Origin of the sequence: Devosia sp. LjRoot3, from assembly GCF_964252865.1 — a bacterium.
Taxonomy (GTDB): domain Bacteria; phylum Pseudomonadota; class Alphaproteobacteria; order Rhizobiales; family Devosiaceae; genus Devosia.
Genome location: NZ_CAXUPK020000002.1, coordinates 445105 through 499843, shown reverse-complemented (window position 1 = coordinate 499843; position 54739 = coordinate 445105). Strand labels below are relative to the sequence as shown.

General features: G+C 62.0%; 55 protein-coding genes and 1 riboswitch (2 of these 56 running past the window's edge). Of the genes, 26 read left to right on the top strand and 29 right to left on the bottom strand.

Annotated elements, in window-relative coordinates; translation table 11 throughout:
- Positions 1-115, top strand: partial view of a hypothetical protein gene (locus ACSQ2A_RS09515; RefSeq protein ID WP_436072012.1) — the 3' portion only. It extends 185 nt beyond the left edge of the window; only the last 115 of its 300 coding nucleotides appear in the window; its start codon lies off the left edge, out of view; the stop codon is at positions 113-115.
- On the opposite strand, the gene ACSQ2A_RS09510 is transcribed toward ACSQ2A_RS09515, so the two are convergent.
- Both ACSQ2A_RS09510 and ACSQ2A_RS09505 read right to left on the bottom strand, forming a co-directional pair.
- A complete protein-coding gene (locus ACSQ2A_RS09510) occupies positions 112-576 on the bottom strand; it encodes an SRPBCC family protein (RefSeq protein WP_436072011.1) in 465 nt (154 codons plus the stop codon). The two genes, ACSQ2A_RS09515 and ACSQ2A_RS09510, sit on opposite strands and share 4 nt — an antisense overlap.
- Positions 573-908: an ArsR/SmtB family transcription factor gene (locus ACSQ2A_RS09505; protein ID WP_436072010.1), complete on the bottom strand. Its 336-nt coding sequence runs from the start codon at positions 906-908 to the stop codon at positions 573-575. Before ACSQ2A_RS09505 ends, ACSQ2A_RS09510 begins: the two co-directional genes overlap by 4 nt.
- Before the next feature lie 178 nt (positions 909-1086).
- Between ACSQ2A_RS09505 and ACSQ2A_RS09500 the strand changes: the two genes are divergently transcribed.
- The 8 genes from ACSQ2A_RS09500 (at position 1087) to ACSQ2A_RS09465 (ending at position 7897) form a co-directional block, all read left to right on the top strand.
- On the top strand, positions 1087-2235 hold the full coding sequence (locus ACSQ2A_RS09500) for a calcium:proton antiporter (RefSeq protein ID WP_436072009.1): 1149 nt from the start codon (positions 1087-1089) through the stop codon (positions 2233-2235).
- Positions 2236-2310: 75 nt separating this feature from the next.
- A complete protein-coding gene (locus tag ACSQ2A_RS09495; protein ID WP_295415389.1) occupies positions 2311-2487 on the top strand; it encodes a hypothetical protein in 177 nt (58 codons plus the stop codon).
- A 20-nt stretch (positions 2488-2507) separates the two neighbouring features.
- Positions 2508-3260 carry a F0F1 ATP synthase subunit A gene (locus tag ACSQ2A_RS09490; protein WP_436072008.1) on the top strand — a complete coding sequence of 251 codons (753 nt, stop codon included), beginning with the start codon at positions 2508-2510 and terminating at the stop codon, positions 3258-3260.
- A gap of 144 nt (positions 3261-3404) precedes the next feature.
- Positions 3405-3554, top strand: a complete 150-nt coding sequence (locus ACSQ2A_RS09485) for a hypothetical protein (protein WP_353921285.1) — start codon at positions 3405-3407, stop codon at positions 3552-3554.
- Positions 3555-3575: 21 nt separating this feature from the next.
- Positions 3576-4676 (top strand): LLM class flavin-dependent oxidoreductase, encoded by a 1101-nt coding sequence (locus ACSQ2A_RS09480; protein ID WP_436072007.1) that lies wholly within the window; start codon positions 3576-3578, stop codon positions 4674-4676.
- The gene (locus tag ACSQ2A_RS09475; protein ID WP_436072006.1) at positions 4673-5626 is read left to right on the top strand and encodes an amidohydrolase family protein; all 954 of its coding nucleotides are present in this window, start codon (positions 4673-4675) and stop codon (positions 5624-5626) included. Before ACSQ2A_RS09480 ends, ACSQ2A_RS09475 begins: the two co-directional genes overlap by 4 nt.
- Positions 5627-5670: 44 nt before the next feature.
- Positions 5671-6639, top strand: coding sequence for an AraC family transcriptional regulator (locus tag ACSQ2A_RS09470; RefSeq protein ID WP_436072005.1), 969 nt, complete (start codon positions 5671-5673; stop codon positions 6637-6639).
- A gap of 58 nt (positions 6640-6697) precedes the next feature.
- Positions 6698-7897 (top strand): MFS transporter, encoded by a 1200-nt coding sequence (locus ACSQ2A_RS09465; protein ID WP_436072004.1) that lies wholly within the window; start codon positions 6698-6700, stop codon positions 7895-7897.
- A gap of 54 nt (positions 7898-7951) precedes the next feature.
- On the opposite strand, the gene ACSQ2A_RS09460 is transcribed toward ACSQ2A_RS09465, so the two are convergent.
- Positions 7952-8596, bottom strand: coding sequence for a TetR/AcrR family transcriptional regulator (locus ACSQ2A_RS09460; protein ID WP_436072003.1), 645 nt, complete (start codon positions 8594-8596; stop codon positions 7952-7954).
- Between the two features lie 184 nt (positions 8597-8780).
- Between ACSQ2A_RS09460 and ACSQ2A_RS09455 the strand changes: the two genes are divergently transcribed.
- On the top strand, positions 8781-9980 hold the full coding sequence (locus ACSQ2A_RS09455) for a multidrug effflux MFS transporter (protein ID WP_436072002.1): 1200 nt from the start codon (positions 8781-8783) through the stop codon (positions 9978-9980).
- A gap of 54 nt (positions 9981-10034) precedes the next feature.
- On the opposite strand, the gene ACSQ2A_RS09450 is transcribed toward ACSQ2A_RS09455, so the two are convergent.
- Genes ACSQ2A_RS09450 through ACSQ2A_RS09430 form a run of 5 tightly spaced genes read right to left on the bottom strand, consistent with a single transcriptional unit; the run spans position 10035 to position 16990 of the window.
- Positions 10035-12029: a CocE/NonD family hydrolase gene (locus ACSQ2A_RS09450; protein WP_436072001.1), complete on the bottom strand. Its 1995-nt coding sequence runs from the start codon at positions 12027-12029 to the stop codon at positions 10035-10037.
- Between the two features lie 14 nt (positions 12030-12043).
- The gene (locus tag ACSQ2A_RS09445; RefSeq protein ID WP_436072000.1) at positions 12044-13651 is read right to left on the bottom strand and encodes an ABC transporter ATP-binding protein; all 1608 of its coding nucleotides are present in this window, start codon (positions 13649-13651) and stop codon (positions 12044-12046) included.
- Positions 13648-14475, bottom strand: coding sequence for an ABC transporter permease (locus tag ACSQ2A_RS09440; protein ID WP_436071999.1), 828 nt, complete (start codon positions 14473-14475; stop codon positions 13648-13650). The genes ACSQ2A_RS09445 and ACSQ2A_RS09440 overlap by 4 nt, the downstream gene beginning before the upstream one ends.
- The gene (locus tag ACSQ2A_RS09435; protein ID WP_436071998.1) at positions 14472-15419 is read right to left on the bottom strand and encodes an ABC transporter permease; all 948 of its coding nucleotides are present in this window, start codon (positions 15417-15419) and stop codon (positions 14472-14474) included. The genes ACSQ2A_RS09440 and ACSQ2A_RS09435 overlap by 4 nt, the downstream gene beginning before the upstream one ends.
- Complete coding sequence (locus ACSQ2A_RS09430; RefSeq protein WP_436071997.1) at positions 15419-16990, bottom strand: ABC transporter substrate-binding protein; 1572 nt, start codon at positions 16988-16990, stop codon at positions 15419-15421. The genes ACSQ2A_RS09435 and ACSQ2A_RS09430 overlap by 1 nt, the downstream gene beginning before the upstream one ends.
- A gap of 262 nt (positions 16991-17252) precedes the next feature.
- On the opposite strand from ACSQ2A_RS09430, the gene ACSQ2A_RS09425 reads away from it, so the two are divergent.
- Positions 17253-17516 (top strand): CBU_0592 family membrane protein, encoded by a 264-nt coding sequence (locus ACSQ2A_RS09425; RefSeq protein ID WP_436071996.1) that lies wholly within the window; start codon positions 17253-17255, stop codon positions 17514-17516.
- 6 nt (positions 17517-17522) lie between these two features.
- On the opposite strand, the gene ACSQ2A_RS09420 is transcribed toward ACSQ2A_RS09425, so the two are convergent.
- The 7 genes from ACSQ2A_RS09420 to ACSQ2A_RS09390 all read right to left on the bottom strand — a co-directional run bounded on the left by ACSQ2A_RS09420 (position 17523) and on the right by ACSQ2A_RS09390 (position 24261).
- On the bottom strand, positions 17523-18413 hold the full coding sequence (locus ACSQ2A_RS09420; RefSeq protein ID WP_436071995.1) for a LysR substrate-binding domain-containing protein: 891 nt from the start codon (positions 18411-18413) through the stop codon (positions 17523-17525).
- 107 nt (positions 18414-18520) lie between these two features.
- On the bottom strand, positions 18521-19444 hold the full coding sequence (locus tag ACSQ2A_RS09415) for an ABC transporter substrate-binding protein (protein ID WP_436071994.1): 924 nt from the start codon (positions 19442-19444) through the stop codon (positions 18521-18523).
- Positions 19445-19520: 76 nt separating this feature from the next.
- Positions 19521-20429 (bottom strand): MurR/RpiR family transcriptional regulator, encoded by a 909-nt coding sequence (locus ACSQ2A_RS09410; protein ID WP_436071993.1) that lies wholly within the window; start codon positions 20427-20429, stop codon positions 19521-19523.
- A 74-nt stretch (positions 20430-20503) separates the two neighbouring features.
- Positions 20504-21307 carry a transglutaminase family protein gene (locus ACSQ2A_RS09405; RefSeq protein ID WP_436071992.1) on the bottom strand — a complete coding sequence of 268 codons (804 nt, stop codon included), beginning with the start codon at positions 21305-21307 and terminating at the stop codon, positions 20504-20506.
- A gap of 9 nt (positions 21308-21316) precedes the next feature.
- Positions 21317-22267 carry an alpha-E domain-containing protein gene (locus ACSQ2A_RS09400; RefSeq protein WP_436071991.1) on the bottom strand — a complete coding sequence of 317 codons (951 nt, stop codon included), beginning with the start codon at positions 22265-22267 and terminating at the stop codon, positions 21317-21319.
- A 2-nt stretch (positions 22268-22269) separates the two neighbouring features.
- A complete protein-coding gene (locus tag ACSQ2A_RS09395) occupies positions 22270-23691 on the bottom strand; it encodes a circularly permuted type 2 ATP-grasp protein (RefSeq protein WP_436071990.1) in 1422 nt (473 codons plus the stop codon).
- A 168-nt stretch (positions 23692-23859) separates the two neighbouring features.
- Positions 23860-24261, bottom strand: coding sequence for a hypothetical protein (locus tag ACSQ2A_RS09390; RefSeq protein WP_436071989.1), 402 nt, complete (start codon positions 24259-24261; stop codon positions 23860-23862).
- A gap of 152 nt (positions 24262-24413) precedes the next feature.
- Between ACSQ2A_RS09390 and ACSQ2A_RS09385 the strand changes: the two genes are divergently transcribed.
- Positions 24414-25343: a 2-hydroxyacid dehydrogenase gene (locus tag ACSQ2A_RS09385; RefSeq protein WP_436071988.1), complete on the top strand. Its 930-nt coding sequence runs from the start codon at positions 24414-24416 to the stop codon at positions 25341-25343.
- Between the two features lie 42 nt (positions 25344-25385).
- Here ACSQ2A_RS09385 and ACSQ2A_RS09380 read toward each other — a convergent pair whose 3' ends face one another.
- Both ACSQ2A_RS09380 and ACSQ2A_RS09375 read right to left on the bottom strand, forming a co-directional pair.
- A complete protein-coding gene (locus tag ACSQ2A_RS09380) occupies positions 25386-25724 on the bottom strand; it encodes a cupin domain-containing protein (RefSeq protein WP_436071987.1) in 339 nt (112 codons plus the stop codon).
- 86 nt (positions 25725-25810) lie between these two features.
- Positions 25811-26272, bottom strand: coding sequence for a GNAT family N-acetyltransferase (locus ACSQ2A_RS09375; protein WP_436071986.1), 462 nt, complete (start codon positions 26270-26272; stop codon positions 25811-25813).
- Between the two features lie 117 nt (positions 26273-26389).
- Between ACSQ2A_RS09375 and ACSQ2A_RS09370 the strand changes: the two genes are divergently transcribed.
- The gene (locus ACSQ2A_RS09370) at positions 26390-28024 is read left to right on the top strand and encodes an alpha-glucosidase family protein (protein WP_436071985.1); all 1635 of its coding nucleotides are present in this window, start codon (positions 26390-26392) and stop codon (positions 28022-28024) included.
- Positions 28025-28160: 136 nt separating this feature from the next.
- Here the strand turns inward: ACSQ2A_RS09370 and ACSQ2A_RS09365 are convergent, their stop codons facing one another.
- The gene (locus ACSQ2A_RS09365; RefSeq protein ID WP_436071984.1) at positions 28161-30314 is read right to left on the bottom strand and encodes a heavy metal translocating P-type ATPase; all 2154 of its coding nucleotides are present in this window, start codon (positions 30312-30314) and stop codon (positions 28161-28163) included.
- A 67-nt stretch (positions 30315-30381) separates the two neighbouring features.
- Between ACSQ2A_RS09365 and ACSQ2A_RS09360 the strand changes: the two genes are divergently transcribed.
- Together ACSQ2A_RS09360 and arr are read left to right on the top strand one after the other, a co-directional pair.
- Complete coding sequence (locus tag ACSQ2A_RS09360) at positions 30382-30807, top strand: MerR family transcriptional regulator (protein ID WP_436071983.1); 426 nt, start codon at positions 30382-30384, stop codon at positions 30805-30807.
- A 99-nt stretch (positions 30808-30906) separates the two neighbouring features.
- Complete coding sequence (arr, locus tag ACSQ2A_RS09355) at positions 30907-31293, top strand: NAD(+)--rifampin ADP-ribosyltransferase (protein WP_436071982.1); 387 nt, start codon at positions 30907-30909, stop codon at positions 31291-31293.
- A gap of 94 nt (positions 31294-31387) precedes the next feature.
- On the opposite strand, the gene ACSQ2A_RS09350 is transcribed toward arr, so the two are convergent.
- The 4 genes from ACSQ2A_RS09350 to ACSQ2A_RS09335 are packed head-to-tail and all read right to left on the bottom strand — an operon-like array spanning position 31388 to position 34888.
- Entirely contained in the window at positions 31388-32236 is an 849-nt protein-coding gene (locus tag ACSQ2A_RS09350; RefSeq protein WP_436071981.1) for a metal ABC transporter permease, read from the bottom strand.
- On the bottom strand, positions 32233-33090 hold the full coding sequence (sitC, locus tag ACSQ2A_RS09345; protein WP_436071980.1) for an iron/manganese ABC transporter permease subunit SitC: 858 nt from the start codon (positions 33088-33090) through the stop codon (positions 32233-32235). Before sitC ends, ACSQ2A_RS09350 begins: the two co-directional genes overlap by 4 nt.
- Positions 33090-33983 (bottom strand): manganese/iron ABC transporter ATP-binding protein, encoded by an 894-nt coding sequence (locus ACSQ2A_RS09340; RefSeq protein WP_436071979.1) that lies wholly within the window; start codon positions 33981-33983, stop codon positions 33090-33092. The genes sitC and ACSQ2A_RS09340 overlap by 1 nt, the downstream gene beginning before the upstream one ends.
- A complete protein-coding gene (locus tag ACSQ2A_RS09335; protein ID WP_295416215.1) occupies positions 33980-34888 on the bottom strand; it encodes a metal ABC transporter substrate-binding protein in 909 nt (302 codons plus the stop codon). The genes ACSQ2A_RS09340 and ACSQ2A_RS09335 overlap by 4 nt, the downstream gene beginning before the upstream one ends.
- A 549-nt stretch (positions 34889-35437) precedes the next feature.
- Here ACSQ2A_RS09335 and nrdH point away from each other — a divergent pair.
- From nrdH to nrdF, 4 genes are read left to right on the top strand one after another with little or no spacing between them, the layout of a single operon-like run.
- A complete protein-coding gene (gene nrdH / locus ACSQ2A_RS09330) occupies positions 35438-35659 on the top strand; it encodes a glutaredoxin-like protein NrdH (protein WP_035078144.1) in 222 nt (73 codons plus the stop codon).
- A 47-nt stretch (positions 35660-35706) separates the two neighbouring features.
- Entirely contained in the window at positions 35707-36111 is a 405-nt protein-coding gene (gene nrdI / locus ACSQ2A_RS09325; RefSeq protein WP_436071978.1) for a class Ib ribonucleoside-diphosphate reductase assembly flavoprotein NrdI, read from the top strand.
- The gene (gene nrdE / locus ACSQ2A_RS09320; protein WP_436071977.1) at positions 36093-38267 is read left to right on the top strand and encodes a class 1b ribonucleoside-diphosphate reductase subunit alpha; all 2175 of its coding nucleotides are present in this window, start codon (positions 36093-36095) and stop codon (positions 38265-38267) included. Before nrdI ends, nrdE begins: the two co-directional genes overlap by 19 nt.
- 19 nt (positions 38268-38286) lie before the next feature.
- Complete coding sequence (nrdF, locus tag ACSQ2A_RS09315; RefSeq protein WP_436071976.1) at positions 38287-39261, top strand: class 1b ribonucleoside-diphosphate reductase subunit beta; 975 nt, start codon at positions 38287-38289, stop codon at positions 39259-39261.
- 7 nt (positions 39262-39268) lie between these two features.
- On the opposite strand, the gene ACSQ2A_RS09310 is transcribed toward nrdF, so the two are convergent.
- Positions 39269-39814: an AAA family ATPase gene (locus ACSQ2A_RS09310; protein ID WP_436071975.1), complete on the bottom strand. Its 546-nt coding sequence runs from the start codon at positions 39812-39814 to the stop codon at positions 39269-39271.
- A 194-nt stretch (positions 39815-40008) separates the two neighbouring features.
- Positions 40009-40155, bottom strand: coding sequence for a hypothetical protein (locus tag ACSQ2A_RS09305; protein WP_295415423.1), 147 nt, complete (start codon positions 40153-40155; stop codon positions 40009-40011).
- 257 nt (positions 40156-40412) lie between these two features.
- A riboswitch (cobalamin riboswitch) is annotated at positions 40413-40605 on the top strand.
- Between the two features lie 210 nt (positions 40606-40815).
- Here ACSQ2A_RS09305 and metE point away from each other — a divergent pair.
- The 4 genes from metE (at position 40816) to ACSQ2A_RS09285 (ending at position 46288) form a co-directional block, all read left to right on the top strand.
- Positions 40816-43068, top strand: coding sequence for a 5-methyltetrahydropteroyltriglutamate--homocysteine S-methyltransferase (gene metE, locus ACSQ2A_RS09300; protein ID WP_436071974.1), 2253 nt, complete (start codon positions 40816-40818; stop codon positions 43066-43068).
- A 354-nt stretch (positions 43069-43422) separates the two neighbouring features.
- Positions 43423-44559 (top strand): bifunctional 2-methylcitrate synthase/citrate synthase, encoded by a 1137-nt coding sequence (gene prpC, locus ACSQ2A_RS09295; RefSeq protein ID WP_436071973.1) that lies wholly within the window; start codon positions 43423-43425, stop codon positions 44557-44559.
- An 18-nt stretch (positions 44560-44577) separates the two neighbouring features.
- Entirely contained in the window at positions 44578-45489 is a 912-nt protein-coding gene (gene prpB / locus ACSQ2A_RS09290; protein WP_436071972.1) for a methylisocitrate lyase, read from the top strand.
- 133 nt (positions 45490-45622) lie between these two features.
- Entirely contained in the window at positions 45623-46288 is a 666-nt protein-coding gene (locus ACSQ2A_RS09285; RefSeq protein ID WP_436071971.1) for an epoxyqueuosine reductase QueH, read from the top strand.
- A 22-nt stretch (positions 46289-46310) separates the two neighbouring features.
- Here the strand turns inward: ACSQ2A_RS09285 and glpK are convergent, their stop codons facing one another.
- On the bottom strand, positions 46311-47840 hold the full coding sequence (glpK, locus tag ACSQ2A_RS09280) for a glycerol kinase GlpK (RefSeq protein WP_436071970.1): 1530 nt from the start codon (positions 47838-47840) through the stop codon (positions 46311-46313).
- Between the two features lie 128 nt (positions 47841-47968).
- Here glpK and ACSQ2A_RS09275 point away from each other — a divergent pair, with 128 nt between their 5' ends.
- Positions 47969-49756 carry an adenylate/guanylate cyclase domain-containing protein gene (locus ACSQ2A_RS09275; protein ID WP_436071969.1) on the top strand — a complete coding sequence of 596 codons (1788 nt, stop codon included), beginning with the start codon at positions 47969-47971 and terminating at the stop codon, positions 49754-49756.
- Positions 49757-49984: 228 nt separating this feature from the next.
- On the opposite strand, the gene ACSQ2A_RS09270 is transcribed toward ACSQ2A_RS09275, so the two are convergent.
- From ACSQ2A_RS09270 to ACSQ2A_RS09255, 4 genes are all read right to left on the bottom strand, one after another.
- The gene (locus ACSQ2A_RS09270; RefSeq protein WP_295415430.1) at positions 49985-50578 is read right to left on the bottom strand and encodes an SCO family protein; all 594 of its coding nucleotides are present in this window, start codon (positions 50576-50578) and stop codon (positions 49985-49987) included.
- Positions 50571-51101 (bottom strand): copper chaperone PCu(A)C, encoded by a 531-nt coding sequence (locus ACSQ2A_RS09265; RefSeq protein ID WP_436071968.1) that lies wholly within the window; start codon positions 51099-51101, stop codon positions 50571-50573. The genes ACSQ2A_RS09270 and ACSQ2A_RS09265 overlap by 8 nt, the downstream gene beginning before the upstream one ends.
- 64 nt (positions 51102-51165) lie before the next feature.
- Positions 51166-51555, bottom strand: coding sequence for a hypothetical protein (locus tag ACSQ2A_RS09260; RefSeq protein ID WP_436071967.1), 390 nt, complete (start codon positions 51553-51555; stop codon positions 51166-51168).
- 77 nt (positions 51556-51632) lie between these two features.
- The gene (locus tag ACSQ2A_RS09255) at positions 51633-52790 is read right to left on the bottom strand and encodes an HPP family protein (protein ID WP_436071966.1); all 1158 of its coding nucleotides are present in this window, start codon (positions 52788-52790) and stop codon (positions 51633-51635) included.
- Positions 52791-53061: 271 nt separating this feature from the next.
- Between ACSQ2A_RS09255 and nirK the strand changes: the two genes are divergently transcribed.
- Both nirK and ACSQ2A_RS09245 read left to right on the top strand, forming a co-directional pair.
- Positions 53062-54189, top strand: a complete 1128-nt coding sequence (gene nirK, locus ACSQ2A_RS09250) for a copper-containing nitrite reductase (RefSeq protein WP_436071965.1) — start codon at positions 53062-53064, stop codon at positions 54187-54189.
- A gap of 162 nt (positions 54190-54351) precedes the next feature.
- Positions 54352-54739, top strand: partial view of an SUMF1/EgtB/PvdO family nonheme iron enzyme gene (locus ACSQ2A_RS09245; RefSeq protein WP_436071964.1) — the 5' portion only. Its footprint extends 500 nt past the window's final position; 388 of the gene's 888 nt are visible here — the first part of the coding sequence; it begins with the start codon at positions 54352-54354; its stop codon lies off the right edge, out of view.

Genomic DNA, 54739 nt, shown 5'->3' with positions numbered 1-54739 from the left:
CGATGCGACCCGTGTCGAACGCTGGAACGGGTGCATCCGCGCCTTCGTTCGTAAGCCCGGGGGCGGCGAAGAAATGCAGTTCTTCGAACCCGGCACCTACCGTCCGGTCTACTAGCGCTCGACCAGCGCCGCCAATTGCGCGGCGACGGTGCCCCAGCCGTCAAAAAAGCCCATTTCCTCGTGCCAGGCGCGCGTTTCCGCGTCCTTGTGCAGCACATGGGCTCGATAGGCCGTGCCCTGATCATGATCGTCCAGCGTGATGACGGCGGTCATGAACGGGCTGGGGGCCGGCCGCCAGCCGCCGCTCAGCGCATTGGTGAGGACGATTTTCCGCCCCTCCTCCACTGCAAGGTAGCAGGCATCCATATGCGGCCCGAAAGCGCCGCCGTCTTCGCTCATTTCCGTGAGCAGCGCGCCGCCCGGCCGCACATCCATTTGGACGACGCGGCACAGCGCCGGCGCCGGAATCCACCACTGCGCAAACTGGTCCGGATTGGTCCAGGCCTGCCAGACGGCACTGCGCGGCGCCTTGATGACGCGGGTGATTTCCAGATCCGTTTCGGGACGAAAATTCATCGTTCCTGTTCCTTCTGTCTTTCAGCAACAAATCGCTCGAGCCGATCGGTGCGGCTCTCCCAGATGGCGCGCTGCTCGTCGAGCCAAGAGCCGACCGCAGCCAGCCGCGCCTCGTCGATTTCGCAATAGCGCACCCGGCCTTCCTTGCGCGTGTGGATCAGCCCCGCCACTTCGAGCATGTGCACATGCTTCATGAACGAGGGCAGCGCCATATCGAACGGCGCCGCCAGGTCGCCCACGCTTGCAGCGCCTTTGCCCAACCGGCCAATAACGGCCCGGCGCGTCGGATCGGCCAGTGCCTGAAAGAGCGTATCGAGTGAATACTGATCCATAAGGCTAAGTATCACGTCACAAAGCTTAGCTCAATGGCTAAGTTTCTGATTTGCGGCCATGGACAACGAAAACCGGATCGTCTAAATGCGGTATCGACGGTTGTGGAACCGTCACCGACAGGGACGGCCCTGAAAATCGGTTCTATTGATCGGGGACGACCCTGAGGAGATAGCAACCGTGTCCACGCTCCGCGAATACATCCCCAACGGCACCATCGCCAAGCTGCTTGTCGCTTGGGGCGTCGTGATCGTTTTCCTCATCTTCGGCCCGACCTGGCTGCACGAACCGATCGCCCCGCTGATCGCCGTGGTCTGCTTCGTCGTGATCTTCTCGACCATCCTGCTTGCCGCCTTCGGCGTGGTGCACGAAGCGGACTATCTCGCCCATCAATTGGGCGAACCCTACGGCACGCTCATCCTGACGCTGTCCATCGTCATGATCGAGGTCATCCTCATCGCCGCGGTGCTTCTGGGGCCGGGCGAGAACCCGACCATCGGCCGCGATTCCATTTTCGCGGTGATGATGATCATTCTCAATCTCGTCATGGGCATCTGCCTGATCCTGGGCGGACGCCGCTTCGGCGAGCAGGAATATAATTCACAAGGCGCCATGGCCTATGTGTCGATGACCCTGCTTCTGGCCGGTATCGGCCTCATCCTTCCCAATACGCTCAGCACGGGAAATGGCACCTTCTGGCCAATGCAGGCCGCCGCCTTTGCCATTCTCACGACCGTGCTCTATGGCGCGTTCTTGCTGATGCAGACCCGCGGCTACAAGCGCTACTTTATTCAGCCCGACATCGGGCAACTGGTTGTTCCGCTTCGTTCGACCGGTACCAACGCTCCAGCGGGGTCGGTGTCGAGTCTCGACAAGCGCGCCATCGTTATCCGCTCGATCCTGTTGGTCGCGCTGATGCTGCCCATCGTGCTGCTGGCCCATGACCTGGCTCTGGTCATCGATTTTGGCATTGGCGCAGTGGGCGCCCCGGTCGCCCTTGGCGGCGTGCTGATCGCCATCATCGTCTTCACGCCAGAATCGATCACCGCCATCCGGGCTGCCGTCGACAATCAGTTGCAGCGTTCCATCAATCTCTGCCTCGGTGCCTTTGTCTCGACGGTTGGGCTCACCGTGCCTGCCGTGCTCTTTGTCGGCCTCTTCACCGGCAAGACGGTGATCATGGGCGTGACGCCGACCGAAACCGTGCTGCTGCTGCTCACCATTGGCCTCACCACCCTGACCTTTCTCGGCCAGCGCGCCTCGGCATTGCAGGGCACGCTGCACCTGACGCTTTTCGCCGTCTACGGCGTGTTGCTGTTCCTGACCTAGTAGAGCCGACGCCCGCCATCAGGACGACCTGATGGCATGGGGCTAAGCGGGGACGACCCCTTTTTGAGGTGTCCCATGTCAAACCCGCTCAACGTCATCGTGCTTATCGGCTGCCTCATCGGCTATCTCGCCGCCGACATTCTTACCGGCATGGGCGCCGCCCAAGGCACAGCCGGCTCAATCATCACCAGCCTCCTGCCCTCCGCCTTCGGCCTCGCCGTGGGCCTCGTGGCGCTGCGGCTGACCAAATAACCACTATCCGAGGATATGCCATGGCCAATGACCCCATCCATCAGTTCGTCGTCGAGCCGATCTTCCCGCTGAGCCCTATCGCCGGACACGATTTCAGCTTCACCAATGCATCGGCCTATATGCTGCTCACCGTAGCGGTCGCCGGCGGCTTCATGGTGCTGGCGGGGCACAAGAAGGCATTGCTGCCTGGCCGCCTGCAGGTGGCCGGCGAGATGCTTTACAAGGCCATCGAAAGCCTCGTCATCTCGATCATCGGCAGGGAGGGAATGCGGTTTTTCCCGCTCGTCTTCTCGCTCTTCAGCTTCATCCTCGTCGCCAACATGATCGGCATGTTCCCCTATGCCTTTACCGTTACCGCACAGATCGTGGTGACGGCCGCCCTCGCCCTTTTCGTCTTTGCTGTCGTCACCCTCTATGGCCTTGTGAAACATGGCCCAAAATTCTTCGGCCTCTTCATGCCCAGCGGCCTGCCGCTCTATCTGGCGCCGGTCATCGTCCCCATCGAGATCATCTCCTATATCTCCCGCCCCATCAGCCATTCCGTGCGTCTTTTCGCGGTCATGCTGGCTGGCCACATCACGCTAAAAGTATTCGCCGGCTTCGTCGTCGACCTGTCGGCACTCGGCCCCTTCGGCATTGCTCTGGCCGTCGCGCCCATGATCATGACCGTGGCCATTACCGCGCTGGAACTGCTGATGTCGGTGATCCAGGCCTATGTCTTCACCCTCCTCACCTGCATGTATCTCAACGACGCCATGCACCCCTCCCACTAGCGCTGGCTTGCCGCTGGAGGATGGCGAAGGATTTTCTCCATCCTCCTTCATTGCCGAAAAGCGGCTGCGGATTCCGCGCTGAAAACGCAATCGACAATGTCTATAAATTGACTAGGGTTTTATCTCTCAAACCGAGGTGATCCCATGGCTGCCATCGAGACCGGTAATCCCCGAATTCTCACCAGCGCCCGCTCTGCCTTCCATCGGCGCGCGGTCGAGTGGCTCGTGCTTGCGGCTGCGAGCGTGGCGTTCCTCTTCTCACTCGGCATCGCCTTCGGCCTCATCAGCGGCTGAGCCAGTCTCCAGGAGTTTTGGATGGCAGCGGAATTCATCGGTCACACCTCCAATCGTGAGGGGTCCGACATCGTCCCCACGACGGGTCCCGTCATCGACAAGACCTATATTCGCAACCACGTACAGGCAGCCGAGGCAGCGGGTATCGATCGCCTGCTGATCGGCCAGTTCGCGCAGTGGCCGGACAATAACCAGATCGCCGCCTACGTGTTCGGCCAGACCGAACGCATTGGCGCTCTCCTCGCCCACCGCCCCGGCCTGATGGCGCCGACGCTCGGCGCGCGGCAATTGGCGACGCTCGACCAGTTTTCCGAAGGCCGCGTCTGGGTCCACATCATCACCGGCGGCTCCGATGCTGACCAGGCGCGCGATGGCGATTTCGAGGATCACGACACCCGCTATGCCCGCACCGATGAATATATCGAAGTGCTCAAGAAGGTCTGGGAAAGCGACGCGCCCTTCGACCACGAGGGGCGCTTCTACAAGTTCAAGGGCGCCTTCAGCCAGGTAAAGCCATTCCAGAAGCCGCGCATTCCGATTTCCTTCGGCGGCTCCTCGGATGCGGCAGTTGCCGTCGCCGGCAAGCATGCCGACATCTACGCGCTCTGGGGCGAGCCGCTCGATGGCACGCGCGAAACCATTGCCAAGGTGCGCGCCGCTGCCATTGCCAATGGCCGCGATCCCTCGGAAATCCGCTTCACTTTGGCCTTCCGCACCATCGTTGCCGATACCGAGGACGAGGCCTGGTCCAATGCCGCCGACATCCTTGAAAAGGTGAAGGCTGGCGTGGCGCGGCAGGCCGGCGGCAACGGCGAAAAGCTGCCGAGCAATGTCGGCTCGGTGCGCCTCCGTGAGGCTGCCAAGCGCGGCAAAGTGCTCGACAAACGGCTCTGGACGGAAGTGGCCGAAGCCAGTGGCGCCGGCGGCAATTCCACCGCGCTGGTCGGCACGCCCGAACAGGTCGCCGAGGCCATTCTCGACTATTACGACGCCGGCATTTCCAATTTCCTCGTCCGCGGCTTCTACCCCACCGCCGACACCGTCACCTATGGCCGCGATGTCGTGCCGCTGGTCAAGGCCGGGATTGCCGAACGCGAAGCCCGCAAGGTAGCAGCAGAATGAGCGCTCCCCTCGATATCGTCGACATCCACACCCATCTTTGGCCGCCCGCCTGGGGTCCGGGCGGCAAATTCGCCAAACCTGCCGGTGGGTTCTCGCCCGAAATCTATCGCAAGATCACGACCCCATCAGCGCTGGTCGATGAGTTCAAATCCGCCGGCGTTTCGCTCGCTGTGGTCACCGCCACGGTGGAAAGCCTTTTCGGCGCCGAAGGCCCGGTGGATTTTACCGGCATTGCCGAAGCCAATGACTGGTTGGCAAGCCTTGTCGCCGCCGAGCCATCACTGGCCGCTTTCGCCGTCACCGACGTTTTTGCAGGCGAAGAAGGCGCAGAGGAAGCCGAACGCGCTATCGTGGACCTCGGCCTTTCAGGCCTCGTCATCGACTCCTCGCGAAATGGCAAATTCCTCGCCGATCCATCGGCCCGACCAACCCTCGAAGTCGCCGCCCGCCATCGGATCCCCGTCTTCGTCCATCCGGTCGCCCATCCCAATTCCGAGGTGCTCATCGCCGGCGCTGGCATGCTCGGCAATTCGCTTGGCCGCGGCCTGATGAACGGCGTCGCCTTCCTCTCCATCATTCAGTCCAGCATTCTCGAAGAACTGCCGGACCTGCACCTGATCTTTGCAACGCTTGGTCTCGGCGGCATCGTGCAGGCGGCGCGCGGGGGCATTTACGGTCGCACCGAGCGCCAGAAGCGGCCGCGTCCCAACATCTACTTCGACACCATGGGCGCCGATCCCGCCATCGTCCGCACGCTGACCGGCTTCTTCGGCGCCGACCGCGTGCTGGCCGGCACCGACTGGCCGATCCTGCCGGCGCTGCAGGCCGAGAGTCTTGCCACGAGCCTTGCCGAAGCCGGGCTCAACGATGCCGAACAGCGCCTGGTCGCGGGCGGCAATGCGCGTCGCCTGCTCGCCCTGCGCGCAGCAAAAGCCGAGGCCGCGGAGTAGCTCCGCGGCTTGCTCGCCGGACGAATTGACTGTAAACTTTGCGCATGAATTACAATTCGTCCGCCACCATCGATGCGCTGAGCGAAGTCCTGCAGGATTTTCGCTTGAGCGGCGTCAATTATGGCCGCTGCGAACTGCGCCATCCCTGGAGTATCAGCTTTCCCAAGCAGCCGCTGCTGCGCTTCCATTTCGTGAGCAAAGGCCCCTGCTGGGTGCATACGGAGGCCGAGGGCTGGCAGGAACTGGGCGCGGGCGACCTGATCCTCTTGCCACAGGGCGTCGAGCATCGCCTCGCCAGCTCCCCCAGCGTCACCGAAAACTCCCTCTCGGCGTGTCAGGTAACCGGCCATGGCGGCAATGTCTGCGAGGTGGTGCAACAGGGCGATGGCGATATCAGCATGATCTTCTGCGGCTCCATGGCGCTCGGCGCCTATGCGCTGCATCCGCTGATCAGCCTCATGCCATCGATCATCCGGGGCTGCGATGTCGCGACCCACGACCCCATGGTCAATCCCCTGCTCGAAGCCATGGCCATTGAAGCCAGTCAACCGCGCATGGGCAGCGCCACCATCCTCTCGCGCATGGCCGACCTGCTCACCGCCCGGCTCATCCGTTGCTGGGTGAAAAGCCACGACACCTCCGCCACCGGCTGGCTCGCCGCCATCCGCGATCCCCATATCGGCCGCGCCCTCGTCGCCATGCACCGCGACCCCGGCGCCAATTGGACGCTGGAAACTCTTGCCGGCACCGCCGGGCAATCGCGCTCCATCTTCGCCGAGCGTTTTAGTGCCATTCTTGGCGAAGGCGCCGCGCGCTATCTCACCCGTCTCCGCATGCAATTGGCGCAGGAATGGCTGGGCCAGAGCGGCATGCCCGTCGCCGAAGTGGCGTCCAAACTCGGCTACGAATCCGAAGCCAGCTTTGCCCGCGCCTTCAAGCGCGTCACCAGCGCCTCGCCCGGCGCGGTTCGCCGCAGCGCTTCCGGACGAATTGATATGGAATTCGGATTTTAGGACACATATCGTCTTTTGGATCCTGTCTATGAACGTCTCCCGATCTGGAGACCTCTTCATGACTGACACTTCAATTTCCGCGGGCCTCGCTGCCGACACATCTGTCTCGACCGGCTGGAGCGCCAAGACGTGGCTTGCCATGCTCGGCATGCTTGCCACGAGCTTCGCGCTGGTATCGGCGGAATTCCTGCCAGCAGGGCTTCTCACCCCCATGGCCCGCGACCTCGGTATCAGCGAAGGCATGGCGGGCCAGGTGGTCACGGTGACTGCCCTTGTCGGCGCCCTTGCCGCCCTCTTCAGCAATGTCCTCATCGGCCGGATCAACCGCAAGACGGTGCTGGTCGGGCTCAGCGCCCTCGCCATCGCTTCCAATCTGCTGGCCACTTTCGCCACCGATTTCTGGGTACTGCTGATTGGCCGCGCCGGTCTCGGCATCGCGCTCAGCGCCTTCTGGGCCCTTTCCGTGGCCGTGGTCGCACGGCTCGTCGGCACGGGCGCCATCGGGCGCGGCACGGCCATGGTCAGTCTCGGCGTTTCCCTCGCCACCATCGCCGCTCCCTCCATGGGCGCCCTGATCGGCGATTGGCTCGGCTGGCGCAGCGCCATGGGCCTCACCGCCGCCCTCTCCGGCCTTGCTATCGTCCTGCAGCTCGTCGGCCTGCCCAGCATGCCTGCCTCGGACGGCAATAGCATGGGCGACATGGTGCGTCTCCTAAAACGCCGCGGCGTGCAGCTGGGCATGCTTGCCATCATCCTGCTCATGGCTGGCCACATGACAGGTTCGGTCTATGTCCGACCCTTCCTCGAACAGGTCACTGGCCTTGAAACCGGCATGATCGCCCTGGTGCTCGCCGGCTTCGGTGCCGCCGCCGTGCTGGGCACGATTGCCGGCGGCAAGCTGGCCGATATCGACGCCGGCCGCGCGCTCGCCACCACCGGCGGCATCATGGCTCTGGCCGCGATCGCTCTGGTGCTTTGGGGCAGCCAGATCGCTGCCGCCTTCACCTTCGTCGCGCTCTGGGGCTTTGCCTTCGGCATGGCGCCTGTTGCCCTGCAGGCCAATCTCTCCCGCTCGGCCACCGACGCCCTCGAAAGCTCGGGCAGCCTGATGGTGGTCTCCTTCCAGGTCGCCATCATGACCGGCGCCCTGGTCGGCGGCTATATCGTCGACACCTATTCGGCGGTAACCAATCTCATGGTCACGGCGCTTTTGGCAGGGCTCACGCTGGTTTTGGCCCTGCTCCAGCCCAAGCGCTGACAAAACAAAGCCGCCCCTCAAAGGGCGGCTTTCCAACTCCTACGTCACCAGTGCCTATCTCTGCCTTGACGCAAATGCCCGCAAAAAGGTGCGCACACCGGTCGAGGCGGCCTTCTGCACGGCTTCTCGCGGCGGACGCGTACAGGGGGCCGTCGGCAGATCCGCCGAAATCAACGCCACAAAATGCCGGGCTGCGACACTCGCATCGTCAATCTCAAGATAGCCATTGGCGGCGAGACGGGCAAAGCAGCCCGCAATAATAGGCCAGTCCTGCCCCGGCCCATAGGCCTGCCAGGTCTGCAGCAATTCCGGATATCGCCCCGATTCGCGTTCAAGCAGCCAGCGCAGCGCGCGGCCATCGATATCGCACATGCACGGATCCAGGAGCCGCACCGCAAATTCGGTCAGCGCCGCCTCGACATCGTCGGGACGATCGGGAAACGTCGCCACTGCTGCCATCAGCGAGGCACTGGAACGCGCCGTCACGTCGCGGATAACGGCGATGACCAATTGTTCCTTGTCGCCCAGATGGTTGTAGACCGTCTGGCGCGAAACCCCTGCATCGGCCGCAATGGCGTCGATGCTGATGGCATTGAGCCCGTCGCGCACCACGGCGCGCTTGGCCGCGTCGAGAATGGCACGCAGCTTTCCAGTAGCCTGCGGGGCAAAAGGCGGCGGGGCGAGGTCGATCGTGGACATGCAGAAACCATAGCCCATTCGAAAAAATTAGACAACAGTGTCCAAAATTTTGGACACGACATCTTGACCAATTTTTACACTTGTGTCCAAATCAAGGTGTCGCGGCGCCTCCCTGCCGCCCCGAATCTTGCTCGAAAACACGCTGACCGCCCGCCCTTGACGCGGGTCGGAGAGGTATTGCCAAATGAACCCCACCATCCTGCGCGCCGCGCTGGTGCTCGGCCTGCTATCGGCCATCGGCCCCTTCGCCATCGATATGTATCTACCGGCCCTGCCCGCCATCGGCGCCGATCTCGGCGCCGACACGGCCGGCGTCCAAATGAGCCTCATGGCTTTTATGGCCGCCATCGCCGTCTGCCAGCTCTTTTATGGCCCGATCAGCGACATGGTCGGCCGCAAGCCGCCGCTCTATTTCGGCATGGCGCTCTTTGCCATCGGCGCCGTCGGCTGCGCCTTCGCGCCTTCCATCGAGTGGCTCGTTGCTGCCCGCTTCCTCCAGGGCGTCGGCGCCTGTGCCGCCATGGCCCTGCCCCGCGCCATCGTGCGCGATGGCTATACCGGTGCCGATGCCGCCCAATTGCAGAGCCTGCTCATGCTGGTCTTTTCGGTTTCCCCGATTCTGGCCCCGCTCGCCGGCAGCCTGATCGTCGAATTCGGCGGCTGGCGCGATATTTTCTGGGCCATCGCCGGCATCGGCGTGCTCGGTCTCCTGCTGGTTGGTTTCACTCTCAAGGAAACCCGCCCCAAGCATTTGCGGCTCGATAGCAGCGTTGGCTCGGCCCTGCGCGGCTATGGCCTCCTGCTGCGCGATTGGAATTTCATCGGCCTTTCCATGATCGGCGCCTTCGGCATGTCGAGCTTCATGGCCTATCTCGCCAATTCCTCCTTCGTGCTCATCGAGCACTATGGGCTCAACCCCACGCTCTACAGCGTGATGTTCTCGATCAATGCCGTGTCCTTCATCGGCGTCTCCCAGCTCACCGGCGTCCTCACCCGACGCTATGGCCTCAACGCCATCGTGCGCACGGCAGTGACCGGTTATGTCGTCACCATGCTGGCTCTGGTCGTGATCTATCTCGCCGGCTTCAACCAGTTGCCCGTGCTCGCGACCCTGCTCTTTGTCGGCTACGGCTTCCTCGGCCTCGTCATCCCCACCACCGCCGTGCTGGCGCTCGATGGTCACGGCGAAATCGCCGGCACCGCCTCGGCCCTGATGGGCACCTTGCAGCTCGTTACGGCGGCTGTGGTCATGGCTGTAGTGGGCAGCTTTTTCGATGGCACAGCTCAACCCATGGTCATCGGCATCGCCGCCTGTGCCGCCATCGCCTTCGTCCTGACACGCCTGACCCTCAGGATCGATCCGCAGCCAGTTGCCGCCGAATAATTGGCCGTCCAGTTTTCGGCCTCGCCAGAACAGGCGAGGCCGAAAGTCGTTTGCTTACATCAGGTCGCGCGGGAAGGACTGGTCCCAGTTCCGCTCGGCACGGACGAGGCCGTTCTCTTCCACCGACAGTTCGCCCGTCAGGTAGAACGTATCCCGGTCAGACCGCATCTTGGTGACCGTGTCGATCCGAATGCGCCAGCCATCGCGGCCCATCTCGTAGCTCTGGGTAAGAACGTACTCGGCCGAGGTCGGATCATTGTCGGCAATGGTCAGCTCGCGCTTGAGGCTGTGGCTGAGCTCCGTACCGATATCGTCGAAGCGCAAAATGCCTTCGCCGAAGAGACCGCCTATGCCTTCGGTGACATAGGTGGTGGTTCCCGCGACATGATCCTGGCTGGTCCAGCGGCGCACCGTGCCAGGATCAAGCTGGGTGATCGGCGTCGCCGGGCCATGGGCCGGCGGCGGCAGTTTCACTTCACCGGCATCAGCCTTGCGCACCGGCAGCGACAGCGAGCTGTTCGCCGTATCGATGGTAAGCGTTGCCAGCTCGGGCGACGGCCAGACCATCGGCCAATAGGATGTGCCGATAGCGACGCGGATAGCGTGACCCGCGGCAAAGCGATGGCCGCAATCGTTGAGTTTTACAACCACGTCATAGAACTGGCCCGGCACCAGCGCTTCCGGCTGCTCATGGCTGTCGCGATGCGTCAGGTTGAGCACCTGATAGCTGACACGCGTGACCGTACCATCGGGCCGCACGTCTGAGAGACGGACCGAGACCTGCGTCACTGGCTTGTCCGAAGCCACACGGAGTTTCAGCACCGGCGCGCCGAGGATCTCGAAACTCTCAGTCTGCACAGGCGTGTCAAAGACGAGAGCGCCGCCGTCATCGAGACGCTGGTCGGTCGGGTGTTCGCCGACACAGCCGGTGCCCATCCATTCGCCGCCGGCCTTGCCGTGGCTCTGCGGTGAGCAAATGGCCAGCATGCCGGCAGGAGCGCTACCGATATAAAGGCCATGGTCACCGCCGAGCTGGAAAAGTTTCGGGGCAATGGACGCAGACGGCCAGTTCGCCTCGCCGACCCAGCGACCGGGTGCATCGGTGCGGGTGCCGGTGGGGGCGACACTGTCATTGATATAGGCGCGAAGATCCGGCTCGTTCATGACGCCGGTGTCCTTGCCCTTGAGCCAATGGTCCCACCAGCGCACGGCTTCCTGGAGGAAGCCGATGGCCGGACCGGGAACACCGTCCTGCGGATAGACATGGCCCCAGGGGCCAATGATGGCCTTGCGCGGCGTCTTGAGCCCTTCGAGCAGACGCGGCACGGCATTGGTATAGCTGTCGCCCCAGCCGCCAATGGCGAGCACGGGCACTTCGATGTCCGAGAAATCTTCGCAGACCGAACCGTGCTTCCAATAGTCGTCATAGCGCTGGTGTTCGAGCCAGAGCGCGGGGAAGAACGGCAGGTTTTCCACGCGCTTGAGCCAAGCCTCCCGCCAGCCTTCCCCGACGATCTCGGGGTCGAGCGGCCGGCTCTGATAGGCCAGCATGATCGTGCCCCACCAGAGATTATCGTTGAGCAGCAGGCCGCCCATATAGTGGATGTCGTCGGTATAGCGATTGTCGGTCGAATAGGCCGTGATGATGGCTTTCAGGGCCGGCGGGCGGCGCGCAGCAACCTGCAAGCCGTTGAAGCCGCCCCAGCTCTTGCCCATCATGCCGACATTGCCGTCGCACCAGGGCTGGGCGGCAATCCAAGCGATGACTTCGAGAGCATCGTCCTGTTCCTGCTTGAGATATTCGTCGGCCATATGGCCATCGCTCTCGCCCGTGCCGCGCATGTCGACGCGAATGGCGGCATAGCCATTCTGCGCGAAGAAGCCGTGCATAGGCTCGTCGCGGCCGCGCGTCCCGTCGCGCTTGCGATAGGGGATATATTCGAGGACGGCCGGGACTTTCGCCTCGTCCTCGGGCAGGAACAGCCGCGCGCCGAGGCGCGTGCCGTCGCTCATGGGAATCCAGATATGTTCTTCGATGCGGATCGACATGGGATAGTCCAGTTCTAGGCGGTCGCCTGCTGGCGCTTGGCCAGCACGGTATCGAGCCAGTCGCGGCGCAGCTCAGGCACCGAGGTCACCAACTCTTCGGTATAGGGGTGGAATGGCGGCTGGAAGATTTCCACCGTCGGCCCCTGCTCCACGATCTTGCCGCGCTGCATCACAAGTGTGCGGTCGGCAAGGCGCCGAACGACACCGAGATCATGGGTAATGAAGAGGTAGGACAGACCCAGCTCCTGCTGCAGGCTTTTGAGCAGCTTCAGGATGTCCTCGGCCACCAGCGGATCGAGCGCCGACGTAACCTCGTCGCAAATGATGAGGTCAGGCTTGGCCGCGAGCGCACGAGCAATGCAGACGCGCTGTTTCTGGCCACCCGAAAGCGCACCCGGCAGACGCGTCGCAAAATCCTGCGGCAGGCCGATGAGATCGAGGAGGCGGGTGACTTCCTTCTCCTTGGGCACATCATGCATGCCGAAGTAGAATTTCATCGGACGCCCGATAATTTCTCCAACCGTCTGGCGCGGGTTCAATGCAACGTCAGGCAGCTGATAAACGAGCTGAATACGCCGCAATTCCTCGCGGCTGCGGTTCTTGTAGGAGCGATCAAGCCGGCGCCCGTCAAAGCTGATCATGCCCGCCGACGTTGGCAGAAGACCGGCAATGGCGCGGGCAAGGGTCGATTTGCCCGAACCGGATTCGCCGACCACAGCCAGCGTCTCGCCCCGACGCAGATTGCACGAGATGTCGTCGAGCACCGGCGTCTTGCCGTAATGGGCGTGGACGCCGCTGACATCGAGCAGCACATCGCCGATCTTGCGGTCCGCGGTCTCGCCAACGAGATTGCCCTGCCGCTCAGCGACGAGCATGCGGGTGTATTCCTGGCGCGGCGCTTCCAGCACCTGCTCCGCCGTTCCCTCTTCCACCAGCTTGCCGTGACGCAGCACCATGATGCGATTGGCGATCTGGGCCACGACCGCAAGGTCATGGGTGATGTAGAGGGCCGAGGTATTGTAGCGCTGGATCAGGCTACGCAGCAGCGCCAGCACTTCGATCTGCGTCGTCACGTCGAGCGCCGTGGTGGGCTCGTCGAGGACGATGATATCGGGCCGGCAGGACATGGCCATGGCAACCATGGCGCGCTGCAGCTGGCCACCGGAAACCTGATGCGGATAGCGCTCGCCAAAGGTTTCGGGGTTCGGTAGCTGCAAGGTTTTCAGCAGCTCCAGCTTCCAGGCTTCCGCTTCGGGCCGGGTCATCTTGCCATGATAGAGCGCGCCTTCGACGATCTGCTCGCCGATGCGGATGGCCGGATTGAACGCCGCCGCAGCCGATTGGGCTACATAGGCAATCCGGGCGCCGCGCATGTTTTCGCGGGTGGCGCGATTGCCTTCCATCAGCGAGACACCGCCGATATCGATGGTGCCGCCGACGATGCGGCAACCACCACGGCCATAGCCCATGGCAGCAAGCCCGATGGTCGACTTGCCGGCGCCGGATTCGCCGATCAGCCCCAGCACTTCGCCGGGCGCGAGATCGAGATCGATGCCGTCGACCAGCAGATTGCCATTTGGCGCCGCGACCTTGAGGCCGCGAATAGTGAGAACATTGCTCATCGATCGGCTCCCTGCACTGCGGCACCGGAATTGAGCAGCCAGTCGACCACGAGATTGACCCCGATAGTCAGCAGCGCAATCGCGGCAGCCGGGAAGAGCGGCGCGTAGAGGCCGTAGAGAATTGCCTGCTGGTTGTCCTTCACCATCCCACCCCAATCCGCAAACGGCGGCTGGATGCCGAGGCCGAGGAAGGAAAGGCCGGCGACGAAGAGGAAGGTAAAGCAGAAGCGCATGCCGAATTCAGCGATCAGCGGCGGCAGCGCGTTGGGCAGGATTTCGCGGGTGATCAGCCAGCCAAGGCTTTCACCGCGCAGACGCGCCGTCTCGGCATATTCGAGCACCGAAATGCCCTGCGCCACGACGCGTGCCAGACGGAACACGCGGGTGCTGTCGAGGAGCGCGATGGTGAAGATCAGCACCGGCACCGAGGAGCCTAGCGCCTGCAAAACCACCAGCGCTGAAATCAGCACCGGAATGCACATGACTGTATCGACGATACGCGAGAGCACAGTATCGACCCAGCCGCCAAACAGCGCCGCAACGAACCCGAGCGGAATGCCGATGGAAAACGAAATCAGCGAAGCCGCCAGCGACACGCCGATCGACATCTGCGCACCGGCCAGAAGCCGCGAGAACATGTCGCGGCCATTCTGGTCGAGACCGAACCAGAACTGGCTCGACGGCGGATCGAAGGGCGCGCCGACGATCTCGTTCATGCCATAGGGCGCCAGCATCGGTCCGAAGACGAAGACCAGCAGGTTGAGCGTCACGATGGTGAGCCCGAGCCACGCGGAAATGGGAATTGCCTTGAGCTTGCTGGTCATCGCGGATGCCTCAGACGGGGATTGAGGGCGATGGCGGCGATATCGGCGATGGAATTGAGGATGACGTAAGCCGCCCCGAAAACCATGGCGGCAGCCTGCACCAGCGGCAGGTCGCGCTTGGCGACGGCATCGACCATGAAGCGCCCGAGCCCGTTATAGTTGAAGATGGCTTCCACCAGCACCACGCCAGTAATGAGGTAGGCGATATTGAACGCCACTACATTGACGATGGGCGCCGCAGCGTTGGGCAGCGCATGACGCAAGACGACACGCTTGGTCCGCAACCCCTTCAGGAATGCCGTTTCCACATAGGCCTGGTCCATGACCGAGAGCACGGCAGTGCGCGTCATGCGCATCATCTGCGCCACGGTGACGAGCACCAGCGTCAGGGCCGGCAGGGTGGTCGCCCGCAGCCAGTCGCCAAAATTCATGCCCGCATAGGTATCGGCAAGGCTGGGCAGCAGGTTGAACTGCACCGAGAGGAACAGGATCAGCAGCAGCCCGAGGAAATATTCGGGCAGCGACACGAAGGCCAGCGCCACGATGTTGATGCCACGATCGAACATGCCACCACGACGCACGGCTGCGGCAAGGCCAAGCAGCACGGCAATCGGCACGGAGACGATTGCGGCATAGGCGGCGAGCGCCATGGTATTGCCGAAACGCGGCCAGAGAAGATCTGCAACGGGCTGACGATTGGCGAGCGACATGCCGAGATCGCCGGTCACGAAACCATGGAGCCAGGTCAGGTAACGCTGCCAGGCGGGAAGATCGAGGCCGAGATCCTGTCGGAGAGCAGCCAGCGATTCCGGCGTTGCATTCTGTCCGAGAATTGCCGAGGCGACGTCGCCCGGCAGGAGCTGAGTGCCCGCGAAAATCAACGCGGACACCAGCAGGAGCGTCAGGATCCCAAGCGCGACACGCTTAAGGATGAGTTTGATCATTATGCTTCCAGCCAGACCTTTTCGGCCAGGCGTGCGCCCATGAAGTTGAACATCGGATGGGTGGTCACGCCGCCGAGTTTTGTCGACACAGCGTCGAGATAATCGCCGAACATCGGGATCATCGCACCACCGTCATCGGAAATCATCTGCTGCAGTTCAGCGTAGATTTCCCCACGTTTGGCATTGTCGAGCAGCGCACGGGCCTCGATGAGCTTGGCGTCAAACGCTTCGTTCTTCCAGTGCGTGTCGTTCTGTGCGGAAGTCGACGAGTAAGCGATGGTGAGCATCTGGTCAGCCGTTGGACGGCCACCCCAGTAACCCATCGAGAACGGCGCCTTCATCCAGACATTGGACCAGTAGCCATCGCTCGGCTCGCGCTTGATCGACAGCGTGATGCCCGAGGCAGCAGCCGTGCCCTGGAAGATGGCGGCAGCGTCAACCGCGCCCGAGAAGGCTGCATCCGAAGCCGACAGCTCGATGTTGAGAGAGTCGAGACCGGCTTCCTTCAAATAGAACTTGGACTTTTCCGGATCATAAGCGCGCTGCGGCAGGTCTGCGGCATAGAACGGGTCGGTTACCGGGATCGGGTGATCGTTGCCGATCTTGCCGTAACCGCGCAGGGCCGTGGTCAGCAGCTGTTCACGATCGATCGCATACTTGATGGCCATGCGGACATTGTTGTCAACGTAGACGCCCTGGGTGCAATCCATGAGGAAAGTGAAGTGCTGGCCACCGGCCGACTGCACCACTTCAAGGTTGGGGTTGCGCTTGAGCAGATCCACGGTCTTGAAGTCGAGCTGGTTGATGGCGTGCACCTGGCCGCTCATCATCGCATTGGTACGGGCTGCGATATCGTTGATGACGATGACTTCGACCGCATCGACCCAGGCCGTATTCGGCTTCCAGTAGCTTTCGTTGCGGACAAAGCGCGCACGCACGCCCGGTTCGTAGCTTTCGAGCACGAAGGGACCGGTGCCGATCGGCTTGGTCCAGTCCTCAAAACCTTCCGGCACGATGAGGAAGTGATAGTCGGAAAGAATATAGGGAAGATCGGCATTGCCGCTGTCGAGCACGATCTTGATCTCGGTATCCGAAACCTTGACCACATCGGTGAACTGGCTGGCCGTCGAACGCGCTGCCGAGGTCGAAGCCTCGCCGCGGTGCAGGTTCAGCGAATAGAGGATGTCTTCGGCGGTCAGCGTCTTGCCATTGTGGAAGGTGACGCCCTGACGGATCTTGAAGGTCCATTCCTTGGCATCGGCCGAAGGCTCCCAGCTTTCGAACAGCTCGGGCTGGACCATGTTGTCCTTGTCGATTTCGACAAGGCCGTTGAAGGTCATATAGGCCTGGTTGACGGGCACCCAGTCATTGAGGACGCGCACGTCGAAATTGTCGGTGGTGGAACCGCCGCCGATACCGAGCTTCAGGACACCGCCGCGCTTGGGCGTTGCTTCCTGCGCGAAGGCGGACGGCACGATAAGGCCGCTGGCGAGAGTGGTGAGACCGAGCCCTGCTGCACCAGCGATGAACTGGCGGCGGCTCAGGTCGAATGACGACTTGTTCTGCGACATATTCCTACCTTGTTTTTTGACTTACCGCCCTCTGCGCACGCGCAGGAGCAGGTGTCCCCATGGCCGAAATACTAGTGGGCAAATGGCGATGCCCGGCATGATTTATTCTCATACCCCTATCAGAATCCATCGTGCAGGATTTCGTCGCTACCATGAATAGATGGCGCTTATTGGGTGGAACAGCGCATGCCCAGAGCTGCGCGACTGCCCCGTTTCTTGACTATATTGCAGCGCCCCCGCGGCGCGTTCGGGAGCATTTGAGATGGAGCTTGCGACTGCCATAGGGCTCATCGGCGCAGTGGCCTATCTGGCCGGCTACGCCTTGATCCAGATGCGCGTGCTCACCATCGATGACGGCCGCTATGCGGCACTGAATATCCTCGGTGGCCTGGCCCTGATCTATTCCCTGCTCTGGAATTTCAACCTTGGCTCCTTCCTGACCCAGGTCGCCTGGTTGATCTTCACGGTCGTCGGCTATGTCCATAGCCGCCACCGGCGCAGCAAGGCGGGTGCCGCCAACCAGTAGGCCCAATCAGCTGTCATTGTTGGCATTGTGCGCGATCAGCCAATCGCTGACTTCACGCACGATCCGGCGCTGATGCCGGTCTGCCGGACGCATGAGATAGAAGCGCCCCTCGGACTGCATCATGTGATCATGCACGGGCACCAGCGTCCCGGCTTCGAGCTGCTCGCGGATCAACCAGGTCCAGCCCAGCACATAGCCCCCGCCCTGCATCGCTGCTGCAACGCAGAGCCCATAGTCACCCAGCAGCCACCGGCGCTGTCCTTCCGGCGGCGTCAGCCCGGCGCTCTGCCACCATTGCGGCCAGTCCTGCCATTCGCGCATCGTGTCCTCGATGCCGATAATCACCGGATCCTGCACGTCCATGAGAGGCGGCAGGCCCGGCGAGGCCACCGGCACGATTTCCTCGCGCCCCAGCACGATCAGGTTGACCCCGGCCGGCCGCTCGCTGCGATAGAAAACTGCAAGATCGAATTCATCGAGGCGCAAATGCACGATGTCGTCGGTCACCTTGAGCCGCAGCTCAAGCCCCGGAATTTCAAGCTGCATGCGCTTGAGCAGCGGCATGAACCACTGATCGGCAATGCCGCGTGAACAGGCAATGGTGACCTGGCGCGGTCCGGCCCAGCTGCGCACACCCTCGGTGACCGCCGCAACTTCGCCGAGCACGCGCGAAATATCGGCAGCATAGGCCTCGCCGACATGTGTCAGATGCACGCCATGCACGGCGCGGGTGAAGAGTTTTGAGCCGATAAAAGCTTCGAGCTTGCCGATCTGCCGGCTGACCGCACTCTGCGTCAGCCCCAGTTCGAGGCCCGCGCGCGAAAAACTGCCGAGGCGCGATGCCGCTTCGAAGACGACAAGCGCATTGAGCGGCGGCAATTTCTGCAATTTCGCCATTGTAAACTTCGACGCGCGCCGTTGATCGGCCGATTGACACCAACAGGCTTCGGCTTATCGCACCGCGCAAAGGCGCGCATCTTATTTCGCTTTCCAGGCCGCGCTTGCTACTGGCGCGGCGCCTCCACGCCATAGGCCTGGGCAATGTCATCGAGCACGAGATTGGCCGCCAATATCCCGCCGGCAATGTTCCAGACAGCGTCGTCGACCCGGTGGATTGCACCGGCCTTGACCGCGCCGAGGCCAAGCCAAAGCGGGCTCGCCGTCCATTCGGTTTCGACCGCCAACCCCTCGCCGTCACCACTATCGCGCGTAAAATAGAAGATGCGATCGCCATCCATTTCCGGAATACGCTCCATGGTGATTTCCTGATTGTCAGTCAGTGCGGCCTGGATAGCCGGACGGGCAAAACCGATGCGTCGCAGGATATCGCCGGCAAACGTGTCGGGGGCACGCAGGCTCGTGCGCCCGCCGCCGCGGAAGCGGACCAGCGAAATCTCTTCCGAGACCTTGTCGCCCAGAGCGACCTTCAACGCGGCAATGCGCTCTTCGAACGCTTTCACCCCAGCCTCGCCCTCGGCCTCAAGGCCGAGCGCTTCGGCATAGAGCTGATAGTTTTCGAGCCATTTTCCATCAAAGACATCGGCCATCACGGTTGGCGCCATGGCGGAAAGCTGCTCGTAAATACCTTCATGGCGCACCTTGATGCCAAGGATCAGGTCCGGTTCGAGCGCCGCAATGGCTTCAAGGTTCGGCGCATCCTCGGCGCCGATCTCGGTCACCTCGACCAAGGCGTCAGCGATATGAGGATACCAGGGCTCTCCGACTGTCGAGCGCACCGCCGCGATTGGCGTCACCCCCAGATCGAGAAGGGCCTCGGTGCCTTCATTGGTTAGGATCACGACCCGCTGCGGCGCGTCGGGCACGGTCGTTACGCCCATGGCATGGGTGACGTCACGGGCCTGCGCCGCCCCCGTAGCAATCAACGTGGCTAAGACAAGGGCGGGAAGGATTGGTCTGGTCTTTTTCATCATGTCCTCGCGGATGGCGCAGTGATCTTCTGCCATAGGCGCTATGAAACATGAATGTAGTAGTCAAATTATCTGATCAACGGTCCCTGCGAGCCCGCCGCCCGCTGGTTCGACGCTGCACGATGCGGGCGCGCAGCAATTGCAGCCGCTCCAGGCTATCGAGCGAAGCCTGTTGCTCCATGGCGGCGACACCCATGATGATCGCCTCAAGACAGACCAGCGTCGCACCATGCAGCGGCGCCCCATCCGGACCACTGCGCCGGATTTCGAGCACCGCACTAGCTGCCTTGAGGATCGGCTTTTCCGCGCTCTCGGTCACAACGACCATGGGCAGGCCCCGGTTACGCGCCTCCTCCATCAGCACCTCCACCTCGGGATAGGCGCGGCCGAAAAACAGCATGAGCACAGCATCGCCCTCGCGCAGGGTCAACATCTGTTCGGCAAGATCAAAGCCGGTGGCATCGAGCAGCAGAACCGGCTTGCCATGGCGGGCCAACATACGCACGGCATAGGCCGCAATCAGCCCCGATGTGCCGGTGCCAAACACCACGACGCGCTGGGCCTTGTGCAGGAGATCAACCGCAACAGGAATGGCCCGGCGTGCTTCGCCTTCCGCCAGGTTCGCGATCAACTGTGCCTCGTGATCCAGAACGAGATCGATGGCACCATCGACATCCTGGTCGACCGATGCCAGAGCACGTTGCAGGTTCCGAACATGGGTCGGGGCCGCGCCCAGCGTTCCGGCAATCGCCTTCTTGAGTTCAGTCAGGCCCGAAAAGCCAAGCGCCCTTGCCGCGCGCACCACCGTCGCGTCCGAAACGCCGATCAGCCCGCCGATCTCCAGCGCGCTCAACTCCAGCACATCCCCACGATTTTCATCGAAGAAGGCCGCCGCCTTGCGCAGCTTCGGCGACAGCTTCGTCGCCCTGCTGCGCAGACGCGCGGAGAGCCTGTCCAAGGGAGGCGAAGCAGCGTTTTCGGCCATGATCCCGATCGGTCCAAAATGTAGCAGCGACACGCTACTACATTTCCAGTCCGCAAACCGCTGCAGATTTGGCGCTAGAGGGCCGAAACCTTTGCCACCTGCACGACCTCGGCCAGCGGCACCGTACGCAGCGTCGGGGCGGTCTCCGCATCGAGCCCGATGGCGAGGCGCACATAGCGCTCTGTCGGACAGATCTGCGCGTAGGGATCAAAGCCCACCCATCCAAGGCCTTCATCAAAAGCCTCGGCCCAAGCATGGAGCCCATCTTCTCCATCCACAAGCCGATAGCCGACAACGTAGCGTGCCGGAATATCGAGTGCCCGCGCCGCACCAATGAAAAGCTGCGCATAGTCCGCCGCGGGCGGCCGTGGCTCGCCTGCTTCGGCAACCTCCTGCACCTGCGCCTGCCCGCCATCCGCCTGCATCTGCTGGGGCTCCTTCGGCTCTTCGGGCAGCCCCAGCTCTTCTCCAACGCGCGCCATCAGGGCATGACAAATGCTCAGCCGGTTTTCCCTGCTGTGGCGAAACGGCTCATAAAGCGCCTCCGGCGCCTTGGCCGCCTCCGTGAGCCGCCGATAGAGCGCCGACACCGGTTCACCGGCAGGTCGCCCAAGCACGCCATGACTATCACGCGTCGTCACCTCGCCGCGCACATGGATGATGATCTCGCCTTCGGGCCGCAACTGGTTGACCAGGTGCGCCGCATTCCCAAAGCCATCTGTGAAGCGTCCGGCATTGCCGATGCCCGGCCCCTCAACGCTCCAGCTTTCCACCGTCTGCGTCGGCCCGCTCGGTGGGGTCAGAAGCAGGTGGAAAACAGCCTGCCCCGTGCCTTCCGGCAGGGTCAGGCTCAATCGATGGTCAATGGCAATCCGCATGGAGTGAGCTCAGTAGAAATTGTAGCTGGCCGACAAGGTGTCGGTCACCCGATTGTTGCCGTCGATGAAGTCGTTGAGAAATTCGTGGAGGCCATGGGTAAAAATCTGATCCATGTTCGTCCCCTCGACGAGCTTCAGCAGGTCATCCATCGCGTCGTGACACGCCTCGCGCCGCCCATAAAGCTTGGCGAGCAGGTTGAGATTGTCGCGCACGAAATGCGCGCAATAGATCAGCGAGCGCGGCATTTCCGTCCGAAGGATCAGAAAATCGGCGATGTTATGGGCCTTGTAGCGGTCATGATAGACATGCCCGTAAGACCGGTGCGCCGAAGCCGCCCTCAAAATCAGCGTCCATTGCTGGATGTCAATTTCCCCGCCAACCAGGCTCGATCGAGGCAGCAGCACATAGTATTTCATGTCGAGAATACGCGCCGTATTGTCGGCCCGCTCGACGAAATTGCCCGCCTGCAAAAACGCAAAACCGTCGTCACGCAAAATGGTGCCGAGCAGCGCCCCGCGGAATTCATGGCTGCGCTGCCGCACCCATTGCAGCAGACCCAGCAGTTTCGCCCCGCGCACATCGCGCGGCTTGATCTGCGAAAATTCGAGCCAGGCCCCGTTCATGCTCTCCCACATATCCGTGGTGATCGCGGTGCGGACCGAACGCGCATTGGTGCGTGCGGCCTGCAGGCACGAATAGACCGATGACGGATTGGCCGGATCGAACATCATGAAATAGGCGACGGTGTCGACATCGGCGACCTCGTGCCTTTCGGCGAAAGCCTCATCCATTTCCGCTGCCTGCAGCATGGAAATCAGATGCTCGCTCGCCCCGCCCTCGCGACGGCTGGTGAGCGACATGCGGTAGCCGACCTCAAGCAGGCGCGCCATGTTCTCGGCGCGCTCCACATAGCGTGAAAGCCAGAAAAGGTTTTGTGCGGTACGTCCCAGCATTCTCATGACTAGTCTTCCAGCACCCAGGTATCCTTGGTCCCGCCGCCCTGCGACGAGTTCACGACCAAAGACCCCTTCTTCAATGCCACGCGCGTCAGCCCGCCGGGCGTGATCCGCACCTCGTCGCCCACCAGCACATAGGGCCGCAAATCCACATGGCGCGGCGCCACATCGTTGTTGATATGCGTAGGACAGGTTGAGAGCGCCAATGTCGGCTGCACGATGTAATTGTCCGGCCGCGCGATGATCTTCTTCTTGAATTCCTCGTGCTGCGCCTTGGTCGAGGTCGGCCCGACCATCATGCCATAGCCGCCCGAACCATGGACTTCCTTGACCACGAGATCGCCGATGTTTTCGAGCACCCAGGCCCGCTGGTCCTCGTCGGTACAGTTATAGGTCGGCACGTTATTCAGCAGCGCCTTTTCGCCGAGATAGAACTCGATGATTTCAGGCACATAGGTATAAACGGCCTTGTCGTCGGCAATGCCCGTACCCGGCGCATTGACCAGCGTGACATTCCCCGCCCGATAGGCATCGAAAATGCCCGGCACGCCCAGCATGGAATCCGGCCTGAAGGTCAGGGGATCGAGATAATCATCATCGATGCGGCGATAGATGACGTCGACCCGCTCCGGTCCCGTCGTCGTCCGCATATAGACCTTGCCGCCATCGACGAAGAGATCCTGCCCCTCGCAAAGCTGCGCGCCCATCTGGTCGGCCAGGAACGAGTGCTCGAAATAAGCCGAATTGTAGATGCCCGGCGTCAGCACCGCGATCACCGGATTGCGCCCCGCCCCCGCCGGCGCCACGCTTTCGAGCGTCCGCCGCAGGTTTTCGGGATAAGTTTCAACCGGCGCGACCTTGGAACGCTGGAACAGGTCCGGCGCCAGCATCATCATCGCCTCGCGATCTTCCAGCATATAGGAGACGCCCGACGGCGTGCGGAGATTGTCCTCCAGCACGTAAAACTCATCCGGCCCAACGCGGACAATATCGACGCCGATAATGTGCGCGTAAACACCCCGTGCCGGCTCCAGCCCCATCATCTGCGGACAGAAGGCCGCATTGTTGAGAATGAGCTTTTCCGGAATCCGCCCGGCCTTCAAAATCTCCTGGCGGTGATAGATGTCGTAGAGGAAAGCGTTGAGCGCCTTGACCCGCTGCTCGATCCCCCGCGACAGCTTGCGCCATTCATTGGCGGCAATGATGCGCGGAATGACATCGAAGGGAATGACCTTCTCGGTGCCCTCTTCCGAACCATAGACGGCAAAGGTGATGCCGAGCTTTCGGAAGATCGCTTCCGCGTCCGCCTGCATCAGCGCCAGCCCCTTTTCGGGCTGTTCCGCCAGCCATTCGCTGAGGGCGCGGTAAGGTTCGCGGACAGATCCATCCGCATTGTACATTTCGTCAAACGGCGTGTTTTCGCCCATTACTCTTCGCAGGTTTGATACGGCTTTCCCATCGCCAAACCATTGCTACACAATTGGTCGTTGCCGTCCAGACGGTCAAAGCCGCGACTTGCCGCTTTTTAGTGCAGGTCAGCCTTGCGCAAAGCCCGCACAAAATGCTCTCATTCGCGCGGGACGATTTGTGCTCGATCAGTTCGCGGGTGACGCTGCGTGATGAGCGAAATACCGGCCGTAGTCGCCACGCCCCTTGAACGCGTCCGGCGTGAAGCCCTCCGGTCTTATTTGACGCGATCTTGCCCGTAGGCGTTCTGCGGCGGCTGTCCACTCATCTTCGTCGCCGAGGCCCCAGCCCGCAACAATTGCCATGATTGAGGCGACGTACAGAAATTCCGGATCGGACGAGGCCTCGCCATCGAAGTGGGCAAAGATGGCGTGCCACAAATTGGCAGCCTCGGGAGCGTCCTCCATGTCGGTGACAGCGGGCGGATCGGCCCAGTGCATCCAGGAAAGAAACAGCAACCTAAGCGCGCCTTCACGGTCACGCTCCCCTTCCATCCAGCCGGCGCGGAGCTTTTTGTATTCTTCATCCATGTTCACACCCTCGTCCAGCAAAGAGCGAAGCCTGATATCACGGTCAAACCGAGCCCTTTTGGTACCGGATGCAAGCGTGCTCTTCGCTACGGGGCTTGCCTCCGGGCGGCTCATCCATATTGTGTTTCCACATAAGTTTCTGTGAGTTCGCCATGACCATCGAGATTCTGCAGACCGGGCCCCTGCTGGCCTCCTGCGAAAAAGCCCTTGCCGAGCGCTACACCGTCCACAAGCTGCACGAGATTGCCGACAAGGACGCCTGGCTCGCCGCCAATGGCGCCCGCATCCGCGCCCATGCCGGCTCAGGCGTCCAGAAGCTGCTGATGGAAAAGCTGCCCAATCTCGAAATCATCGCCAGCTTTGGCGTCGGCTACGACAATATCGACACGGCGACGGCCAAGGCCCGAAACATCCGCGTCACCAATACGCCCGATGTGCTCAACGATGCGGTCGCTGAGATCACTATCGGCTTGATGATTTCCCTCGCCCGCCGCATTCCGCAGGGCGACCAGTTCGTGCGTCAGGGCAAATGGCCGGGCAATAATTTCGGCCTCTTCTCCGAACTGACCGGCAAGACCGTCGGCATTCTCGGCCTCGGCCGCATCGGCAAGGAAATCGCCACCCGCGCCCAGGCGATGAAGATGCGCGTCGTCTATTACGGCCGCCATCAGCAACCGTCTGTGCCCTATATCTACTACAACAATCTCGAAGACATGGCCCGCGACAGCGACTGGCTCGTCATCATCGCCCCCGGCGGCAAGGGCACCGAGCGGATCGTCTCGAAAAAGGTCCTCGAAGCACTCGGCCCCCAGGGCATGCTGGTCAACGTCGCCCGCGGCACCCTGGTCGACGAACCCGCCATGGTCGAACTCCTGCAAAACGGCGGCCTCGGCGGCGCGGCTTTGGACGTGTTCGAGAAAGAACCGCAAGTCCCCGAAGCCCTTCTCGGCCTCGACAATGTGGTCCTTTCCCCCCACCAGGGCAGCGCCACCAACCAGACCCGCGACGCCATGGGCGCGCTTCTGGTAGCCAATCTCGAACGGCATTTTGCCGGCGAACCGCTGATCTCGGCGGTGGTCTGATCTTTCTTCACCTGTCCCCTTGGGGGAGAGGTGAAGAGCCCCCTACTCCAAATCCTCCTGCACCATCTCCCCCGCGGCATGGATGCAGACGATCTCCAGGCGATCGGGCCCCATATTGGTAAACTTGTGCGGCACGTTGGCCGGCGCGATGGCGATATCGCCCGCGCCGAGCTCAAACGTCTCCTCCCCAGCCACCACCAGCGCCCGCCCGCGCTTGACGATCCAGGTCTCGGGATAGGGATGGATATGCAGCCCCGGCCCCTGCCCCGGCTCGTTGTCGACCGAAAAGAAGGAAATCGGCGTGCCATAGCTGCCGCCTTCAAAGCGGATAGTCCGGCTAGGCGAAGCCGGCCGATCGGCAGCGCGCAAAACATAGGTCATGACAATCTCCTCGTGTTGCCATGGCGACGAACGGCGACCGGGAAGTTCGACAGGAGAAAGCGCCCCCGCACCCCTTTCCTCACTTCTCAGAGCGCCGTCACATAAATCCCGTGCCACACCCCGCACACCTCGACATTCTCCGCCAACCGCCAGCCCGCACGCTCGAACAGCTCCCGCGCCTCCGCCGTCAGCGCATGCAGCCGCGCAAACCCCAGCCGTCGCGCCTCGACTTTTGCCCGCTCCAGCAATGCCAATCCAACACCCTGTCGCCGCAATTTTGGCTCCACCAGCAGCCCGCCCAGCCAGGGCGACCGCTCCGTCAGCCCGCCCGAACTGACCGTCAGGGCACATGTCCCCGCCAGCGTCCCATCGACAAAGGCCACGATCCCCAGCGGCAGCCGGTTCCGCTCCAGCCGCTCGGTTAGGTCCGCCCGCGCCGAAGCGCCGCGCGGATTGTACCAATCGGCCCACTGGCTCTCGAAGAGATCGACGAGACCGCTCAGCACCTCGTCATGATCGATGAGCAGGCCAGTGATAACTATGCTCATAATCCCTCCAGGCATGTCCGCCTTGCACCAAACTGCATGAGACCCCGATTAACAGTTTCACCAGAACCCGATAGCCTCAGATTGATTTGGCCCCCAGGCCTCGCAAGGAGCAAGACGATGACCGAATGGTGGCGCGGCGGAGTGATCTATCAGGTCTATCCGCGTTCGTTTCAGGACAGCAATGGAGATGGCGTCGGCGACCTGCCCGGCATTCTGGACCGGCTCGACCATATTGCCAGCCTCGGCGTCGATTGCATCTGGCTTTCCCCCATCACCCAGTCGCCCCAGGCCGATATGGGTTATGACGTCTCGGACTATATGCAGGTCGATCCGCTATTTGGCTCGCTGCAGGATTTTGACCAGCTGATGGAACGGGCCCATGCGCTGGGCCTAAAAGTCATCATGGACCAGGTCGTCAGCCATACCTCCGACCAGCATCCCTGGTTCCGCGAATCCTGCTTCTCCCGCGACAATTCCAAGGCCGATTGGTACGTCTGGGCCGATGCCAAGCCCGATGGGTCCCCGCCGAACAACTGGCTGTCCGTCTTCGGCGGCTCGGCCTGGGAGTGGCACACCGCCCGCAAGCAATATTACCTCCACAATTTCCTCACCTCGCAGCCGGACCTCAATTTTCATAATCCAGCGGTGCAGGAAGCCGTGCTCGAGGTCATGCGCTTCTGGCTCGATCGTGGGCTCGACGGCTTCCGCCTCGACACGGTCAATTACTATTTCCACGACGCGCAGCTGCGCTCGAACCCGCCGCTAAAATCCCTCAAGGGCAAGCCGGCTGTGAACCCCTACGACATGCAGAGCCACAAGTTCTCCAAGAGCCAGCCGGAAAACGTGACCTGGCTCAAGCGCGTGCGCAAGATGATGGACGCCTATCCCGGCGCCACCACCGTTGGCGAAGTGGGCGACGACGAGCGCGGCCTCGAACTCATGAAGCAGTACACGTCCGGCAAGGACCTGCTGCACATGTGCTATTCCTTCGATTTCCTTGGCCCCAAATTCAGCGCCGAGCATTTCCGCTCAAAAGTCGCGCGCTTCTTCTCGGAAGATGAAACCGGCTGGCCCTGCTGGAGCTTTTCCAACCACGACGTCATCCGCCCCATGACCCGCTGGGCCAGCTTCAGCGCCTCGCCGGCCGATCTCTCGCGCCAGGCGGCAGCTTTGGTCATGACGATAAAGGGTTCGGTCGGCCTCTATCAGGGCGAAGAGCTGGGCCTGCCCGAAGCCGATATTCTCTTTGAAGAACTGACCGATCCGCGCGGCATGCGCTTCTGGCCCGAAGACAAGGGCCGCGACGGCTGCCGCACCCCCATGCCCTGGCAGGCCAATCTACCCTATGCCGGTTTCTCGACCACGACGCCCTGGCTGCCGGTAAAGCCCGCGCATCTCGCTCTCAGCGTCGATGCCCAAAATGCCGATCCGGAATCGTCGCTGAATTTCTTCCGCAAATTCATCGCCTGGCGCAAATCGCATCCGGCGCTGCTGACCGGCTCGATCGACTTCTTCAAGACCGACGAACCCGTCCTCGCCTTCCGCCGCTCGGCGGGAAACAAGGACCTCATCTGCGTCTTCAATCTTTCGGCCGAAGAACTGGTGGTCACGCTCAGCAAGACCGAAACCACACTCGAACCGGTCAGCCACAATGCCAATCTCGAAGGCAAGGCACTGACGCTGGGGCCCAACGGCTTTGCCATTGTCGAAGCCCCCGCAGGCGAGGGCAAGGTGCGCTACAGGGCAGGATAGCGCAGTAGCCCTCATGGTGAGGTGCGCAGCGAAGCGAAGCCTCGAACCACGGGGGCGTGGCACCGGACATCCGGGCACGTCCTCGCCCTTCGAGGCTCGCCTTTGGCGAGCACCTCAGGGTGAGGACTACGGAGGCCTAGCGCTTCTGCCCCTTCCACGCCAGCAACCGCAGCGCATTGGCAGTCACCAACAGCGTCGCCCCCGTGTCAGCGAGAATGGCCGGCCACAATCCGGTAACGCCCAAAATGGTCGTCACCAGAAACACCGCCTTCAGGCCCAGCGCGATGGTGATGTTCTGCCAGATGTTCGACATCGCCGCCCGCGAGATGCGGATCAGATTGGCGACGTCCATCACCCGTCCATGCAGCACCGCCGCATCGGCCGTCTCCAGCGCCACATCGGTACCACCACCCATGGCAATGCCGATATCGGCAGCGGCGAGGGCCGGCGCATCGTTGATGCCATCACCAACCTTGGCGACCACCTTCCCGTCGGCCTTCAGACCGGTGACGATGCGCTGTTTGTCCTCAGGCAGCAGTTCGGCATTCACCTTGATGCCGAGATCGGCGCCTATGGCCTTTGCGGTGCGGACATTGTCGCCCGTGAGCATGACGATATCAGCACCAAGCGCCTTTAGCGCAGCAAGGCCGGCTCGCGCGTCGTCGCGGGGTTCATCGCGCATGGCGATGGCACCAGCAACCTTGCCGCCGGCGATGAGAACCGAGACGGTCTTGCCCTCGTCATTGAGCCCACCAATCCGCGCGGTCAGCTCTTCGCCAAGCGGTGTCCGCGCCGCGGCGGCTTTGGGCGAGCCGAGGAAGAGCAGCGTGCCATCGAGCGTACCGATAATGCCCTTGCCGCCAAGGGCGCCGGCATTGCTGGAGGCGATGGGCTCGATGCCGGCTTCTTTCGCCCTGGCGAGGATGGCCTTGGCCAGCGGATGGCTGGAGCCAACCTCAAGCGCGGCTGCGAGACGCAGCACTTCGGCTTCGCTCCGGTCCACGGCAACGATGTCGGTCACCTGCGGACGCCCCTCGGTCAACGTGCCGGTCTTGTCGAGCGCGACCATGTTGATCTTGCCCAACTGCTCCAAAACCACGCCGCCCTTCATGAGCAGGCCTTGGCGAGCGCCAGCCGAAAGCGCCGCAGCGATGGCGGCCGGCGTTGAAATAACCAGCGCGCAGGGGCAGCCGATGAGGAGAATTGCGAGACCCTTGTAGATCCATTCATCCCAGGAAGCGCCGGTCACGAGTGGCGGCAGGATGGCGACGAGAGCGCCGACCAGCAGCACGCCCGGCGTGTAGTATTTTGAGAAACGGTCGATGAAGCGCTCGGTAGGAGCCTTTGACTCCTGCGCCTCTTCGACCAGCGAGACGATGCGGGCAATAGTATTGTCGGCCGCAGCGGCGGTGACGCGGACACGCAGGGCGCCATCCTGATTGACGGTACCAGCATAGACCTGGTCTTCCGGTCCCTTGTGCTTCGGCACGGACTCCCCGGTGACCGGTGCTTCGTCCACCGCGCCTTCGCCGGACAGCACCACGCCATCGGCCGGAATCCGGTCTCCGGGACGAACGAGCACAATGTCGCCGACGGCAAGGTCGGCCGCATCGACCTCACTGATCTTGCCCTCGATCTCACGCTGCGCCCGGCGCGGTACGAGATCGGCAAGCGCCTTGATACTGGCGCGGGCGCGGCCAGTGGCGATGCCTTCGAGCAGTTCGCCAATGAGGAAGAGCAACACCACGATGGCGGCCTCTTCCACCGCATTGATGAAGACGGCCCCGACGGCTGCCACTGTCATCAGCGTTTCGATGGAAAAAGGGCTGCCGTTCCGAGCGCCCTGCATGGCGCGGCGCCCGATGGGGATCAGACCCACCAGCATGGCGAGAATGAAGAGCTCATCGTGCCAGGCCGGGATGAAAGCTTCGAGCGCGAAGGCGGCAGCAACAGCGAGGCCGCAGAGAATGGTCAGCTGCGCCTTGGCCGTCTGCCACCAGGGGCCATCATGGTGACCATGATCATGCCCGTGCATGCCTTCAAGCGCATCGTCTTCTTTCGGCGCGCCGCTAGTCAAGGGCGCGATGCGATAGCCGAGATCTGTCACCTTCTGCTGCACCTGGGCGAGATCGGCGCCCTTGTGGCCAACGGTCATGGTGCCGGCGACCACAGAGACGGAGACCTCCTCGACGCCAGGCAGACGCCGCACGGCAGTGTCGATCTTGCTGGCACAGCCTGCACAGTCCATGCCTTCGACACGGAAGCGTGTGCTTGTCTCCTGGGCGTTCATCTTTCGGCTCCTTGATTTTTGTCGGGACCGGCGTACATCCTCTAGTGACTAGAGGAGCAAGCACAAAATGCAGCAGGGCATCACCATTGGCAATGTGTCGCAGGCGAGCGGGGTGAAAGTGCCCACCATTCGCTACTACGAACAGATCGGCCTCCTGCCCTCCCCGCCGCGCACCGAGGGCAATCGCCGCAGCTATGACGAAGGCGATCTCGAACGGCTGACCTTTATCCGCCACTCGCGCGAGCTCGGTTTCGAGATCGACGAAATCCGCACGCTGCTCTCATTGCAGGACCAGCCCAACGTCTCCTGCGAAGATGCCGACGCCATCGCGAGCAAACATCTTGCCGATGTGAAGCAGAAGATCGCGAGCCTGACGGCCTTGCAGCATGAACTGGAGCGGATGGTTGAAGGCTGCTCGCATGGGCGCGTCGAGACCTGCAAGGTCATCGACATTCTGGCCGATCACGGGAAATGCAGGTTCCACGGGGAGTAAGGCCGCCCCGCACCTCTTAGATATGGAGCGCAAGGGGCTTGCTTCAAGCCCGGTGCGCTGCACTATACCAGCACTCCCACCGAGCCAAGGGAGCTTGCGATGATCTACTACCACGGCACCCGCGCCGACCTCAAAACCGGCGATCTTCTCTCGCCCGGCTACAACTCCAATTTCGGGCAGGGCAAGCCTGCCTCCTGGATCTACTTTGCCGCCACACTCGACGCCGCCATCTGGGGCGCCGAGCTCGCCGCGGGCGAAGGCCGGCAGCGCATCTATATCGTCGAGCCAACGGGCGAGTTCGTCGACGATCCCAATCTCACCGACAAGAAATTTCCGGGCAATCCGACCAAATCCTATCGCAGCCAGCAGCCATTGCGGATTGCCGGCGAGGTCGAGGACTGGGTGGGCCACCCGCCCGAGCAGCTTCAGGCGATGAAGGATGGGGTGGAGCGCATGCGGAAGCTGGGCATCGAGGCGATAGACTAGGTCGCCGTCTCTCCCTAGCTGAAACACCACCACGTTCGATTGTCACCCCGGCGAAGGCCGGGATGACACCTGAGGATGTAGTTAGGGAAGCGCCCTACCCCGCCATCTCCTGGCTCTCTACTCGCGCGGCTTTCCCGGTCGAGTAGATAAACGCCACGACGAACACGATCGTCAGCAGCAGCACAATCGTCGGCGCCGGCGCACTGTCCATGAAGAAGGACAGATAGACCCCGAGCAGCGAGCCCACGAGCGCAATCACCGTCGCCAGCACCAGCATGGTCGAAAACCGCCTTGTGAGGAGGAAGGCAATGGCCCCGGGGGCGATCAGCATGGCAATGGAGAGGATGATCCCGACCGCCTGCAAGGCACCGACAATGGTCAGGGAGATCATCGCCAAAAGCCCATAGTGCAGCAGATTGACCCGCAGCCCCACCGCCCGCGCCTGTCCGGGATCGAACGCATGCAACAGGAAGTCTTTCCACTTGATCCCGATAATCCCGCCGATGACCACAGCGATCACCAGCGCTTGGATAATATCTCCCATGCCCACGCCGAGCATGTCGCCAAAAAGGATGTGGTCGAGATGCACGTCGGACTGGATCTTGACGTAAAGCACCAACCCCAGCCCGAACATGCCGGAAAACACCACGCCCATCACCGTGTCCTGCTTGATGCGGCTATTGTCCTTCAGGAACCCGGTGGCGATGGCAGAAAACATCCCGGCAATGAAGGCACCCACGGCGAGGGGAATGCCCACCATGTAGGCGATGACCACGCCGGGAAACACAGCATGGGAAATGGCGTCACCCATCAGCGACCAGCCTTTCAGCACCAGAAAGCATGAGAGCAGCGCCATCGGCACGGCCACCAAGGCCGAGATGATGAGCGCATTGTTCATGAACTCGAACTGGAAGGGGAGGATGAGGAAATCCCAGAGGTTCATTCCGTTGCCTCCAGGGCTTCAGCCGCGCGACGGCGGGCAGCCAGCAGGCCATGCTTGGGCGCAAAGAAGAAGGCGAGAAGGAAGAGCGCCGTCTGCAACACGACGATGATGCCGCCCGTCGCGCCATCGAGGAAATAGCTGACATAGGCGCCGACAAAGCTGGTGATCGAACCGATGGCAACCGCGATCGTCAGCAGTCGCGGAAAACGGTCCGTAAGGAGATAAGCCGTGGCGCCCGGGGTAACGACGAGGCAGATGACGAGGAAGGCGCCGACCGTCTGCATCGCGGCAACCGTCGAAGCCGAAAGCAGCACGAAGAACACGGCGCGCAGTACCGTCGGCTTCAACCCGATGGAGCGAGCATGGTTCTCGTCAAAGAAAGTGACCATCAGGTCCTTCCACTTGGCGAGCAGGATCGCCAGCGACACGAAGCCGATAATGGCAAGCTGCAGCGTGTCCTCGGGCGTGATGGCGAGAATGTTGCCCAACACAATGGTCTGGATATTCACCGAGACCGGCGACACGGACACCATGAACAGCCCTAGCCCGAAGAAGGCCGAAAAAATCAGCCCAATAATGGCGTCTTCCTTCAATTTGGTGCGCTGATTGAGAAACAGCATGGCCGCCGCGGCGAGACCGCCGGAGAAGAAGGCGCCGAGCGCAAAAGGCAGGCCCAGCATATAGGCGCCGGCCACGCCGGGAACGATGGAATGGCTCAGCGCGTCGCCGATCAGCGACCAGCCCTTGAGCATCAGATAGCAGGAGAGAAAGGCGCAGACCCCGCCGACCAGGGCCGAGACCCACATGGCATTGGTCATATAGCCATAGGAAAAGGGTTCGAGCAGCAGCTCCATTACTGCTGCTCCTCTTGTCTCTCGTCTGGCGGATGGCGTCGCGCCTTGCCCCCCTCGAACAGCAGCGGACGCTCATCATCGGTGAAGACGCCGACGCCGGAATGCTCGCCATTGGGCGCGTGATTGATCACAAAGTGCCTGAGCACGCCACCAAAGGCCTTTTCGAGATTGTCCTGCGTAAAGGTCTCTTCGGTCGGCCCATAGGCCAGCACCGTGCCCTTGATCAGAATGGTGCGGTCGCAGAATTCGGGGACGGAGCCGAGATTGTGGGTGGAAACCAGCATCACCCTGCCCTCGTCCCGCAACTCGCGGAGAAGCGCGATGATCTGGTCCTCGGTCTTCACATCGACGCCGGTAAACGGCTCATCGAGGAGAATAACCCGCCCATCCTGCGCCAAAGCGCGAGCTAGAAAGACGCGCTTCTTCTGCCCGCCCGAAAGCTCGCCGATCTGGCGCTTGCGGAATTCGCTCATATTGACGCGCTTGAGTGCCGCGTCGACCGCATCGTGGTCGGCTTTCTTCGGGATGCGCAGCATGCCCATATGCCCATAGCGGCCCATCATCACGACGTCTTCGACCAGAACCGGAAAATTCCAGTCGACCTCTTCGGACTGCGGCACATAGGCGACGAGGTTTTTCTTCAGCGCCTGCGCCACCGGCATGCCGAGCACGGAAATCTCGCCGCGAGCCAGGCGCACAAAACCCATAATGGCCTTGAACAGCGTCGACTTGCCCGAGCCATTGACCCCCACCAGCGCCGCAATGGTGCCGGTGGGAATGGCAAAGCTCGCATCGCGAATGGCGGTCAGGCCGTTGCGATAGGTGACCGTGGCGCCTGACACGGCGATGCCAGTGCCGGTCTCAACCTCGGCATGGCGAAGTGGGGCATTCATTCCGTAAGGCCTTTGGCGATGGTTTCGGAGGTGACGCGAAGCAGGTCGATATAAGTTGGCACCGGGCCATCGGCCTCCGTCAAGGAGTCCACATAGAGCACGCCGCCATATTTGGCGCCGGTCTCGCGCGCGACCTGTTCGGCCGGGGCGGGGGAAATGGTGCTTTCCGAGAAGATGACGCCAATCTGGTTTTCGCGCATGGCGTCGATCACTTTTCGCACTTGCTGCGGCGTGCCCTGCTGGTCGGCATTGATCGGCCAGAGGTAAAGCTCTTTCAGGCCGAAATCGCGGGCAAGATATGAAAAAGCGCCTTCCGAAGTGACGAGCCAGCGCTTGTCCTCGGGCACGGCGGCCAGCTCAGCCTGGATCGGTTCGATCATGGCCGAAATCTTGGCTTTATAGGCCTCGGCATTGGCCTTGTAGGTTTCCGCATTGGCCGGGTCGTGCTCGACAAAAGCGTCGCGGATGTTGTCGACATAGATCATGGCGATACTCGGCGACATCCAGGCATGGGGATTGGGCTTGCCCTGATACGGCCCCTCGGCAATCCCCATCGGGTCGATGCCGTCGGAAACCACGGCGCTGGGCACATCGCGCAGATTGGCAAAGAAGCGCTCGAACCAGAGTTCGAGGTTGAGCCCATTATAAAGAACGAGATCGGCGCCCTGGGCGCGCTGAATATCGCCCGGGGTCGGCTGGTAATTGTGTATCTCCGCGCCGGCCTTGGTAATGGATTCAACCACGGCAGCGTCACCCGCAACATTCTGCGCGATATCGGCGATGACGGTAAAACTGGTGACGGCCTTGAACTTGTCCTGGGCAGCGGCGGGAAGAGAGGGAAGCGCGATCGAAAGGCCCATAACCAGAAGCGTCGAAAGGGCCTGACGCCGTGTACCGAAAAGCATCGAGTAATCCTTGTTGCGAATGATTTGCATTTTCACTCAATGTAGCGGCACGCGAAAAAGTTGCAAGTAGGAATGGTTTGCAAAAAGCATGGTTGCGAACGCACCGGCGGGCGCGGTTAAGAAAGTGTGTTTGATGGGGACAAAGCACCTCCCCGGCCTATCCCCCTATATCTCCACGACGAATCCCTTTGCGGGCCGGAGAACGTCCCCAGCATTTTCCACAAGAGGCAAATTTGAACGATTTCTGACAACGAGGGCGTGCGGAAAGCCGGGCGAATCTGACAGGCTTAAAAAACGCTAAATTCCGGCATTTTTTGATCACAATTGGTCTGTCAAGCATTGATGACAGACCTGACACAAACCATATACCTTGCAGTAAGGATTGGTGCCGCATACTACATATAGCGTTCAGGGCTTGTTCGATTCGAAAGAATGGGATGGAGCCCAAGGCCGGTCGAAACCGTTATATCTGGCGACAGACCGGCGCGCGTTTGCAGTAGTTTTAAAGCGTTGAACCCCGTTTTTAGAACCATCCCTCGTGAGGATCCGATGACTATCACCGTCTATTCCAAGCCTGCCTGCGTCCAGTGCACCGCAACCACGCGTGCGCTCGACCGAAAGGGCATTGATTATACGGTGGTCGATATTTCCGAAGACGCCGACGCCTATGCGCGCGTCGAGGAAATGGGCTACCGCCAGGTGCCGGTCGTGGTCGCCGGTGATCAGCACTGGGCTGGTTTCCGCCCCGACATGATCGGCAGCCTCGCCTGAGCGAAGACGTCGCGCGGTTCCCCCGCGCGACCAACGAGGATGCGGACATGGGCCGACTAGTCTATTATTCCAGCACCTCGGAAAACACCCACCGTTTCGTCAAGAAACTGGGGCTTTCAAGCGTAAGGCTGCCGGTTGATGCCGGCAGCGAGCCGCCGCAAGTGGATGAACCCTTTGTTCTCGTGGTTCCCACCTATGGCGGCGGTGGCGGCAAGGGTGCCGTACCCAAGCCTGTCATCCACTTTTTGAACAATCCGGCCAATCGCAATCTCATCCGCGGTGTGATTGCGGCCGGAAACACCAATTTTGGCGCAGCTTATGGCGAGGCGGGCACGATCGTCAGCCAGAAATGCGCCGTGCCTCTCCTCTACCGCTTCGAGCTTCTCGGCACGGAAGAGGACGTAGAAAACGTCAAACAAGGACTCGAACGGTTTTGGACACGCTCACACTAGACCGCACGGAAGATCGCCCCGCCTCCAAGGGTCAGGTCCAGGACCAGAGCCTGGACTATCACGCGCTTAACGCGATGCTGAACCTCTATGACGAGGCCGGCAAGATTCAGTTCGACAAGGACAAGCAGGCTGCACACCAGTACTTCCTGCAGCATGTCAACCAGAACACGGTCTTCTTCCATAACCTGCGGGAGAAGCTCGAATATCTCAGCGTTGAAGGATACTATGAGCGCACGGTGCTCGATCAGTATTCGTTCAATTTCATCCGCGATCTCTACGATCACGCCTATGACAAGAAGTTCCGCTTCCCGACCTTTTTGGGCGCGTTCAAATATTACACCAGCTACACGCTAAAAACCTTCGACGGTAAGCGCTATCTCGAGCGCTACGAAGATCGCGTCTGCATGGTGGCGATGACGCTCGCCCGCGGCAATGAACAGCTCGCCCGCGACCTCGTCGACGAAATCATGGCCGGCCGCTTCCAGCCTGCGACCCCGACCTTCCTCAATGCCGGCAAGGCCCAGCGCGGCGAGCTCGTCTCGTGCTTCCTCTTGCGCATCGAAGACAATATGGAGTCGATCGGCCGCTCGATTAACTCCGCCCTGCAGCTGTCCAAGCGCGGCGGCGGCGTGGCCCTGAGCCTCACCAATCTTCGCGAAATGGGCGCGCCCATCAAGCATATCGAGAACCAGTCCTCTGGCGTCATCCCGGTGATGAAGCTTCTGGAAGACTCCTTCTCCTATGCCAACCAGCTCGGCGCACGTCAGGGCGCGGGTGCGGTCTATCTCAACGCCCACCACCCCGACATCATGCGCTTCCTCGATACCAAGCGCGAAAATGCCGACGAAAAGGTCCGCATCAAGACCCTCTCGCTTGGCGTCGTGATCCCCGATATCACCTTCGAATTGGCCAAGAACAACGAGGACATGTACCTGTTCTCGCCCTATGATGTGCAGAACGTCTATGGCGTGCCGTTCAGCGAAATCTCGGTCACCGAAAAGTACCGCGAAATGGTCGAAGACGGCCGCATTCGCAAGAAGAAGATCAAGGCCCGCGAATTCTTCCAGGTGATCGCCGAGATTCAGTTTGAATCCGGCTATCCCTACATCATGTTCGAAGACACGGTGAACAAGGCCAACCCGATCGACGGCCGCATCACCATGTCCAACCTCTGCTCGGAAATCCTGCAGGTCAGCGAAGCCAGCGAGTTCAGCGAAGACCTGAACTACACCAAGATGGGCAAGGATATTTCCTGCAATCTCGGTTCGCTCAACATCGCTGCTGCCATGGACTCGACCGACTTCGGCAAGACCATCGAGACGTCCATCCGCGCCCTGACCGCCGTGTCGGACATGAGCAATATCTCGTCCGTTCCCTCGATCGCCAAGGGCAATGACGACAGCCACGCCATCGGCCTCGGCGCGATGAACCTGCACGGTTATCTCGCCCGCGAACGCATCTTCTACGGCTCGGAAGAAGGCGTCGATTTCACCAATATGTACTTCTACACGGTGACCTATCACGCCATCCGTGCATCGAACCTGATCGCCACCGAGCGCGGCCAGACTTTCAAGGGCTTTGAAAAGTCGAAATACGCCAATGGCGAATATTTCGATAAGTACATCCAGCAGGAATGGAAGCCGGCGACCGAAAAGGTCCAGGGCCTCTTCGACACGGCCGGCATCCACATCCCGACCCGCGAAGACTGGCTGGAACTCAAGGACCTGGTCATGGTCCATGGCATGTACAACCAGAACCTGCAGGCCGTGCCGCCGACCGGCTCGATCTCCTACATCAACCACTCGACCTCCTCGATCCACCCGATCGTGTCCAAGATCGAGATCCGCAAGGAAGGCAAGATCGGCCGCGTCTATTATCCGGCCGCCTTCATGACCAATGACAACCTGGACTACTACCAGGATGCCTATGAGATCGGTCCCGAAAAGATTATCGACACCTATGCGGCGGCCACCCAGCACGTTGACCAGGGCCTGTCGCTGACCCTGTTCTTCCGTGATACCGCGACCACCCGCGATATCAACAAGGCGCAGATCTACGCCTGGAAGAAGGGCATCAAGACCATCTATTACATTCGTCTTCGCCAGATGGCGCTGGAAGGCACGGAGGTACAAGGCTGTGTCTCCTGCGCACTCTGACAAGAAAGCTGCCAAGCCAATGAATATGCAATTCCGGCCGCTCAACCGCGTGCGCGCCATCAACTGGAACCGCATCCAGGACGACAAGGACCTCGAGGTCTGGAACCGCCTGACCTCCAATTTCTGGCTGCCCGAAAAGGTGCCGCTCAGCAATGACATCCCGTCCTGGGCGACCCTGAACGCGGTCGAGCAGAAGCTGACCATTCGCGTTTTCACGGGCCTCACCCTGCTTGACACCATCCAGAATGGTGTCGGCTCCGTCCGCCTCATGGCCGATGCGGCAACGCCCCACGAAGAAGCGGTTCTTTCGAACATCTCCTTCATGGAAGCGGTGCACGCCCGCTCCTATTCGTCGATCTTTTCGACCCTGTGCTCGACGCCCGACGTCGACGACGCCTATCGCTGGAGCGAGGAAAACACCTTCCTCCAGCAGAAGGCGACGCTGATCATGCAGCAGTATGACAGCGGGGATTCCCTCAAGAAGAAGATCGCCTCGGTCTTTCTTGAAAGCTTCCTGTTCTATTCCGGCTTCTACCTGCCCATGTACTGGTCGAGCCGTGCCAAGCTGACCAACACCGCCGATCTCATCCGCCTCATCATCAAGGACGAGGCCGTGCACGGCTACTATATCGGCTACAAATTCCAGCGCGAAATCGAACGCCTGCCGGAAGCGCGCAAACAGGAAATCAAGGACTTTGCCTTCGATTTCCTGCTCGAACTCTACGATAACGAGTCGCGCTACACCGAAGACCTCTATGACGGCGTGGGCCTTGCCGAAGACGTCAAGAAGTTCCTCCACTACAACGCCAACAAGGCGCTGATGAACCTCGGCTACGAAGCCCTCTTCCCGCCCGAAGCCTGCAAGGTCAACGCGGCCATTCTTTCCGCCTTGTCTCCCAACGCCGACGAAAACCACGACTTCTTCTCTGGCTCAGGCTCGAGCTATGTCATCGGCAAGGCCATCGCCACCGAAGACGAAGACTGGAATTTCTGAGGTTTTGCTAGACTTGCGCCACTAGGCGCTCCAAACGCAGGTCACGCGGGCCGGAGATTTCCAGCACGCGTGGCCCATCGGCAAATAGGCCAAGCTCGTCCTTGCGAATGATGGACTTGAGCCGCGCATCAACCTTCTTGCGCAGCGCCGGATATTCGATCGTTACAGCAATATCGTCCGGCTGCATCAGCGGCACGAAGACCAGCAAGTCGAGCCGCGCCAGGGCCTTTTCGATGCGCGTAAGCAGCTTGCCGGTGGGAAACCATTCAAAACCTTCGGCTTCGCTGACCACCTCAAGATAGGCGAGGAAGTCGATCGGGCTGCGATCGAAGACGATCAACGGCTCCTCAGCCTCCGACAGGATCAGCGCGCAGCTTCTCTCCAACTGAACTTCGAGATCGGCGCTGGTTGGGCCGTCGGCGAATGGCACTCCCTCCTCGGCCATGAGCCAATAGGGCTCCGGCACCAGCAGGGCGTCACGCCGCGCCGCCACAAAATCTTCCACCAGCGTGGTCTTCCCCACGCCATGCGTTCCTGTCACTGCAATCCGCATGCCTTGCCCTCCACGGGCACAGGTAAGGGCGACGCCCTTTGCGGACAAGCAGGAAAACGGGCTGCCTATAGACACAGAAAGGGACGCCCGTTGAGCGTCCCTTTTCTTTAGGCGTTGGGTAATGAGCCCCCAGGCCGAAGCCCGGGGCACTCACCACACGGGGACCGCGGAGGACGGCGCCCAAAGGTTTGCGATCAATCGCCAGTGGTGGGGGACAGCGACTCGGTCACGCAGAGCGTCTTGTCGGTGAACGAGCAGTGATCGGGGGTGGCGGCGAAGGACGGGGCGGCAACGCCGGCAACCATGACAGTGGCGAGGATCAGGGCAAAAATCTTCTTCATTTGGTGTCTCCGTGTGTTGTGTTGACGAGAGACAAGCTAGGCCCCTGCACCTTTCCTCAAGATGGCCCCAAGGTGAAAGGAACGCGCGCCAGCATGAACTCTCGGGCAAGGAAGCTGACCTGAAGGTTGCGCATGCTCCCGATAGGTCCCGCACCGCCACGGCGCCCGGAGCAAGCCATCCCAATTTTCCGCCTCACATCGCAAAATTCATATAAAGACATCTTTATATCCTTATTGACTTATGTCATCCGCTGCGCCATCCTCATCCTGTCCATGGTCCCCGCGAGGGGATAACAGGGAATCCGGTGTGGCCCTGGTCTAGTCCGGAGCTGCCCCCGCAACTGTTGGCGGAGACGGGTGTTCAAAAGTCCACTGGCCCCAAGGGGTTGGGAAGGCGGACACCCGGTTCGATCCGCGAGCCAGGAGACCTACCATGGACGTGAATATTCCGCTTTCAGCCGATCGGGTGGATCGGTCAGAGGACATGTCGATGAGTTTTTCGCACCACTTCCGAATGCGACGCTGACCGCGAGGTCAGCTCCCCCAAACCAACCGATCCGTCCGCACTGACTTAAGCCGGACGCAATCCCTCATCCCAGCGCCTGAACCGCGCCGTGCATGCACGCGCCGGCTCGCGCCCCTGTCGCATTGGACCAAACCATGACCCGTTCAGCCAATCTCGGTTTCCCCCGCGTCGGCCTCCACCGTGAACTCAAGAAGGCTCAGGAAAGCTATTGGAAGGGCGATATCGACGCCGCCGCTCTCCACGCCGTCGCCAAAGACCTGCGCGCCCGTCACTGGAAGCTGCAGCAGGACGCCGGCATCGAAGTCATCCCCTCGAACGATTTCGCCTATTACGACCACGTCCTCGACACGTCGATCCTCGTCGGCGCCATTCCGCCGCGCTTTGTCGATATTACCGACCCTGACCAGCTCTATTTCGGCATGGCCCGCGGTACCGCCGCAGCTCCGGCCATGGAGATGACCAAGTGGTTCGACACCAATTACCACTTCATCGTGCCCGAGCTGCATGAAGGCCAGACCTTTGCGCTCAATGCCGCAAAGCCGCTCGCGCACTATAATGAAGCCAAGGCCCTCGGCATCGACACCCGTCCGGTTATCGTCGGCCCCGTCACCTTCCTCAGCCTTGCCAAGGCCAAGGACGAAGGCCTCGACACGCTCGACCTGATCGACCAGCTGATCCCGGTCTATGCCGATCTCCTCCGTCAGCTCGCCGCTGCCGGCGCCCAGTGGGTGCAGATCGACGAGCCCGTCCTCGTCCTCGACCTCTCCGACAAGCAGAAATCTGCCTTCAAGAAGGCTTATGCCGCGCTCGGCAAGGCCGGCCCCAAACTGCTGCTCACCACCTATTTCGGCGCCCTGCTCGACAATACCGAACTCGCCGCCACCCTGCCGGTTGCCGGTCTCCATATCGACCTCGTCCGCGCCCCCGAACAGCTCGATGCCGTGCTCGCCGCCCTTCCCGGCGACAAGGTTCTCTCGGTCGGCGTCGTTGATGGCCGCAATATCTGGCGCACCAATCTCGACACGGCCTTCGGCTTTGTCGCCCGCGCCTGGGACAAGCTTGGTCCGGATCGTCTCGAAATCGCCCCCTCCTGCTCGCTGCTCCACAGCCCGGTCGATCTCGATGGCGAAACCAATCTCGATGCCGAACTAAAATCCTGGCTGGCCTTCGCCAAACAGAAGCTGAACGAAATCGCCGCCCTGACTCTCGCCCAGAAGCAGGGCCGTGGCGCAGCCAAGCTCGCCTTCGACGCGTCGGCCGCTGCCGCTGCCGCCCACAAGGCCTCGCCGCGCATCCACAAGGCAGCGGTAAAGGCCCGCTCGGCTGAAGCGATCAAGCTCGACCGCATCTCGGGCTTCCTCGCCCGTCGCGACAAGCAGCGCGCCCGCTTCAACCTGCCTTCCTACCCCACCACCACCATCGGCTCCTTCCCCCAGACCAAGGAAGTCCGCGAGGCCCGCGCCGCCTTTAAGAAGGGCCTGCTCGACGCCACCGGCTATGACGCCTTCCTCGAAAAGGAAACGGAAAACACCATCCGTATCCAGGAAGAGATCGGCCTCGACGTGCTCGTGCATGGCGAATTCGAACGCAATGACATGGTCGAGTATTTTGGCGAACAGCTCGACGGTTTTGCCTTCACCAAGAACGGCTGGGTCCAGTCTTATGGCTCGCGCTGCGTCAAACCGCCTGTCATCTTCGGCGACGTGTCGCGTCCTTCGGCCATGACCGTGCGCTGGTCGGCTTTTGCCGCCTCGCTCACCGACAGGCCGATGAAGGGCATGCTCACCGGCCCGGTGACAATCCTGCAGTGGAGTTTTGTGCGCGTCGACCAGCCGCGTTCGGAAACCTGCCGCCAGATCGGCCTAGCCATCCGCGATGAAGTGGTTGACCTCGAAAAGGCCGGGATCGGCATCATCCAGATCGATGAGCCGGCTTTGCGCGAAGGCCTGCCGCTGCGCCAGCGCGATTGGGACGCCTACCTGCGCTGGGCCGTCGACTGCTTCCGCCTCTCCGCTTCAGGCGTCGAGGACGACACGCAGATCCACACCCATATGTGCTATGCCGAATTCAACGACATCATGCCCGCCATCGCCGAGATGGATGCCGACGTGATCTCCATCGAAACCTCGCGCTCGGCCATGGAACTGCTCGAAGCCTTCCGCGATTTCAAATACCCCAACGAAATCGGGCCGGGCGTCTGGGACATCCATTCCCCCCGCGTGCCGGATCAGGCCGATATGGAGGTCCTGATGCACAAGGCCGCCGAAGGCATTCCGGCCGACCAACTCTGGGTTAATCCGGACTGCGGCCTGAAAACCCGCGGCTGGCCGGAAGTGAAAGCTTCGCTGGTCAACCTCGTCAACGCCGCCAAGGCCCTGCGGGCCTAAAGCGACAAGCCAAACTACAGAGGCGGCCTCCGGGCCGCCTCTTTTGTTTCAACCAGCTTCTCGCCCAGTAGCCCTCATGCTGAGGTGCTTTGCACGGCAAAGCCTCGAAGCACGAGGGCGTGCCCCGATCTCCCGCCTGTCGTCGTTGCCGGGCTTGTCCCGGCAATCCATCACGCTTCCGCTGGGGACCACCGGGACAAGCCCGCTGGTGACAACCAAAAGTAATCTTACGATCATGGGCAAGCCACCATCTCCACTTTTCTGTCGACACATTGATGCCATTTGGGGCAAAGTCTCCCGCAGATAGATAAAAATACAAAAATCTGTTGACAGAAACTGCCGGGAGAGCTCTGCATGGCCGAATTCAAGCCCAAGAAATCCGTGGCCCTGTCGGGCGTCGTCGCCGGCAATACGGCGCTTTGTACCGTCGGTCGCAGCGGCAATGACCTGCACTATCGCGGCTACGATATCCTGGACCTGGCGCGCAATTGCGAATTTGAGGAAGTCGCCCATCTCCTCGTCCATGGCACGCTGCCCACTCGCCCCGAACTTGCCGCCTACAAGACCAAGCTGAAATCGCTCCGCGGTCTCCCCGCCGCCGTCCGCCAGTCGCTCGAACTTTTACCCGCCGCCACCCATCCCATGGATGTGCTGCGCTCAGGCGTTTCCGCCCTCGGCTGCATCCTCCCCGAAAGCCACGACCACAACCATTCCGGCGCCCGCGACATTGCCGATCGGCTGATCGCCAGCCAGGGCTCCATGCTGCTCTACTGGTATCATTTCTCCCAGAACGGCCGCCGCATCGAGGTCGAAACCGAAGATGACTCCGTCGGCGGCCATTTTCTGCATCTGCTGCACGGCAAGGCTCCAAGCCCGAGCCATGTAAAGGCCATGCATGTCTCGCTGATCCTTTACGCCGAGCACGAATTCAACGCTTCCACCTTCACCGCCCGCGTCATCGCCGGAACAGGCTCGGACATTTACTCCGCCCTTGCCGGCGCAATCGGCGCCCTACGCGGCCCAAAGCATGGCGGCGCCAATGAAGTCGCCTTCGATATCCAGAAGCGCTATGCCAATCCCGACGAAGCCGAGGCCGACATTCGCCAGCGCGTCGAGAACAAGGAAGTCATCATCGGCTTCGGCCACCCCGTCTACACGGTGTCAGATCCGCGCAACGAGGTCATCAAGACCGTCTCGGAAGAGCTATCCAGAGAAGCCGGCTCGACCAAGATGTACGATATCGCCGGGCGCATCGAATCCACGATGATGGATGCGAAAAAGATGTTCCCCAATCTCGATTGGTTCAGCGCCGTCTCCTATCACGTCATGGGCGTGCCCACCGCCATGTTTACCCCGCTCTTCGTCATCGCGCGTACTTCGGGCTGGTCGGCCCATGTCATCGAGCAGCGCCAGGACAACAAGATCATCCGCCCTTCGGCCAACTATACCGGCCCCGACGATCTCAGCTTCGTGCCGATCGATCAGCGCTAAACCCAAGGATTTCTCGTCATGCCCTATCTTCTCTCCTCGGACCTGCCGAACGAACCCGCTGGCCTGCGCTTCCGGTCGCTGATCGAGCGCGGCGGCATTTTGCGCCTGCCCGGCGCCCACAATGGCATGGCCTCGCTACAGGCCAAGGCCGCAGGCTTTGAAGCACTCTACCTATCGGGCGCTGCCATGACCGCCTCCATGGGCCTGCCGGACCTGGGCATCATCACCGTCGATGAAGTCTCCTTCTTCATCAAGCAGGTGGCCCGCGCCTCGGGCCTGCCGGTGCTGGTCGATGGCGATACCGGCTATGGCGAAGCGCTCAACGTCATGCACATGGTCCGCGCCTTCGAAGAGGCCGGCGCCGGCGCCGTGCATCTCGAAGACCAGTTGCTGCCCAAGAAGTGCGGGCACCTGAACGACAAGAAACTCGCCACCGCCCACGACATGGCCGCCAAGGTCAACGCGGCCGCAAAAGCCCGCCGCCACCTCTACATCATCGCCCGCACCGACGCTGCCGCCAGCGAAGGCATCGACGGCGCCGTGGCCCGCGCCAAAATGTATATGGAAGCCGGCGCCGACGCGATCTTCCCCGAGGCGCTGAACACGGCCGAAATGTTCCGCGAATTCGCCCGCCGCATGCCCGGCGTGCCGCTCCTCGCCAACATGACCGAATTCGGCAAGACGCCCTTCTTCACCGCTTCCGAGTTTGAAGACATGGGCTACCGCATGGTCATCTGGCCGGTCTCGTCTCTCCGCGTCGCCAACAAGGCGCAGGAAAAGCTCTACGCCACTATCGCCGCCGATGGCTCGACCAAGGCCATGGTCCCCGAAATGCAGACCCGCGCCGAACTCTACGCCACGATTGGCCTCGCCGATTACGAGGCACTGGATGCCTCCATCGTGGCGACAATCGTGCCGGAGCCCATTTGACATCCCCTCCCACCGTGTCATCCCCGCGAAAGCGGGGATCTTCGCTTCTGGAACAGGATTCCCGCTTTCGCGGGAATGACGCCGTGGTCAGAAAAACTGGAAATCCCGCTTCGCTTTTGCTAATGACCCGCTCATGAGCGAAGAATTCGAACGTCCCGTCCTGACGCCCCCCACCGGCGAGAAGAAAGTGCTGCTCCATTCCTGCTGCGCCCCCTGTTCGGGCGAGGTGATGGAGGCAATGCTGGCCTCGGGCGTCGAATATACGATTTTCTTCTACAATCCCAACATTCACCCCAAGCGCGAATACCTGCTGCGCAAGGACGAGAATGTCCGCTTTGCCGAGAAGAACAACGTACCGTTCATCGACGCCGATTACGACCGCGACAACTGGTTCGCGCGCGCCAAAGGCATGGAGCACGAGCCCGAGCGCGGCATCCGCTGCACCATGTGCTTCGACATGCGTTTCGAGCGCACCGCGCTTTACGCCCACGAGCACGGTTTTCCGGTGATGACGAGTTCGCTCGGCATTTCGCGCTGGAAAAACATGGCCCAGATCAACGAGAGCGGCAAACGCGCCGTCGCGCCCTATGAAGGCCTCTCCTACTGGGACTACAACTGGCGCAAGGGTGGCGGCTCCGCCCGCATGATCGAAATTTCCAAGCGCGAAGAATTCTATCAGCAGGAATATTGCGGCTGCGTCTATTCGCTGCGCGATACCAACGAGCACCGCGTCTCGACCGGCCGCGAACGCATCGTCCTGGGCGAAAAATACTACGGCAAGGAGACGACCTCCGAGTAATCGGTTGCCATTCCCCAGGTGCCTAGCCGAAGGGCCGCCGCGCCTTTTCGAACGCGACCGCCCCGGTAAGCGCCTTGTCGAGCGCCCCGCGCCAGCCCCTGAGTTTGCGCTTGCGCAGGGCCGGCGCCATCCGCGGCAAAAACTCCTGATGGAAGTCGCGCCGCGCCCCAAAACTATCCGCCTCGGGCCAAAGCCCGGTCTTCCACGCCGTTAGCCACGCCGCCCCCAGCGCCGTCACTTCGGGCACGCGCGTGCAATCGACCGGCAGGTCCAAAATATCGGCCAGGAACTGCATGGTCCAATCCGAGGCCACCATGCCGCCATCGACGCGCAGCACCATGGCCTGCTCCAGTTTGAGATCGCGCCGCATGGCCTCGAACATGTCGCGCGATTGGTACCCCACCGCCTCCAGTGCCGCCCGCACCAGCTCCGCCCTGCGGCTATTGCGCGTCAGGCCGACGAGCGTCCCACGCGCCTCATTGTCCCACCACGGCGCCCCCAGCCCTGAAAAGGCCGGCACGAGATAGACGTCCTCATCGGGGTCGGAAACAGCCGCCAGCGCATCGGCCTCCGGCCAATCCCGAATGATCTCCAGGTCATCGCGCAGCCATTGCAGCGCCCCGCCAATGGTGAAGATGACCCCCTCAAGCGCATAGGTGGTCTTACCGCCCAGGCGATAAGCCACCGTCGTCAGCAGCCGATGCCGGGATTTGACGCAGATACTACCCGTATTGAGCAGGGCAAAGCAGCTCGTCCCATAGGTCGATTTCGCCATGCCCGGTGCAAAACACCCCTGCCCGATCAGGGCCGCCTGCTGGTCCCCCACAACCCCATGAATGGGCACAGCGGCTCCGAGCACGCTCGGCTCCGTCTGGCCGAAATCATCGGCACTGTCCAAGACGCGCGGCAGCATCGACGCCGGCACGTCGAAAAGCTCGATGAGATCCTCATGCCAGTCGCCGGACTTGAGATCATAAAACAGCGTCCGGCTGGCATTGGTGGCATCGGTCGCATGCACCCTGCCCCCGGTCAGCCGCCAGATCAGCCAGCTGTCCACGGTACCAAAGGCCAGTTCGCCCCGCCGCGCCCGCTGCCGCGCGCCTTTCACATGGTCGAGGATCCACTTGACCTTGGGCGCCGAAAAATAGGGCGCCAGCATCAGCCCCGACCGGCGCCGCACCAGCTTGTCCGCTTCCGGCCGTTTCTCGCGCAGGCGCTGGCAGGTTTCAGCCGCCCGTATGTCCCGCCAGACGATCGCATTGTGGATGGCCTTGCCGGTCTTGCGGTCCCAGACCACGGTGGTCTCGCGCTGGTTGGTAATGCTGATCCCGGCAAGATCGGCCGCCGTGATCCCGGCCTTGCGCAAGGCCGTCTTGCAGGCCCAGAGACAGGTGGCCCAGATTTCCTCGGGCACATGCTCCACCCAGCCGGGCGCGGGCTGGTGCTGGGTGAAATCCATTCGCCCCATGCCCACGATATTCTGCGCGGCATCGAAAATCACGGCACGACTAGACGTCGTGCCCTGGTCGATGACCAGAATATAGGCTCCCATGCCGCCGTCCGCCCCTATACTTGCCCATTTCAAGTAGAGCGCCAAAAAACCACTTTGGGCAACAGCTTGATCTCGTGCTCAACGCCAGGAACTGCTAGATTTGATCGTCCCTGCGAAAGCACACGTTCATGGTGAAGTCCGAGCGTCGTCTGGTCCCCATAGTCTCGGTCGACGTCGTCGGCTTCTCCCGGCTCGTCCAGCACGATGAACCCAAGACCGTCCGGCTGGTCCGCCAAACCTATGGCTACTTCACCAAGGACATCGGCGATCGCGGCGGCACCATCTTCAAAACCATGGGCGACGGCTTCCTCGCCGAGTTCAGCAGCGCCCTGACGGCACTCGATTGGGTCGCCGACGCGCAGCGCGATCTCCACCAGCGCCAGATCAAGGTTCCGGGCGGCGAAGTGCTGCAGGTGCGCGCCGGCATCGTCATGGCCGATGTCCTGGTCCATGGCGACGATCTCTTCGGCAATGGCGTCAATCTCGCCGTCCGGGTGCAGGGCATTTCCCCGCCCGGCGGCATGGCCGTGACCAAGTGGATGCACGCCTATCTCGGCGGCCAGACCGATCTGATCTTCACCGATATCGGCCCCACCATCCTCAAGAATATCCCCCGCACCGTGCATCTCTATGTCTGGCACCCGAGCGGGGCGACAAAAGCCCTGCCCAAGAAAGACGAGGCGCCCATCGTCGCCCCGTCGAGCCGGCCATCGGTAGTCGTCCTGCCCTTCGACAATCTGTCGGGTGAAGCCGACCAGACCTATTTTGCCGATGCCGTGGTGGAAGAAATCACCGCCACCCTGGCGCGCATCCGCGACTTCTTCGTCATCGCCCGCAATTCCGCCTTTTCCTACAAGGGCCGCGCGCTGGACGTGCGTCAGGTCGGGCGGGAACTGGGCGTGCGCTATGTCGTCGAAGGCAGCGTGCGCCGCGTCGGCGACAAGGTGCGCATCACAGCCCAATTGGTCGAAACCGAAAGCGGCAATCATATCTGGTCCGACAAGGTCAATGGCTCGGTCGAAGATCTCTTCGACCTCCAGGACAACATGGCCGCGCTCGTCGCCAGCGCCATCCAGCCCTCCATCCGCCAGGCCGAAATCGAGCGAGCCCTCTCCAAGCGCCCCGATACGCTGGCCGCCTATGACCTCGTCATGCGCGCCATGCCCCAGCTCTGGGCCCACCAGCCCGCGGCCAATCGCGAGGCCATTGTCCTCCTGCAACAAGCCCTAGCGCTCGAGCCCAATTACGGCCTTGCCGCCGCGCTGGTCGGTTGGGCCCACGGCCAGCAGATCGCCTATAACTGGACCGACGACATTCCCGGCGAGCGCCGCGAGGCACAAAAGGCCATCGAACGCGCCTCGGAAACCGCCATCGGCAATCCCACAGCCATGACCGCCCTGGCCTCGGCCATCATGCAGACCGGCGGCGATGTCGCCCGCGCCAAGGACCTTGCCGAACGCGCCCTGGTGCTGGACCCCAACCACGCCTGGGCCTGGCTGCGAAAGGGCTATGGCCTCGTCTATCTCGGCCGGCCCGACGACGCGATAAAGGCCTTCCAGGCCTCGCTCCGCCTCAGCCCCATGGACCCCTTTGCCTTCAACATGCTGTTCGGAACGGCGCTGGCCCATTTCGCCGCAGACCGCCCACAGGAGGCCGTCGAGTTCGCGAGCCGAGCCATCGCCGAACGCCCGGGCCTCAGCTGGCCGTTCCGCGATCTCGCCAGCTACTATGCCGCCCTCGGCGACATGACCGCCGCCACCGCCGCCCTCGACAAATTCCGCGCCGGCCGCCCCGGCATCGATCTCGCAACCATCCGCGACAGCCTGCGCTTCATGCATCCGGACCTTTTGGACAAATACATCGGCGGCCTGGCCAAGGCCGGACTGCAGGAGAGGACGGAGGCGGTTTCGCCCTAGCCTCAGAACGTCATCCTCGGGCTCGACCCGAGGAGACTTCACTTGGCCACCGCGCAACAAGTGTAGAGCCCTCGGGTCAAGCCCGAGGGTGACGATCTCGGTCTGAGCGAGCAAGGGGGCCCAGGCACTAAACCCACCCCCCTTCGTCATTGCCGGGCCTGTCCCGGCAATCCATCTCGCCTCCGCTGGGGACCACCGGGACAAGCCCGGTTGCAGCGACAACCGAGCCTACCCCTCAGCCAGCAACTTCCGCAGCTTGGCCAAGGCCGTGGCGCTATCCTCACGATAGGCAATCGTCCCCTCAAAATTCCCCTCGCTATTGAGCAGGAAAATCGAAGCGGTATGGTCCATCGTGTAGTCTCCGTCTTCGAGGGCCACCTTCTGGTAGTAGATCGCCCAGGCCTTTGCCGCCTTCTCGATCTCTTCCGGCGTGCCGGTGATGCCGGTGACGCGCCCCGTCCACGAGACGTAGTCGGCAATGATCTCGGCCGTATCGCGCTCGGGATCGACCGTCACGAAATAGGCCTTCAGATCCTTGGCCTCATCGCCCAGCGCCTCGTACCACGAGGTCATTTCGGCAAGGGAAGTCGGGCACACTTCCGGGCAATGGGTAAAGCCGAAGAACAGCATGGAAGGCGCCCCGGCAAAACTCTGTCGGGTGAACGCTTCCCCGCTCGCTGTCGTCAGCTGATAGTCGCCGTCGCCGAGGTTTTGCGCCACGCTGGGGCGCGTTGCCGAATAGGTGTAGAGCCCGGCAGCGCCGAGCCCGGCGACCGCAACCAGTGCCCACAGAACCGCACGCAGGCGTCCGAGATTACTCATGGCTCGCCTTGTCCCCATGTGCACCATGCGCCGGCGCATCGGCCGCTGTCGCGCCGGCCACGAGATCCACGGTCACGGTACCCGCCTTTTCAAAGGTCAGCGTCACCGGAACCACATCGCCTTCGGCAATCGCGCCGGAGAGGCCCATGAACATCAGATGCAGGCCACCCGGCTCCAGCGCCACGGTTTCGCCGGCCGGTAATTCGAGCCCGTCCTTGAGCTGCCGCATCTTCATGACATCGCCTTCCATGGCCATTTCATGGATCTGGGCTTCCTTGGCGATATCGGTGCTGACCGACACCAGCCGATCAACTTCCGCACCCGTGTTGGTGATGGTCAGGAAACCACCGCCGACCGGGGCGTTGGGCAAAGTGGCGCGGGTAAAGGCGCCGGTAATTTCGATCGAGCCCAGCACGATCACTTCGGCCTGATGCGTGGCATGGGCATCCTGCGCGAGAGTTGGCAGGGCGGGAGCAAAAAGTGCCGTGAAGGCAAGGGCGATGGCGGAAAGACGAAGCGTCATTTCGTGTCCTCGAAAAGCAATGGAGATGGGTGCCGCAAGGCGGCCTGAACAGGAGATCCGTGGATCAGGCGGCGCGAGGCGGCCCGCGCGGCTGCCCCGGATGCTCCATCGGCTTGGCAAGACCGGAATGAACATTGGCCTGAAACTGAACGGGATTGGCATCCCGCACCAGCGGCGGCTGGGCCACCGGCGGCAACACGGCCACAAATTGGGTTTTGCCTGCGCCCGTCAGCGGGCATTTTGCCGCCGTCGGCGTCTCGCTGTCGCCACGAACCGGATTGGCCACTGACGTACAGACCGACCAGGAGACGCTCGATTCAAAGCCGAGCCGCGCCAGTTCGCGCTGCAGTCCTGAGGACTGATGCAATGGCGCCAGCAGCACGAGCATATAGAGCGCCAGAACCGCAATGGCGGCGCCCACTTCTCGTCCGATCTGGCGCATGCGATTGGGCATGACGTCTCCCCGATATGGGGTTTCAGCTACGCCTTGCTCGTCCAAGAAGCAAGGCGCGCAGTGTCGCAGAGCCAGACTTAAGCCGTACGCGCCAGTTCCGCCTGGTTGACATGGAACAGCGCTGCCACGACGTCCGACTGCGTCACCATGCCGGCAAGCTTGCCCGCAACATCGACCACCGGCACGTGATGATGCCCCGTCTCGGCCATCACCTGCACCACCCGCGCAATCGGCGTCGTCACCGGCACCGAGCGCACGTCGCTTGTCATCACGTCCCGCACCTTGCCGCGCAGCGGCCGGTCCGAATTGCCGATGGAACGCAGGCGCCAGCCCAGGCCCGAACCGGTCGCCGAAGGCCCCCAGTCCGCCTTGTCGAGGAGATCGGTCTGCGTGACGATCCCCACCACGCGCCGCTCCGCATCCACCACCGGCAGCGCTTTGACGCCATTAGTGCGCAGCAGCTTGAGCGCAATCCGTAGCGACGTACCCGGCATGACACTGGCGACATTCTGCGACATCACCGCCGAGGCGATCACCCCGCCCGAACGGCGGTTGAACGCCAGCACTTCTGCCCGCTGCAACACCTCTTCGAGATCTTCCGGATCGACCGGCACCACCTCATCGCGCTCGCGAATGGCCGTGGTGAGATCATCGACCGTCACCCCAAGCCCGCCCGCCTGCCCCGCCGAAGCGACCGGCGCATGCACCTGCGCCCGATGCGGATAGACCTTGCCGGTCAGCCGATTGTAGCCGATGGCCGCCACGAGCAGTGCAAATGAGCCTGCCAGCACCGGCCAGAGCACATAGAAAAATCCCAGGTCATGGATCGCCGGCCCACCCAGAACGGCGGTCAGTGCCACGGCCCCGCTTGGCGGATGCAGGCACTTGAACGTCAGCAGCAGGCCAATGCTCACCCCCAGCGCCAATGCGGCCGCAACACTCTGGTCCGGCACGAGCATGGCCGCCAGGACCCCCACGACCGCGGCAATCCCATTGCCCCCGATGATCGACCAGGGCTGCGCCAGGGGACTCGCCGGCACCGCAAAAAGCAGCACGGCCGAGGCCCCGAGCGGCGCAATCAGCAATGGCGCCGCCGACGCCGGCAGAGCCAGCCGCCCGATGATCCCGACCACCAGAATGCCCAGACAGGCCCCCGCGGCCGCACGCAGCCGTTCAACCGGACTGACGGCAACGAGATGGGGCACAAGGCGGGCGAGAAAGGCTGGAATTTTCATGGCCCCGCTTCCTAAAGCGCCAGCCGCGCCGCGCCAAGGCATGCGCGACCAATTCCGTCCAAAAAAGGAAACGCACTTTTCGCCCCCGCCGGGCATCGCGCAAGGCCCGGCCGCAAGTGCCGCCTCTTTGCGCCAAGTCAAACAATGACAAAACAGTCATACTTTTGCAAATCAACGGCCATTTGTTCTAGATCAAGGAAGTCTTGCGCAGGCCAGAATAGTTTCCTTCACGAAGGCACAGAAATAATCGTGCCGGGTCCAGGAGAAGAAAATGGCTCAAGCAAACCTTCTTTCGCGGCGCGCTCTACTTGTCGGCGCAGCGACCGTCGGGGCGACAGCGCAATTGGCGACCATGCTCGCCGCGACCGCCCAGGAAGCAGCAGCCGCAGTGGCACCAGTCGATCTCAGCGCGCTCGAACGCGTGAAAGTCGAACTCGTCACGCCGCCTTTCGTGCATGCCCATGAGCAGACCGCTCCCGGCGCGCCGAAAATCGTCGAATTCACCATGGTGATCGAGGAGAAGAAGCACGCGGTCGAAGACGGCGTCGAAATCTGGGCCATGACCTTTAATGGCTCGGTGCCCGGTCCGCTGATGGTGGTGCATCAGGACGACTATGTCGAACTGACCCTGATCAACCCCGACACCAACCTCATGCCGCACAATATCGACTTCCACGCGGCAACCGGTGCTCTGGGCGGCGCCAAGCTGACCAATGTCAATCCGGGCGAAAAGGCGGTGCTGCGCTTCAAGGCCACCAAGGCCGGCGTCTTCGTCTATCACTGCGCCCCGGAAGGCATGGTGCCCTGGCACGTCACCTCGGGCATGAACGGCGCCATCATGGTCTTGCCGCGCGAGGGCCTCAAGGATCCCAAGGGCAACCCGATCGCCTATGACCGGGTCTACTATGTCGGCGAGCAGGATTTCTATGTCCCCAAGGACGCAGACGGCAACTACAAGACCTATGAGAGCATCGGGGATGGCTATGCCGATACGCTCGAGGTCATGCGCACCCTGCTGCCGAGCCATGTGGTCTTCAACGGCAAGGTTGGCGCCTTGACTGGCGACAATGCCCTCAAGGCCAATGTCGGGGAAACCGTTCTGATCGTCCACTCGCAGGCCAACCGCGACACGCGGCCCCACCTGATCGGCGGTCACGGCGACTTCGTCTGGCCCACGGGCAAGTTCCACACCCCGCCTGATGTCGATCAGGAAACGTGGTTCATCCCCGGCGGCACGGCAGGCGCGGCGGTCTATACCTTCCACCAGCCCGGCGTCTACGCCTATGTGAACCACAACCTGATCGAGGCCTTCGAACTCGGCGCCGCCGGCCACTTCGTGGTCGAAGGCGAATGGAACGACGACCTGATGACCGGCGTGCTGGCTCCAAGCCCGATCTGATCGGCCAAGACTGTCAAATCCACTGCGCTGCCCTCGGGCCTGACCCGAGGGCCAGCCGGTGAGCCGCCACCGCTTCGGTGCGCACGAATAGAGGCCCTCGGGTCGAGCCCGAGGGCAGCCGGCGCCACAAGGCGCTGGGCAACCCTTTAATCGGAGGCAGACATGACTGCCCTCGCCCACAAGCCAAAAGACACGGTCGGGATCGCTCTTCCCGCCACCCTCCTGGCACTCGCCCTCGGCGCCATTGCCCTTCAGACCCTGCCCCTGCCGCCCATGCCCTGGGCCGGAGCGAGCATTGCTCCGCAGACCGTCACCCTGCCGCCGGGCCAGGTCACCTACCGCGTCGAAGGCCACTTCTTCATCGACGGCAATCCCGTCGATGCCCCCCTGGCCGACACAGCTATCCCCGCGCCCCTGACCATGATGAAATATCAGGTAACCGCAGCCGACTACGCCCTCTGCGTTGCCGACGGCGCCTGCGAGGCGGCGGAACCGCGCAATCCGGGCAAGGGCAATATCCCCGTCACCGGCGTCCATTTCGGCGACGCCA

What these genes read in the sequence shown, in the direction of transcription:
- ACSQ2A_RS09510 (WP_436072011.1), bottom strand. Translation starts at nt 576, where the DNA reads ATGAATTTTCGTCCCGAAACGGATCTGGAAATCACCCGCGTCATCAAG.
- ACSQ2A_RS09505 (WP_436072010.1), bottom strand. Translation starts at nt 908, where the DNA reads ATGGATCAGTATTCACTCGATACGCTCTTTCAGGCACTGGCCGATCCG.
- ACSQ2A_RS09495 (WP_295415389.1), top strand. Translation starts at nt 2,311, where the DNA reads ATGTCAAACCCGCTCAACGTCATCGTGCTTATCGGCTGCCTCATCGGC.
- ACSQ2A_RS09490 (WP_436072008.1), top strand. Translation starts at nt 2,508, where the DNA reads ATGGCCAATGACCCCATCCATCAGTTCGTCGTCGAGCCGATCTTCCCG.
- ACSQ2A_RS09485 (WP_353921285.1), top strand. Translation starts at nt 3,405, where the DNA reads ATGGCTGCCATCGAGACCGGTAATCCCCGAATTCTCACCAGCGCCCGC.
- ACSQ2A_RS09480 (WP_436072007.1), top strand. Translation starts at nt 3,576, where the DNA reads ATGGCAGCGGAATTCATCGGTCACACCTCCAATCGTGAGGGGTCCGAC.
- ACSQ2A_RS09475 (WP_436072006.1), top strand. Translation starts at nt 4,673, where the DNA reads ATGAGCGCTCCCCTCGATATCGTCGACATCCACACCCATCTTTGGCCG.
- ACSQ2A_RS09470 (WP_436072005.1), top strand. Translation starts at nt 5,671, where the DNA reads ATGAATTACAATTCGTCCGCCACCATCGATGCGCTGAGCGAAGTCCTG.
- ACSQ2A_RS09465 (WP_436072004.1), top strand. Translation starts at nt 6,698, where the DNA reads ATGACTGACACTTCAATTTCCGCGGGCCTCGCTGCCGACACATCTGTC.
- ACSQ2A_RS09460 (WP_436072003.1), bottom strand. Translation starts at nt 8,596, where the DNA reads ATGTCCACGATCGACCTCGCCCCGCCGCCTTTTGCCCCGCAGGCTACT.
- ACSQ2A_RS09455 (WP_436072002.1), top strand. Translation starts at nt 8,781, where the DNA reads ATGAACCCCACCATCCTGCGCGCCGCGCTGGTGCTCGGCCTGCTATCG.
- ACSQ2A_RS09450 (WP_436072001.1), bottom strand. Translation starts at nt 12,029, where the DNA reads ATGTCGATCCGCATCGAAGAACATATCTGGATTCCCATGAGCGACGGC.
- ACSQ2A_RS09445 (WP_436072000.1), bottom strand. Translation starts at nt 13,651, where the DNA reads ATGAGCAATGTTCTCACTATTCGCGGCCTCAAGGTCGCGGCGCCAAAT.
- ACSQ2A_RS09440 (WP_436071999.1), bottom strand. Translation starts at nt 14,475, where the DNA reads ATGACCAGCAAGCTCAAGGCAATTCCCATTTCCGCGTGGCTCGGGCTC.
- ACSQ2A_RS09435 (WP_436071998.1), bottom strand. Translation starts at nt 15,419, where the DNA reads ATGATCAAACTCATCCTTAAGCGTGTCGCGCTTGGGATCCTGACGCTC.
- ACSQ2A_RS09430 (WP_436071997.1), bottom strand. Translation starts at nt 16,990, where the DNA reads ATGTCGCAGAACAAGTCGTCATTCGACCTGAGCCGCCGCCAGTTCATC.
- ACSQ2A_RS09425 (WP_436071996.1), top strand. Translation starts at nt 17,253, where the DNA reads ATGGAGCTTGCGACTGCCATAGGGCTCATCGGCGCAGTGGCCTATCTG.
- ACSQ2A_RS09420 (WP_436071995.1), bottom strand. Translation starts at nt 18,413, where the DNA reads ATGGCGAAATTGCAGAAATTGCCGCCGCTCAATGCGCTTGTCGTCTTC.
- ACSQ2A_RS09415 (WP_436071994.1), bottom strand. Translation starts at nt 19,444, where the DNA reads ATGAAAAAGACCAGACCAATCCTTCCCGCCCTTGTCTTAGCCACGTTG.
- ACSQ2A_RS09410 (WP_436071993.1), bottom strand. Translation starts at nt 20,429, where the DNA reads ATGGCCGAAAACGCTGCTTCGCCTCCCTTGGACAGGCTCTCCGCGCGT.
- ACSQ2A_RS09405 (WP_436071992.1), bottom strand. Translation starts at nt 21,307, where the DNA reads ATGCGGATTGCCATTGACCATCGATTGAGCCTGACCCTGCCGGAAGGC.
- ACSQ2A_RS09400 (WP_436071991.1), bottom strand. Translation starts at nt 22,267, where the DNA reads ATGAGAATGCTGGGACGTACCGCACAAAACCTTTTCTGGCTTTCACGC.
- ACSQ2A_RS09395 (WP_436071990.1), bottom strand. Translation starts at nt 23,691, where the DNA reads ATGGGCGAAAACACGCCGTTTGACGAAATGTACAATGCGGATGGATCT.
- ACSQ2A_RS09390 (WP_436071989.1), bottom strand. Translation starts at nt 24,261, where the DNA reads ATGGATGAAGAATACAAAAAGCTCCGCGCCGGCTGGATGGAAGGGGAG.
- ACSQ2A_RS09385 (WP_436071988.1), top strand. Translation starts at nt 24,414, where the DNA reads ATGACCATCGAGATTCTGCAGACCGGGCCCCTGCTGGCCTCCTGCGAA.
- ACSQ2A_RS09380 (WP_436071987.1), bottom strand. Translation starts at nt 25,724, where the DNA reads ATGACCTATGTTTTGCGCGCTGCCGATCGGCCGGCTTCGCCTAGCCGG.
- ACSQ2A_RS09375 (WP_436071986.1), bottom strand. Translation starts at nt 26,272, where the DNA reads ATGAGCATAGTTATCACTGGCCTGCTCATCGATCATGACGAGGTGCTG.
- ACSQ2A_RS09370 (WP_436071985.1), top strand. Translation starts at nt 26,390, where the DNA reads ATGACCGAATGGTGGCGCGGCGGAGTGATCTATCAGGTCTATCCGCGT.
- ACSQ2A_RS09365 (WP_436071984.1), bottom strand. Translation starts at nt 30,314, where the DNA reads ATGAACGCCCAGGAGACAAGCACACGCTTCCGTGTCGAAGGCATGGAC.
- ACSQ2A_RS09360 (WP_436071983.1), top strand. Translation starts at nt 30,382, where the DNA reads ATGCAGCAGGGCATCACCATTGGCAATGTGTCGCAGGCGAGCGGGGTG.
- arr (WP_436071982.1), top strand. Translation starts at nt 30,907, where the DNA reads ATGATCTACTACCACGGCACCCGCGCCGACCTCAAAACCGGCGATCTT.
- ACSQ2A_RS09350 (WP_436071981.1), bottom strand. Translation starts at nt 32,236, where the DNA reads ATGAACCTCTGGGATTTCCTCATCCTCCCCTTCCAGTTCGAGTTCATG.
- sitC (WP_436071980.1), bottom strand. Translation starts at nt 33,090, where the DNA reads ATGGAGCTGCTGCTCGAACCCTTTTCCTATGGCTATATGACCAATGCC.
- ACSQ2A_RS09340 (WP_436071979.1), bottom strand. Translation starts at nt 33,983, where the DNA reads ATGAATGCCCCACTTCGCCATGCCGAGGTTGAGACCGGCACTGGCATC.
- ACSQ2A_RS09335 (WP_295416215.1), bottom strand. Translation starts at nt 34,888, where the DNA reads ATGCTTTTCGGTACACGGCGTCAGGCCCTTTCGACGCTTCTGGTTATG.
- nrdH (WP_035078144.1), top strand. Translation starts at nt 35,438, where the DNA reads ATGACTATCACCGTCTATTCCAAGCCTGCCTGCGTCCAGTGCACCGCA.
- nrdI (WP_436071978.1), top strand. Translation starts at nt 35,707, where the DNA reads ATGGGCCGACTAGTCTATTATTCCAGCACCTCGGAAAACACCCACCGT.
- nrdF (WP_436071976.1), top strand. Translation starts at nt 38,287, where the DNA reads ATGAATATGCAATTCCGGCCGCTCAACCGCGTGCGCGCCATCAACTGG.
- ACSQ2A_RS09310 (WP_436071975.1), bottom strand. Translation starts at nt 39,814, where the DNA reads ATGCGGATTGCAGTGACAGGAACGCATGGCGTGGGGAAGACCACGCTG.
- ACSQ2A_RS09305 (WP_295415423.1), bottom strand. Translation starts at nt 40,155, where the DNA reads ATGAAGAAGATTTTTGCCCTGATCCTCGCCACTGTCATGGTTGCCGGC.
- metE (WP_436071974.1), top strand. Translation starts at nt 40,816, where the DNA reads ATGACCCGTTCAGCCAATCTCGGTTTCCCCCGCGTCGGCCTCCACCGT.
- prpC (WP_436071973.1), top strand. Translation starts at nt 43,423, where the DNA reads ATGGCCGAATTCAAGCCCAAGAAATCCGTGGCCCTGTCGGGCGTCGTC.
- prpB (WP_436071972.1), top strand. Translation starts at nt 44,578, where the DNA reads ATGCCCTATCTTCTCTCCTCGGACCTGCCGAACGAACCCGCTGGCCTG.
- ACSQ2A_RS09285 (WP_436071971.1), top strand. Translation starts at nt 45,623, where the DNA reads ATGAGCGAAGAATTCGAACGTCCCGTCCTGACGCCCCCCACCGGCGAG.
- glpK (WP_436071970.1), bottom strand. Translation starts at nt 47,840, where the DNA reads ATGGGAGCCTATATTCTGGTCATCGACCAGGGCACGACGTCTAGTCGT.
- ACSQ2A_RS09275 (WP_436071969.1), top strand. Translation starts at nt 47,969, where the DNA reads ATGGTGAAGTCCGAGCGTCGTCTGGTCCCCATAGTCTCGGTCGACGTC.
- ACSQ2A_RS09270 (WP_295415430.1), bottom strand. Translation starts at nt 50,578, where the DNA reads ATGAGTAATCTCGGACGCCTGCGTGCGGTTCTGTGGGCACTGGTTGCG.
- ACSQ2A_RS09265 (WP_436071968.1), bottom strand. Translation starts at nt 51,101, where the DNA reads ATGACGCTTCGTCTTTCCGCCATCGCCCTTGCCTTCACGGCACTTTTT.
- ACSQ2A_RS09260 (WP_436071967.1), bottom strand. Translation starts at nt 51,555, where the DNA reads ATGCCCAATCGCATGCGCCAGATCGGACGAGAAGTGGGCGCCGCCATT.
- ACSQ2A_RS09255 (WP_436071966.1), bottom strand. Translation starts at nt 52,790, where the DNA reads ATGAAAATTCCAGCCTTTCTCGCCCGCCTTGTGCCCCATCTCGTTGCC.
- nirK (WP_436071965.1), top strand. Translation starts at nt 53,062, where the DNA reads ATGGCTCAAGCAAACCTTCTTTCGCGGCGCGCTCTACTTGTCGGCGCA.